We start from the raw sequence: 57,671 nt of genomic DNA on the forward strand, positions 1-57,671 counted from the left end.
GAATTAAATCTTCGGGGGATGAGTTATTGGAAATTAGGATTATCGTTTCCGCAGAACTGGCTCCTAATAGAAAACAACTTCACAACCATTAAAAGATAGGATTACAAAAAAGGTATCATGCACTCGCCATGATACCTTTCGTTTTACCAGGTACTGTTATGATTTTAATATAAATAGCTCTAAAAGGATTTCTTTGTCTCCGGCACCGCTCTTCATTTTATAGTCCAGCTCTGCCAATTCAGAGAGAGCACGCATCAATTTCATTTCTGTAAAATCATTCACACGCTTCAGTGCAAGTTTTACCGGATAAGGGCTCATTTTTAATTTAGATGCTATTTGCTGGGCATTGTAGCCCTGTCCTGATAGTTTTTTAACCTGAAGTATAATCCTGTATTGCCGTGCAATGGCTGCTAATATACGAATTGGCTCTTCCTTTAAAATCAGAAGCTCTTTATATAACTGGATAGCTTCTTTTTTTTGGCCATTCATAATATAATCGACCAAATCAAATACATTTTGGTCAAAGGTCTTGGGAACAAGTTTATTTACCATTGCCTTGTCAATTTCCTGTTCGACCGTCGCATACAAAGCGAGCTTTTCTAACTCACTTGCAGCCATCATTAAGTGATTCCCCGTCAGAGATAATAAAGTTTCTACCGCCTCAGGTGTAATTTTCACTCCTAAGGATTTAGCGTTGGCAGTGATCCATTTAGATAATTCCTTTTCGTATAGCGGTTTCGCTTCCAAGACTGCAGAATTTCTCTTTAATTCCTTCGTTATTTTCTTACGCTCGTCCAGCTTTGGATATGGAGCTATAAAGATGGCAATTGATGTCGGTGAAGGATTAGCCAGATAGCTTTCCAATCTTTTTAGATCATGCTCAACCTTTTCCTTCTTTCTTTCGGCTGTCAAAAATATGGGATTATGTAATATAACAACCCTGCGCTCCCCGATAAACGGTAAGGTTTCCAATTCCTCGATTGCCAACTCTACAGGTGTTTCCTCCAGATCAATAGTAGCCAAATTAAACTCTGCTTCATCCTCTGATAAAGCATGCTCGCAGATTAAAGCCTTTGTTTTTTTTATAAAATACTCTTCTTCGCCAAATAAAAGGTAGACAGGACTAAACCGTTTACTTTTAATTGTATTCCATAAATCCATTACCAATATAATCGCCTCTGTTTATAAATTCCTTCTTTCATCCTAATCCCCACCATCAATTTTGACAAGTCTTTCAAGAGGAACCGGAAAAAATAACCGGTTCCCAGAATCTATATCAACGCCTTCTTGCCGGACCCGGGATACCTAACAAAAAAGCGAAAAAGCGCTATAGATCAGTTACCATTTAAATGACTCTTTCATGTACTGAAATGTTTATTTGGAAAATAGCAGGATAATAATTATATAAATTTGGAGATTGTGGATTTTTTTTACTAAATGTTCTATGATAAAAGAGGTCGGGGGGTGGATTAATGAACGAGTTTGAAAAGAATGTACAATCAAAAACAAATGACGTATCAGATTCCATCATGGGATTTGTTGTATCATTTGGTTTTTTCGCTACCATGTTTATTATTGCCATGGTCATCCAATTAATCGGTGCATAGTTCATTTTTTCAAGCGGCCTCATGGCCGTTTTTCATTTCTTACACATACTATGGACTTTGAATAGAAATCGTTCCATCTTTTTTGTTCGTATACGTATATTGAATACTGCCCTGTAAATCTGTTCTGTAAATAATAATATTTTCTTTATCAAGCAAATGAATGACTTCCTCATGCGGGTGGCCAAAACGATTATCTCTTCCCGATGAAATGACAGCTATTTTAGGATCTACCTCTCTTATAAAATCTATTTGGGAAGAGTTTCTGCTGCCATGGTGTCCCACTTTTAAAATATCAGCCCTTAGGTTCATTTTATTTTGCAAAAGCTTGTCTTCTCCGAGTTCACCTAAATCTCCAACAAATAACCAATCTACCTGATTAATACTTGCTTTTATAACAATTGAAGACTCATTCTTTTCCTCCACTTTCTCTACTGGCGATAAAATGGTAAATTTAGCATCTCCCGCAGTCCACCCCATTCCTGCTTGAACCTCTTTAACGGGGATTTTCTGATCAATCGCTTCCTTTATTACTTCCGTCTCTCTAAACTCCTTACGCTGTTCAAATGGTATCAATATCTCACCAATCTTCAATTCCTCAACAATGGCTCTTGCTCCTCCGACATGGTCCTGATCAGCATGCGTAAGGATTAGTTTATCAATGACTTTAATTCCTTTACTTTTTAAAAATGGTAATATAGTATCTTTTCCAGGATCGAACTGGCTATTATGTACTGCCCACTCCTCCTTTCCAAACAGAGTGGCTCCACCTGTATCAATAAGATATGTTCCATTATCACCAGGTAATTGAATGAACGTTGAATCCCCCTGCCCTACATCTATAAAGGTTATCTCTCCATTTCCTGAAAAAAACTGACTGTTATATTGATAAAAGAGCATTAAAATCGTGATTAGACACGTATTAAACAGGTGTTTCGAGCGGATTTCTATTCCAATAAGAATAGAGATAAAACAAACCACAATACATACCATTACCAGTTTGGATGGCTTACCAAATATAAGAGTGGAGGAGGGCAAGGCAGACATAAGCTCTGTAGATTTCTCCAATAAAGAATAAATAAAATTGAGCATCAGCAATCCCGGCTCAACAAGAATTTCAAGGATTATCAGCAAATAAACACCAATGGTTAAAGGAAATAATAAATAAGTAAACAACGGTACATAAAGTAAGTTAGAAATAAAACTAATGAGGGAAATTTCATAAAAATGATAGATGATGATTGGCGTGGAGATGATTTGGCATATTGCCGTCATAATAAAAAGACTGAAAACAGGTGAATGCGGCGATTTTTGAAGGGTTTTTGTTGAAAGTATTAACCCATAAGTCAGCAAAAAGGATAACTGAAAACCGATATGGAAAATTTGATACGGATTAATAAGTAGATATCCCATTAGACAAATCGTTATTGTTTTAAAAGCTGTCAACCGCAGTCCGATAAACTGACCAAACATAAATATGGAAGCCATCATGCATGCTCTGACAATCGAAGCAGACAATCCGGTGATGACCGCATAAAAAGGAAGTAAACAAGCTAGCAGCAAAAAGGTTTGCCTCCGAGTAAAGCCGATTCTTAAGAATCCATAAAATAAAATAGCAGCCACTAATGCAACTTGCATCCCTGACAAAGCCAAGATATGGACAATCCCCAGTTTCTTAAATTGGTTATACATATCCTCTGATATACCACTTTGTTCACCAAATATGAGTGCTTTAGTAAAGCTGCCAGCGGTTCCTAAGTATAAATGATCAATCCGCTTAATTTCCCGCTCTCTCATTTGTGCCAGTTTTACAAACAAATTGCGGCTATCTTTGGATATATCTTCTTTATTTTCGATTTCCAAAATCCAATGCGCTCTATTAAACCTTAGATAGGTTCGAAAATCAAATCCATTCTCGACCGTTGCACGAGTTGGTTTTGTCAGATTTCCGTTTACGCGAAAGGACTTTCCCGTTAGAATCGTATTTTTTAAGACATTTGCCTCCTCTTCATTGTTAATCCGGTAAGTAATCCATATTTTCTCGTTATCTGAGAGTTCAGCAAGACCACTAACCCGGTCCCCTTTAATCTGGGGATAGGATGTAAAATGGATTAAAAGCTGAGTTTCAGCCCCGGTCAACTGGCTGGTATTTGAACGATCCCAAAAAAAGCTATGGACACAAAATATTGAAAAGATAATATACAGGAGAATCGATTGCTTAATTGGAAATTTGTTTAGAATGTAACAAAATACGAGGACTATTAGCAGAAGAAAAGTTTTACTTAAGTAAATGGGTGCTGTAATCCCTGAAATAGCAATTACAGCACTATAAAATAAAAATCGGTTGCTCATATCAGTCAAATTGCGGAAATAAACTTGCTGCATCTTTCAGATAGCGTGCAAGATCAGATTCAGAAGCTCCTCTTTCTTTTAGCTCATTAATAAGCTCCATGACAAAATTCATTTTCTTTTCATCATGGAAATCAACCCACTTTTCATCAACCATCACCTGTTTAACACGCACACCTGCCTGTTCAAATAATTCTTCAGCATATGGATGATTCTTATAGGATTCGGCATAATAGATTGTTTTAATTCCTGCTTGAATTAAGGCTTTACAGCATTGCAAGCAAGGGAAATGAGTAACATAAATCTCAGCCCCCTCAGTTGGTACACCAAATTTAGCACATTGCAACAAGGCATTCATTTCAGCATGGATGGTTCGAACGCAATGGTTATCAATAACATAGCATCCTTCGTCCACACAATGCACACCTCCAGCAATTGATCCGTTATACCCGCCGGCAATAATGCGATTATCCCTTACGACTGTCGCTCCAACCATTAACCTTGTACATGTGCTTCTTAATGCAAGTAAGTGGCTTTGCGCCATAAAATACTGATCCCATGAAATACGTTCCATTTCTCTCTCCTCTTTCAATGAACTTTCCTTCACTTTAACAAGAATTGTATCCTTCCTACAACTATTCTTTTCTTACTTAACAGTTATTAATTCCCTGAGCTTTTCAAATGTTTTATCACCTATGCCTGTAACTTCCTTCAAATCTTCAATCGTTTTGAATGATCCAAGTTCTTCCCGTTTTTGTAAAATCGCTGTCGCTTTACTCGGACCGATTCCCGGAAGTTCCTGCAGTTCTTCAGATGTTGCTTTATTCAAATTAATTGTACCATCCCCCTTGGCCGCTGAGACTGTATTCCCTGAACTTTCCCCAGCTGTATGATTAGAAGCCTCTGCTGTCTCACCCTTGATTGGGATATAGATGACCATTTCATCCTCTACTAATTGCGCCATATTCACTTGCTTACTATCAGCCCCATTTTTCAATCCACCTGCTTTTTGAATGACATCCGTTACTCGATCCCCCTTCAAAAATTCATATACACCAGGTTTTTGAACGGCACCCTTCACATCAACCTTATAAGTAGCACTCACCTCAGGTTCTGCCACCAGTTTTTCCGTATCTTCATTCTTTTTTTCTATTGCACTCTCCTCCGTCCAATTTATTTCACTTTGTTCGATTTGCCCATCTTCAGATTGCATATTCCAAAAGAAGAGTGCAGTACAGGCTACGCCTGCACCTGCTAGTAGGATTCCATTTCGCCTGATAAACTGTACGATTTTCTCATTCATTTAATTTACGCTCCTCTTCATATTTGATATTTACTTGCATAAATTTGTTATAAGGAATAGTGGATATCGTGATATTTATCCAATAAGGAGGATTTATAATGATTACCGGCATAATTGGCACAGGTAATATGGGAACCATCTTAATTCAAAGTTTAATTGGGTCTTCGGCCGTTGCAGCAAAGGATGTAATCATCATGAACAGGACTAAACACAAAGCCCAATCCCTGGCTGTTGAATTACCAGGAATCCATACAGCACACACAAGTATTGAACTTGCAAAACAAGCGGATTTAATCTTTTTATGTGTAAAGCCGCATGAAATGTATCCATTAATTGAAATTCTTGAACCTCATCTAAGTTCGGATAATTGCATTGTTTCCATCACAAGTCCAATCTCCATCAAACAATTGGAAGCTGTCGTCCCCTGCTCATGCGCTAGATTTATTCCATCTATTACCAATCGCGCCTTGGCAGGCGCAACACTGCTGACATTTGGTGAATCCTGCAGTCCATATTGGCGGAACCAACTTCAGCAGATGGCAGCAGCAATTTCAAAGCCGCTCGAAATCGACAACAAATATACCAGAGTATCCTCAGATATTGTTAGCTGCGGTCCGGCTTTTTTTAGTTTTATTGCAAGAAACTTTATCGAAGCTGCGGTTGATCATACGGGAATAAGCACTGAAGAAGCCACCCAGCTAACCGAATCAATGCTGATTGGGCTCGGTGAATTATTACGTCAGCAGCATTTTTCATTGCCTGCTTTGCAAGAAAAGGTGTGTGTGAAAGGCGGTATTACAGGTGAAGGTATCAAAGTGCTGGAAAGTGAATTAGGTGAGGTTTTTAGTCATGTTTTTCAGGCTACGCATCGGAAATTTGAAGAGGATTTAAAGGGAATTGAAAATCAGTTTGGGGTTTCATATCATTAATTCTAATCATATTATAAAAGTCCTTTACGAAAACAAAGGTATTTATGAAAACATTGTGTCAATATAACTAAAAAACCAGGAACATCACGTTTCCTGGTTTTTTTACATTATTTCCTTTTACAAACAAAGAAGATTCGATCGGCCTCATCAAGGGAATTTCCTCCGAAGTCACCCATCAGTTCCACAAGCTCAAATCCAATCTCATCAAGCCAAGTTTTATACATATCGATCGGGTATGTACGTTGAAAATGATCTTCATCAAACCGGTTATACGCATCAAGCTCATGATCATAAACATAGAAAGTCAACTCATGTACGACACTGTGAGGAATATCTGTCCCTTTCCACGCATTCCAGATATAGGAAATATCATCTCCATTATCTGCATAGGTTTGATCACTAAAAAAAGTGGACATTTTTTTCACAGAATGAACATCAAAGATAAATAAACCATCCTCTTTCATATGGTTCAAAACACCTTTAAAAGTATCCTTTACATCATTCTCATCACCAAGATAATTTAATGAGTCACAAAAGATGACAACTATATCATATAGATTCAATCCTTCTAAAGCTCGCATATCCTGGTGATAAAACGGGATGTCATGCTGATTCTCGCTTGCTTTTTGAATTGCCACAGCCAGCATTTCTTCTGATAAATCAACGCCGGTTGGCTGGAAGCCTGCTTCTTTCAAACGAATAGCAAGCTCACCAGTCCCACATCCAATATCAAGAATTGATTTTTCATCTAATTGATATTTTCGGGCAATTTTTTTTAAAAACTCAACCCATTCCTGATAGGGAGCATCTTTCATTAAGTAATCATAAACATAAGCAAAGTTTTGATAACTTACATTCATATATTAAGTTCCTGCAATGATACTTCTGGGGCATCTCCCCATAATCTTTCCAATTTATAGTATGAACGATCATCTTTATGGAAAATATGCGCTACAACATCGCCCATATCAACTAGAACCCAACGCGCTTCATCAAAGCCTTCCATTCGGCGGACTGTCGCTCCGTTTTCTTCGACTTTTTCCTTCATTTCGCGTGCAATTGCTTGTACTTGTTTGTCTGAGTTACCGTGGCAAATAATGAAGTAATCAGAAATCAACGAAATTCCCTTCATATCCAAAACGAGTATCTCTTCTGCTCTTTTGTCATCAGCTGCTTTTGCAGCTACCTCTAATAATTCTTTACCATTCATTTAATTGTTCCTCCCTATCTGCTTTGCAAGATCGTTATAGGCATGGAAGGTATCCGGATAGATTGTTTGATTTTTTTTAATCAAAAATGTGATTGTATTTCCCATTGCCTGAAGCACAGCTTTATCCAGGCTTAGTAAGGACAACGCTCTCACTTCATCTACTCCAGGGAAACTTCTCCCAGGCTCTATATAATCAGCCAAATAAATGATCTTATCAAGCATACTCATTCCGACACAGCCCGAAGTATGGTTTTTGATTGCTGAAAGGATTTCTTCATCATGAAGATTTGCTTCTTTCTTAACTAAAACCGCTCCAACCGGTGCATGCCATAATTCAGTATTATATTCCAATAAATCCTGGGGTAATTGCTCATTCTTAATGATTTGTTCCATCTCATCCAGAGGACGATATTTGGCATAATCATGAAAGATTGCTGCCAATTTAGCTTTTTCTATATCTGCACCGTACCGTTCTGCCAATTCCTGAGCACTTTCCAATACACCCAATGTATGAATATATCGTTTATCAGGTAATTGCTGCCTAACGATTTCCAATGCTTTTTGTTGATCCATATAACTGATTCTCCTCAATATATATCTTTACCGCATCAGGAACCAAATATTTGATTGTCTTTCCATTGCTTATTTTTTCACGAATCCACGAAGAGGAAACAGCGATTTCCGGAATATCCACCAATGTGACAGGATAGGATGTCTCAGTACTGTAACCAGGGCGTTTAACACCTGTAAAGCGGACTAATTTACTCAATTCATCTATTTGTTTCCACTTCGGTAAATATTCAATCATATCAGCACCGATAATGAAATAAATTTCTGAGTTTGTATCCCGTTCTTTCAGGAGTTTAATGGTATCTATCGTATATGATGGCCCATTTCTTTCCCATTCTATTGTATCAATCATAAAACATGGATTACTACCGATTGCTAATGTAAGCATATCCAAGCGCTCTTGATTAGACGTTGAAGTTTTGGTTTTATGCGGGGGCACATTATTAGGCATAAAACGTACCTCATCCAAATCTAATTGCTCCCTAACCTCATTTGCAATAATTAAATGACCGATATGAGGGGGATCGAATGTTCCGCCTAAAATACCAATTTTTTTCATATAGTGTGCCCCCTTCCCTAAATAGGAATTTAATTATGATGGAAGAATAATTTGTTTGTTTTCTCTTGATTCTTTATATAAAACAATCGTATTACCAATGACTTGAACCAATTCCGCACGTGCACCTTTTGAAAGCTGTTCAGCCACCGTATCACGGTCCTCTTCGCAGTTTTGCAAGATGCTGACCTTGATAAGCTCACGAACTTCAAGAGCCTCACCAATTTGTTTAATCATATTTTCATTCACTCCGCCTTTTCCAACCTGGAATATCGGTTGAAGGGAATGTGCCTTCGAACGCAAAAATCTTTTTTGTTTACCTTTTAACATTTATGATCCTCCTAATTGTTGTAAAACTAATTGTTTCATTCTTTCTGTATCCGGCATAACACCTGTCCATAACTCGAAAGCCAGTGCTCCCTGGTTTACAAACATATCCACACCGTTTTGAACCTTATTACCACGGTCTTTTGCCTCTTTTAAAATTTTGGTTTCAAGAGGGTTATAAATAATATCACACACAACTGCATTTTGATTTAGTTCTGTCAGAGAAAGTGGTGATGCATGTACGTCTGCTAACCCAACCGAGGTTGTCTGAATAATAATATCATATTGGCCGAGAGAGCTCTCTGCTTCTTTCAGGCTGATTGCTCTCGAATTTATATTCCCATGATAATCTGCCAGCAACTGTTCTGCTGAAATATGAGTCCGATTGGCGAGATCGATTTTTGCTACACCTGTTTTAGCCAGTGCAAAATAAATTCCTCTTGCCGCACCGCCTGCACCAATAATCAAGACATTTTGACCATCTATACGATCGGTTATAGTCAGCAGTCCTTTAATAAACCCAGGACCATCCGTATTGTACCCATATAACAGTCCATCCTTTATGACAACAGTGTTAACAGCACCAACTTCATTTGCAAATTCGTCTAAGACATCGATATAAGGAATAATGCGACTTTTAAAAGGTACCGTTACATTAAATCCGCCGGCCCCCAAAGCTTTCATTCCCTCGACTGCCTGTTGTAGCTCAATATCCTCAACACAAAACGGCAAATATACTCCATCTACTAAATATTTATCAAATGCGTCATTATGAATAAGCGGAGACATTGAATGCTCAATTGGATTCCCTAATACCCCGAACAGCTTCTTCATTTTACTCTCCTTTAAATCAATGATTTACGGATCGTCACTTGCACTCCTTTAGGAACATGTGCGGAAATAACTGCTCCCGGCTTGTTAATCGTTACCCAGCCCAGACCAGAAAATACGATGTCTGTCTTCCCTTCTTTTATAGAGAATTGGTGAGCTACTAGCGGTGGAAAATCATCTAATTCAGAAGGATGCGGCGGTACCAATAATTCGCCTACATGTGTTTTGTACAGCTCGTCTGCTTTTTCTAATTTCGTCCGGTGGATATTTAACTCATTGGACAAATAACAAGTAAATGAATTCCGTTCACCCTGAATAAAGTCAAATCGAGCCAAGCCACCGAAAAAGAGAGTTTGGCCAGCATTTAATTGAAAAACTCTTGGTTTAATCTCTTTCTTTGGAGTAATCACTTTTAAATCTTCTTTACCCACAAAGTGAGCCATTTGATGGTGATTAATGATTCCGGGCGTGTCTATTAACGCTCTTTCATCATCCAGTGGAATTTCGATAATATCCAGAGTTGTTCCTGGGAAGTATGAAGTCGTAATCACATTTTCTTCACCACTGCCCTGTTTAATAATACGGTTGATAAAAGTGGATTTACCGACGTTTGTACAGCCTACGACATATACATCACGTCCCTCACGCAATTCCTCTATACGCTCCATTGCTTCTTCAATTCCATGTCCTTTAGCACCGCTGACAAGCATAATATCAACAGGATGTAAGCCAAATTCAGCCGACATGTGCTTCATCCAGGTAATCAGCTTATTAGGCTTGACTGATTTCGGTAATAAATCACTCTTATTACCGATTAAAACAACTGGATTATGGCCGACAAATCGTTGAATTCCCGGCAGCCAGCTTCCATTAAAATCAAATATATCCACTAATTTGACGATTAAAGCATCCTTACTTCCAATTCCATTCAGAATTTTTAAAAAGTCGTCATCCGTTAGGGATACATCTTGTACCTCATTATAGTGTTTAAGTCGGAAACATCTTTGGCAAATGATTTGTTCTTTTTGAAGTGAGGAAGATGGTGCATATCCTATTTTTTCAGGATGCTCCGTTTGAATAGTCACACCGCATCCCACACAGCTAATTTGTTCTTTTTCCAAGTCTAGTCCTCCCATGTTATCTGTCCTTTTTTACGGAACCATGTTAATATTCTGCGTTCAATTTTACGATTTATTTTAGTTGTCCAGCCATCTGTTTGAGCAACAGGAACGACAAGGATTGTTTGAAACCCGTTACGATTGCCGCCCAACACATCGGTTAAAAGCTGGTCACCGATCACGACTGCTTCTTCTCTTTTAATACCCATAATCTCTACAGCTCTTCTGAATGCAGCTCCCATAGGTTTTTTCGCTCTAAAAATAAAGGGGATTTGAAGTGGATCAGCAAAGGACTTTACACGTAGTTCACTGTTATTGGACACAATTGTCACTTTAATACCATGTTGCTTCATCATTTCAAACCAAGCAATCAGTTCTGGCGTGGCAAGAGGACGATCCCATTCCACAAGGGTATTATCAAGGTCTGTAATAATCCCCTTTATACCATTATCTTTTAATTCCTGAGGTTTGATTTCATAAATACTTTTAACATGCTTGGAAGGTAAAAATGCTTTTATCACTCTATACACCTCTATTAATTCTTTTTCACCGCTATCCATCATAACGGATATTTTAATTTATGTCATAGCCAAATAGCTAAATTTGATGAAAAGTGCAGTCGAAATATAAAACCTTTCGACACATTGCGCCATTATTTAAATCTGTGGATAAGTTTATGCACATCACTAACAGATCATTTACCTTTTTATACGATACGTTTTCCCGATAAAAATTATAGATACACACAATTTACCCACAAGTTATACACCTATCCCTGTGGATAACAGAACGGTTGTTCCATCCTCTTGATTCTGTTAAATTAAGGGTACACCAAGGCAAACTACTAATATATTGTCGTTGCCACCCATTTAGAACAGTAAATTGGAGGTGAAGCCGCAAGGCAAAATAATGCAAAAACTACCAGATGATCTTTTAATTGAATCATATTACAAAGCCAGGCATTTAAACTTAAGCCAAGAATTTATCCGTCTAATTGAAAGAGAAATTGACAGGAGATCCTTATCTTATAAAATATTTTAAGCAGAGCCAAACTCATTTGTATCATGCGCCCTGGTTAAGATCCAGGGCAATTTTTTTGTATTATTATTTTATATACCCTATTGTCTCACCGACATGTACTGGTTGCGGCAAAGCACCTGTTATGTATGGAGTAAAGGTTTCCTTCTCAAATAATAGAACCACGGTTGAACCGAAAGAAAAATACCCGATTTCTTCCCCTTTATGTAGAGTATCCCCCGAATGTGTTCTCTCTATTGAATTAACAAACATGGCACCAACCTTTACAACAGATAGAAATCCTCCGGCATGCTGGATTTCTGTGATTTCACGGTAATTTTTTGATAGAGGGTATTTACCTAATGTCATCCCCCACTTGTTGACTGGATATGACTTTCGTCCAAGAGTACTTTTCCGTGTAACCAATCCCTCAACTGGAGAGTGAATACGATGATAATGGCTTGGACTTAAATATAGTACCATATATCTGCCGCCTAGATATTTTTCTGTATCTTTTGTGTTCCCAAGCATTTCCTCAACTGAATATACCTTCCCTTTCACCTGGAAAGAAGAATCTTCATGGATGGGCCCACTATCCTCCAATACGGCATCTACAGGACTGACAACAGTCCCCTCCTCATGATTAATTTCGCGCGCTCCATTTATTAAAGCCCTTGTAAAAAAGTCATGCAGGGATGTGTATTCCTGAATGGGACGATCCATCTCAGTCAAATTAATTTTGTATTGCTTTGCAAAAGATGGGATTATCCGCCTGCTTGCTTTAGAGTTTGCAAATTTTCTTAAAAGGGAAGAAGTCCATCTGCCATTGGTTAATTCGATTAATAATTGATATACCTTTTCCTTCACTTTCTTCACCTATTTTCTTGTTATATAGCTACTCACATTTAGCTATCTTTCGATTGGATATAAAATTAACAAAAACACCCATGACGATTGAGGGTGTTTGTCTCTACTTAGTTTACTATTCCTTTAAAGGAAGGGAAAGATTTTTCTTACTGATACAGTCAAGTATATCATCATTTCAATTTAAATCGTCTCTTCATCCTCGGAAACCACCAATTCCATTTTCCCATCATTTTCAAGAGGATTGGAACAAGGATTAACCTAATAATCGTCGCATCCAATAAAACAGCAATCGCTAAAGTAAAGCCCAGCTGTTTAATTTCTAATACGCGTGTCAGGATAAATGAAATAAAAACAATGATCATAATTAAGGCAGCCTGGGTAATAAAAGGACCTGTAGATTCGATTCCCCTTGCTATTGATTCTTCATTATCGTGGGATGATTCCCATTCTTCTTTAATCCTTCCGACTAAAAATACCTCATAGTCCATAGAAAGTCCGAACAAAATTGCGAAGGTTAATACAGGCAAATAAGACTGTATAAATCCTGGAGAAGTAAATTGAAGATACTCTTCTCCCCATCCAAATTGAAAGACTAAGACTGTCATTCCGCATGCTGCTGTTACACAAATAATATTTAATAGAATTGCTTTTATTGGAATAAAAATGCTCTTAAAAGCAATTACCAAGAAACAATAGGAAATCATTAAAACAACCACAATGACGATGGGTGTTTTTTTTGCTGTTTCTTCATGCAAATCATTCACTTGAGCTGTAAGCCCTCCAATATAAAGGCTCCCTTCATTCACCTGTTTCTCAAACCGCTCATTTAGCTTAGAGACAAAAGTTTTTGCTTCAGTAGAATCTGGGGCATATTTCAACGTAATCATTACAGGGGCTACATTAAAATCGTCATTAATCAAAAAACTGGTATATTCCTTAAGTTCAGGTAGTTTTATTAATTCTGCTACCTCATTGTATGTATCATCATCACCTAAAAGATTGTCAGTCAATTCTGTAATGGATGAAACCATTTGGACCTCATCAAAGGTTTTGAGGATATCTCCAACAGTCGAAATTTCCTTAAGCTCTTCCATACTGAACCGACTACCTGAAGCCTTCTTTACCAGGAGAACCGGTGAGTATAGACCGGACACAAACTTATCCTCTAAAAGCGTATTTCCTCTTCCAGATGGATAATCCTTTAAGGCATCTTGATTAAGCCCTATTCCCAAATGCATCTGCAATAATGGAGCGGTCAATGCTGCTAGAATAAGCAAACTCCCAATTAAATAAGGAAGTGAGTACTTCATGATATGCTTTGTCCATCGATACAGATATTTTCTCTGATTAGTCTTCTTTTTATATGGTATGGAGAAACTGTTCAGACGATGTCCAAGCAAACATAATAATGAAGGTAAAAAGGTAAGTGTCAGCAACAATAATATAAATAAAACAGCAAATGTGCCCACTGTTAAATTAAGAAATAATTTTGCATGAACAAGAGGGAGTCCGATTAATGAAATCATAACCGTCAACCCAGATAAAAATATAGACTTTCCGCTTGTGGCAATGGCTATGGCGATTGCCTGATGAGAATCATTTTGTTGAAGTTCCTCCCTATATCTAATAATCAAAAATAAAGAATAATCAATTCCTATTCCCAGTCCAATCATCGTGACTACACTTGGTACAATAATGTCAAAATCCTGATATCCCGAAAGACTTAAACATGCAAAGGTAAGAACTACCGCCATTCCTCCTAACATAATCGGGATTAAAGCCGCTGTAAGAGAACCAAATGCAAATAAAAGAACCACAAGAACAAAAGGCATGCCCAATTTTTCCGCAAAGGTAAGATCCCGCTTTTCCATATGGGTCAAATCCTTTATTGTCGGAGTGGCCCCTGTCAAATATAGTTCAAGCCCACCCTTCTGCGCATCCAAATATTCACTAAGTACATCAATCGTTTCTAAAACCCGACCTTTATTCCCTTCAATAAAAAGTAACGCGTAACAAGTGTGCAAATCCTTTGAAACTTGATTCTCCCCCTCCAGCAGAGGGTTCTCCATCGGATTTGCAACTACAGTTACCCCTTCTATCTTTTGGATTTCAGCCAGAACATTATCTACCGGTTCGTAAAATTTTTGTTCATTTACTTTCCATTGATTCGAATGAAAAACAAGAAAATTTTGTTCACCCATATCATCTGCAAAGTTATGCTCCATTAATTTTTGAGTTAGTTCTGATTGTGAACCTTTTACATTTAATTGCGGTGGTGAAAGATGGTTAAAAAAAGATGGTATTAGCATTATTCCGCCAAGAAACAGTAATCCCCAAACTAGCAGAATAACTTTATAATATTGAATGACCTTACAGCCAAAACGGTAAAAATAAGAAGAATTATGTTGGGGTTTAGATTCGTGCATATTGACACCTCAATTTTTTGAGCGTGACAATATTATTTCCTTTTAACGAAAAAAACGGACAAGTATCTTTTGCCCGTTTTGACTATTTTTTCTTCCTTTTTTCTTTCTCTGCTCGATAAAATTCATGGAACATTTTCATTAATGCTCTCTTTTCAATTCTTGAAACATAGCTGCGAGATATACCCAGTTCTTTCGCTATCTCTCTTTGTGTCTTTTCCTTTTTTAGATCTAGGCCAAACCTGCCAACAATAACCTCCTTTTCACGGTCCTCAAGCACATCAATATACTTCTTCACTTTTTCAAGTTCCATATTAAGCTGAATTGTGTCAATTACATCCTCAGACTCAGACTTCAATATATCAAGCAATGAAATTTCATTTCCCTCTTTATCCTGGCCAATCGGGTCATGCAACGAAACATCTTTTTTTGTTTTTTTTATCACTCTTAGATGCATCAAAATTTCATTTTCTATACAGCGGGCCGCGTATGTAGCAAGTTTCGTGCCTTTACCTGAGGAATAAGATTCGATTCCCTTGATTAAGCCAATCGTTCCGATTGAAATGAGATCCTCAGTATCTTCCCCAGTATTTTCAAACTTCTTTACAATGTGAGCTACAAGCCTTAGGTTATGTTCAATTAATAAATTCCTTGCTTCCGCATCTCCTTCCGCCATTCTTTCAATACATTCCCTTTCTTCCTTTGCTGATAATGGTTGAGGAAATGCATTGTTTTTAACATAGGAGACGAGAAAAACCAATTCTTTAATAAAATAGCCAAACGTTGCTAAAACTCCTGCCAATTAAATCAGCTCCTCACTGTTTCCAACCAGTTAGACTATTAGATATGTATGACAGCAGCCTCTATCCCTTGCCTGTCCTTCTGAAAATAAGATATTTGATTTATGCCCAACCATATAAGCAATCATCCCATATTATAATAATAATCTACGGTATATAAGGAGGTGCACCTATGTATCCTTATCATTTTGGAGGACCCAGTTGCGGTTGGGGCTATCCTCCTCCACCATGCCGAAATGGGTATGGCGCCGGATTTGCGATCTTAATTATTCTATTCATTTTATTATTCCTCTTTGGCTTTTGGGGTTTCTGGAGCGGGGGATACCTTGGTCCTAAATAAAGAAAAAAACTTATGCTCTGCATAAGTTTTTTTCTTCTTTTTATAATTCTATAGTTGTGATATCAGCTACAATGACAAATGTGATTGTAACGGCAGTAGCAACCCCCATTACGAATAATAACATGGTAACCAACCCCTTATTCTTCCCATTTACCTAAATTTAACATAATAAAGGGGTGTCCCAAGCGACGTGATGTGAAGAATAATTGACTAATTCTTTACAGGAATGTGAACAGTTCGTTATGCACTATCCTTATTAATCCAGAAAAATTTTGATGTCTTTACTATCATATTGCTAGTCATATCTATCGCCTTCCTTCCGATTGAGCAAATTTTTTTGGACCGGTCAACCTTCGCATACTCGAGTATGGAATATAATTAATAGAATTTATTAATTATAGTTGTTTTTCGATCAAGTATTTCATTTTCCGCCTGACGTATTGAAACGTATTCAGACCTGCCCAATTTATTTGACTTGATTGTAACCGTGAACAGAATCATATTAAAGGTCATGCAATTACCTCCTTAAGCTTCAAATCATCGGTGTTTTTAGCACACTTTATCAATATATTCATCACACCACCAATATAGAACTAAAATTGTATAAAAATCCTATAGTTTAATTTACTATTTTTCACCAAAATATAGACCATTACAGACCTTTAGAAAACCAGAATGGGTAAGTATCTACATATCATAAATTTTAAACAAAGCAAAAAGCCGCAGAAAATTATTCTGCAGCTCTAATGCCAGGCTGTTTTGTCCAAGTTGTTCATGAACCGACAAGTGTTTAAGTGTGTCTTGATATCATCCCACTGCCCATATTACGCATTCTTACAATGCTGGCATTCCATTTCGTTTATTTGTCCATTGCTCACTTCAAAAATACGGTCTGCCATAGCCAGTACCTCCGGATGATGGCTGATGAGAATAACAAGTTTATCTCCCGCATGGGCTTTAATGGCCTGAAGAATGGAGGATTCATTCAACGCATCAAGATTGGTCGTAGGTTCATCCAGGATGAAAACCGAGGCATCATCCAGGAATAATCTGGCCAACGCTAATCGTTGGAGCTGTCCACTTGAAAGATTTTCACCGAATTCTTGAAGATGTGTATCCAATCCTTCTGGAAGACTTTTTATAAATTGATACAATCCTGCTTTCTCACAAGCATCCCAAATTTCTTCATCCTTATATTTTTTATACATCGTCAGATTCCGGCGCAATGTATCCGAAAATACAATTGTATGAGCATCAACCATACTGAAATGATTCCGGTAAGAATCGGCATCATACTCCTCGGCTGGCACTCCATTTAATAGTATGGTACCTTTCGTAACTGGAATATCCCGCAGCAGTAATGAAATCAATGTTGATTTCCCCGTACCATTATCTCCCCTGATGCCAATAATTTCTCCTATTCTCCATTCAAAATTAACGTTTTTATATAAATGTTTGCCTTTTTCATACTCAAATTGAACATCTTTATATTTAATATTACCAATATGGACGAGTTCACGACTGCCTCCCTCATTTACCTCAGGAGTAATATTCATGATTCCTAAGACACGTTTAGCACTGGAAAATGTATGAACAAGGCTCGAGCTAAGCTGCGATAAAGCTAGTGCAGGACCAAAGGAAGAATAAAGCAGCAGCATAGCTAAAAGCCCTGTACCTGCATCCACTTTACCAATTCCGTATAAATAAATAGATATACCAATTTGTATAAACACTGAAAGGTATAATGCCCCATCCGTCAATGCCTTGAGTAGACCTTCATGTTTCTTAAGGGACAAAGTAGAATTATTTAATTCCTCACTATATTCGTCAATTTGATTAATTGTCTGTTGCTCCTGTCCAAAAATGTACAGTTCCTTCAACCCTTTTAATCGATCAAGGATATATTGACTTTGCATGCCAAATTGAACACGATAAGCTTCTCCTGCTTCTTGTCCGCTTCTGTACACACTTTTCGGAACAACATAGCTTATTAACAAATATGAGAACAACGCTGCAACAGCATAAAATGGATGAAAAGACCAAAAAATCGCCAGATAAACAATTCCTGTGATAAAGCTAATACAAACAGGAGCTACTGTGTGCGCATAAAACACTTCAAGCATTTCTACATCCTTAGTAATAACATTCATAAGCTCCCCTTTTTGAAAGCTCATTAATTGCCTATTCCCAAGCTTTCCAAGGGATCTAAAGATATGAGACCGGATAGTAGCCAGAAGACTAAATGCAATGTAATGGGTCATATATTGCTCGCACAGACGAAAAACAGCACGCATTATACCTGCTGTAATAATCATAATCAGCAACAGTCTTCCATTTCCAAAGTCCTTAAGGCCCATTACATCCAAGAAAGCCATCCCTCCTATAAGACTTATGGCTGAAACCGCCAAATAACCTAATGTACCAAGAAGGATTGTCAGCATCATATGTGGAATAAGCGGCTTTAATATTTTCATTAATTGAATCAAATTCTTTCCGCTGCTAATCATACTGCACACCTTCCGATTGATTGTTGTTCTTCAAATAGCTCTGCATAAATGTTCCCATTGTTCATAAGTGTTTGATGATTGCCTTGTTCAGCTATTTTTCCATTGGAGAATACATAGATTTGATTTGCATCTACTAAACGCTGCAAGTGATGGGTAATCATGATAACCATTTTTCCCTGACGGCTGATTCTTTGAATAATATCAAGAATATCATCTTCACTACTACGGTCGATATTGGCAGTAGCTTCATCAAAAATAAACACTTTAGGATTCTTTAACAGCATTCGGGCAATTGCTAATTTTTGGCGCTGTCCGCTTGAAAGATTCGTCCCTCCGCTTTGAATTTTATAATGAAGGTTAGCAGCAAATTGATCTAGCTTCACAAACCTAATAATCTCTTCTGCCTCTTCTACCTCCAAAGTTGGTTTAGCCATCATTAAATTAGAAAAAATCGTACCTTCAAAAATATAGGAACGGTTACTGACACAGCCAATCAATCGATGCACCTGATCAATAGGCAGTTCCGCTAAAGATGTCCCACCGATTTCAATTGTTCCATTTTCCGGTTCAATGAAACGTTGCAGAATATGTGTAATAGTCGTTTTTCCTGCACCAGAAGCACCTGCAATTCCCGTCACCTCGCTTTGCTTGATGACAAGATTGCAATCCTGCAAAGCCGGTTTTTCAGCATATGGATAAGTATAGGTTATATTTTTAATGCATAAATCTCCTGTGATATCCTTATGAACAGCTGGTTCTTCTTTTTGCGAGTCAATTTTTAAAATGGAGGATAATAAATTCAAGGCACTCGTACCATTCATACCTACATGAAAATAGGATCCCAACAGTCGAAATGGTACAAAAAATTCAATCGCCAGCAGAGAAAAACAGATAAAGCCAGTTAAACTTAAGTTTCCATTTTTATAGGCAATCACTGAGCAGACGATTCCCAAAGCTGCTCCTAAATAGGCGATTAAATCCATAATGGTGATAGATTGCAATTGCATCCTAAGCACCTTCATCGTCATATAGCGGAATTCCTCTGCTTCCTTATTCATAATCTCTCCGTATGCCTTTTCTCCGTTATAAATTTTTAAGGTGCGCAGTCCCTCTACACCTTCAACGAACTTTTTACCAACATCCAAGTATTTATTCCAATATGTTTTAAAAATTCTCTTTCCAATTTTTACGCCGGCCACAATGGCAACCGGAATTAAAAAACCACTGATCAACAACATAAGCGCAATTTTCCAATTCAATTTTGCCATTACCACAAATAGCAGGACAGGAGTCAACAGGCTATAAAAAAATTGAGGCAGATAACGACTGTAATAAACATCGATATTCTCGATACCTTCTACCGCGAGCTGGCTAATTTTACTGATTTCCAGTTTGGTAATCTCTTGAGGGGTCAGTGAAAGAAGCTTTTCAAACAGTTCTCTCCGCACCTTATGCTTTAGCTCAAATGATGTATAATGTGTGAGCTTTGTCGAGTAATAATGACAGCCGAACTTTATAGCTATAATCAATCCAATATATAAAATGTAGTACATATCCATAACGATATTATGAACATAGAACAAGGCAGAAAATAATTCCGCAATCTCAAATACAATCACTATATTTATAACAACATTCAATAATTGCAATAATGTAACTTGAACCAAAACAGGGATGATTCCATACTTTTTTGCATAAATCATCATTTCTTTTTGAATCATATTTGTTGCACTTCCTCTTGATTATTAATCGTAGGAATTTTTATAAAAACAATCAATTTAACAACTGCCAACACGCATAGAACAATGCGAACGTGCAAATGATTGACCATTAAACCGCTGATTAGAAGTAATAAATACACGGTTAGTAAAATCGTTAATTTTCTTCTTAAAGTAAGACCACCATCCCTTTGGTAGCTCACTACATATTTTTCGTAAAATGACTGTTTCTTCAGCCAGTTTTCACATTTAACTGAATTACCAGCGAATAAAATTGCTGTCAGTAATAGTAAAGGTGTCGTTGGTAAAATAGGAACTGCGATTCCAATTAAACCAAACAATAGAGATATCCATCCCAATCCCAGTAAAATTAGTTTTTTCATCTGTCTTCCCCCACTAAATATGTATCAATACAAGCCATACTATAGAGCCTAACCCTCCAACTATATGAACGGCCGTACAATTTTTTTGTTTCTTTAAAAAAGGAATTATTGCTGTCAGAGCAATGATAAGCATATAAATGATATAACCAAATAAATTAGAACTCATTTGAAATAAATATATAAATATACTTATCAAGGCTATACAACCACTCCATCTATGAGTAAGTTTTATCGGTCTATTCTTTTTAAACAGGTGTAAAACCCCAAAGAATAAGCAAATAAAAAAAGAAAGTTTATGTAATGTCAACAATATCATTAGAAACCACCCGTACATTATTATTTTGATATATTAATATTATTGATAATGATTATCAATGTCAATGATAAATTTATCAAGTACCTGTAAAGATTCTTGATTAAAAGATTATAAAAAAAAGCCAACTCATTAAATGAGTTGACCTGTATTTTATAGAATTTATTCTTCGTCTTGTATTAACTTCCCATATTTCTTGGATAAAGCAAAAAATAATGCGGATAACGCCAATACTCCAGCAGTAGCAAAAGTTAAGTATTCCTTTACTACTTCACTCATACCTTCCTTTGGCAATATGGATCCTAAAAAAAGAAATACAGCAAACATTAGGAGAGTTGTACCAAAACGTTTATAATCTATCATTTTCTCTTTCAAGGAAACTACCACCTTTCAAATAAACTAGTAATACAGTAACACGATATTCCTCCCTATGCTAATGTAAATAGTGGCAGGCGAACCACTAAAATATATGGACAGAATGGTATCAATAGTTATGAACAATCACATTATTTTTTTAAGAAAACAAAAAAGTTCTGTCTTAGTATTTCGACAGAACTTAAAAATTTTATTTTAATTCTTTTACAATTCCCATTGCCAGTTGAGCTGAATGCAATGCAGCCTTTTCCAGGAATTGATCAAATGATAAATCTGACTCTTTGCCAGCAATATCACTTAATGCGCGCGTTACTACAAATGGAACATTAAACTGATAAGCCACCTGCGCAATAGCGGCTGCTTCCATTTCAACTGCCTGCAGCTGTGGAAACTTTTCTCTTACAAATCGAACACGTTCAGGATCAGACATAAATACGTCACCGGTTGCGATTAACCCTTTTCCAACTCCAACCCCGTCTATGCCTGCGGCCACTTTCTCTGCAAGTGATACAAGCTTTTCATCAGCAATAAATGCTGCAGGTAATTGTGGAACCTGTCCGTATTCATAATCAAACGCCGTAACATCCACATCATGGTGACGTACCTCAGTTGAAATGACCATATCTCCTACATTTAATTCTGGGTTGTAGCCACCTGCTGAGCCAGTGTTGATGATAAAATCAGGCTTAAATTTTTCAAGAAGGACAGCTGTTCCCATGGCAGCATTCACTTTGCCAATACCGGATTTTAACAAAATAACATCCACACCAAACATCTGTCCAGTTGTATATTCTGTATTAGCAATGACAACAGACTCGGCACTTTCTATATTCTCACGCAAATAAGCAACTTCTTCTTCCATTGCGCCAATAATAGCAATTTTCATTAGTATTACTCCTTTATATTACAAAGATTAAAATGACATGTACCATTTTACCATAAATCATCTGCATAAACAGACCACTAATCCTTTATTGGAGCTAGAGTATTCTAGGCATTTTTGGTAGACTTAGTTTGAAAATGAAGGAGGCAAAAAAAAAGTGGAATTTAAATTAGAACTAATTGAAGACAAAGTTGAATTTTTCGAGGCATCCTCAATTCAAAACCTTGAAAAACAAATCCAGCAAAAAATAGATCAAAACAAAGCAATCATGCTATCCGTACACCACATATCCCACCAAATCCACACCACCCCCGAAGGCAAACCCATATACACAGCCGTAGTACACTATAAACTAAAAAGCTGAAGGGCCTTGTTCAGGAGTGAGAAGCATAAGACATAGGCTCGAATGGGATGTTTCTCCCCCGTAGAGGCTATGCTTATGTCCCGAACTCCTAGGCCCTGAAGCTGGATTAACTAAAAAGCTGAGACGACTGTTCAGACCCGAAAAGCATAAGACGAATACTCGGAGGGAGACGTTTTTCCCTCCCGCAGAGTATTTGCTTATGACTCGAGGGACTAGGAGTCGAAGCTGGATTAACTAAAAAGCTGAGACGACTGTTCAGGCCCGAAAAGCATAAGACGAATACTCGGAGGGAGACGTTTTTCCCTCTCGCAGAGTATTTGCTTATGACTCGAGGGACTAGGAGTCAAAGCTGGATTGACTAAAAAGCTGAAACGGCTCATGTTAAGGAACGAAGACTAAAGGCGCCACGTCCTGTGGCAACGTCTTCATGACCAACATCCTGTTGGCCCGCATAAGACATAGGCTCGAAGGGGATGTTTCTCCCCCATAGAGGCTATGCTTATGTCCCGAACTCCTAGGCCCTGAAGCTGGATTAACTAAAAATCCAAAAACGGGTATATTAAGGAACAAAGACTAAAATCGTCACGTCCTGTGGCAACATCTTCATGACCTACATCTTTTAGGCCTCCGAAGCATAAGAGGAGGCACCGTAGGGAGCTTATTAGGGATTAAAGGCTTAAGTACACTACTTCGTGCGGCAACGCCTTTATGACCTGCAGAAATGAATAATAGGAGGTGCTATATATGGGGAGAGAAATAAAGTTTGATGACGATAAGCATGAACTGATTTTAACTCTTACAGGTTTAACAACTTTTTTTGCTTTAAAACGAAAGATTCAAATGCCCTACCCTCTAATAAAAAATGTTTTAGTAGATTATTTCGACGCTCCTACACGGATGATACGGATGCCTGGTTCTTCTATTTCATTCTTAAATATTTATGAAGGAAGTTATAAATATCAGAATGAATGGTATTTTCTTTCATACAGCGGTAGGATACCGTTGGTCATCATAGAATTGCAAGGACATAAAAAGTATAGATATATTATTTTCCAATGTGAAAATCCCACAAAAACCGCATCCGAGATTCGAACACATTTAAGAGATATTGACTGACATGATACATCCTTTTTGAAATGGCTACGATTACCTCTTTGTATTTCCACTCTTCAAATTATCTGGATTTCCCTTAAAAGTAACAATCAAAAAAGCTGCCAAACACGGCAGCTTTAAAAGTATTTTTATTTGGTTAACTAGCTTTGTCATTCTTTATAAGTTTTTCTACCTTTGTCGGTTTCCATCCTTCACCATCAACCCATTCGATATATACACGATACGTGCTTGATCCATCTTTAGGTGATACAGTACCAATTGCCTTATTCGGTTCACCGCCATTTTGTAAATACCATAAGGTCATATTACTTTGATCTATGCCAGCTCCATAGGCAATGGCTTGCTCCATTTCATTCCAATCAGTGGAACCTTTCTCGTATTGTGTAACATGCTCTCCACTTTGTTCCGTACCTACTGGCTTCCATGAAGGATCAGAATACGCTTCTTCCACATTTCCATCAGAAGCTGTTTCTTCAACTTTCTCAGACTCTACTGCATCTTCAGATTCAGAGGAATCTTGATCAGCGTTTTGGTCTTGATCTTGGCCCTCTTCGTCCTCATTCTCAGATGCTTGCTCATCTTCATTCATTGCAGTTTCTTCTTTGTCAGCTTCCTCTTTGTCAGCTTCGTCTTCTTTATTGGTTGCCGATTGATTACTTTCAGGATTGGTATCAGCCTTCTGACTTGCCGGTTCATCATTATTACCTAAAAATATAGTAGCTCCCACAACGACAATAAGGAGAACGACAACTGTAATCAGTATATTGTAGACTTTGTTTACCTTTTTATCCTGACGTTTATCCATACGCGAAGGATATTTATCTTGCCTATCCATATACACTTCCTCCTCAAATTTATAATAAAGATTATTTTAACATGGATAGGTAATCACTAAAAGTTATTCAATTTTTCGTCATATTTTTTATTCCAGGCCTCTTTTTTGATTAATTGCATGTATCCCATTGACCATTTGTAAGTATAAAGGAGTTACCGCACCCGACTTGCTCGCTGTATCCAGATTTACAATCACCATCGCATATTTAGGTTTTTGAAAAGGAAAATAACCTGCAAACCATTTATTGTACATCTGTTTTGTTTTATCTTCCTTGGCCCCAATTTCTGCTGTTCCTGACTTACCAGCAACATCGTACTTGGCTGTATGTAGATTACCCGCAGTGGCATATTTCCCTGTTGTTGTTACTACTCCTCTTAATAATTGCTGTAGCTTGCTGGCTGTTATTTTTGAAATGGCTTTACCTTCTATAGGCTGCTCTTTGAAGGTGGCAATGGTTAATCCGTCATCATCGACCGCTTTAGTGGCAGCTCTAGCCATCATTCTTTCACCGCCTCTGGCAATCGTGGCCATCATATTGGCGATGGCAAGCGGAGTTACTTTTACATTTAGTTGACCAATCGATGTATTCGCCACAAAATTCTCATCCTTCTTCATGGAGGATTCTGTCCATATGACCCCAGATTTTTCTTCCGGCAGTTGTTTAATGAGAGATGTATGGAATACACTTCCATTCCACCCAATTGGTTGAATTAAGCCAAGCCGCTCAGCATACTCTTCAATAAGATTCGGATTTTTATCTGCCAATTCCTTTCCCAGAACTCCAAAAACTTGGTTGCTGCTTAATGCAAACCCTCGCTTAAAATCAACCATTCCTAGCAATCTTCCTGTATTTTTATCAACAGGTCGCCCTAAATGATCCAAATTACCGTTAAATTCTCTTCCATTCAGGTTTAGGCCTTCTTCTATGGCAGCAGCTGCTATAACCGTTTTAAATACGGAACCAGGAGTCTGTGGAGTAATCATTTGATTATGGTTACCCTCATTGTTTACATCTTTATTTACAAGCGGTGTGGAAAACATAGTCAGAATATCATTAGTCTCAACATCTAAAATGATGATTCCGCCTTTTTTCAGCCCACTATCATCAGCAACTTGTTCTGCAAGTTTTTGATAGTCCTGATCCAAAGTAGTCTGTATATTAATTCTTTCACCAGATTGACCTTCGTCCAAATAACGGATATCCACTCCAAACATTGGCAGTCCATTGGCTGCTTTGTGATAAACTAGTTTTTTACTGCCATTACCCTGCAGGAAGATCTGAAAGGCTTTTTGCAATCCTGTTTTCCCTACTTTTGTTTGATAATCAACCGGTGTATAGCCTATTTTATTAGCTTCATCTATTTCATTCTTATTTAATGTCAGGGACCCTAGAAGATGGCTTGCTGAAGGATTTGCTATAACCTCTCTCTTCTTTACACCTATAATACCTGGAATATGAAGATTGTTAATTTGCGCAATTTGGCTATCTGTTAATTCTGTTATACCTTTATTTTCATAAATAAATGGTTCCTCTTCACTCTTTAGCCTTTGTAGTAGTATTTCTTTCTCTATCTCAAGAATGTCTGCCACTTTATCTGCAGGCCAATCTAAATGTTTAACAAATGGAAAGAGTACTAACACCGATTTGTCCTGATAGGATATCGACTTACCTTCTCTATCAAGAAATCCACCTCTCCCATCATCCAAAGTGATTTCGTCAATTCTTTGTCTCACACTATTCTCTAATAAATTTACCCGGTGTTTGGAATATTCCTTTGGCTTCACTATCTGTATATGTACCAGCTTGGCTATTAATAAAGTAAACAGCAATAGAAAAATAATTCCTGTCCCCAATATTCTTTTTTTCATTTAACACACCCCTTACTGTTACCAGTTTCGACGGGGCTTGCCTATTTCAAACTATAATTGAACAAATAAAAAAGGCACCTAAAATAGGCGCCTTGCTGGTTCTTTCTTAAATTTCAAATTATTGAACGGATACGATTACGACTTCCATATCTCCACCTGGAGTAGAAACCGTTACTTCATCACCTGGTTTTTTTCCCATTAAACTGCGGGCAATAGGAGAATCATTTGAAATTTTATACTCAAATGGGTCAGCTTCTGCAGAACCGACAATTATATAAGTTTCTTCTTCACCATCAGGTAATTCTTTAAATGTTACGGATTTTCCTAATGTAACCGTTCCATCCTGAGATGCACCTGACTCAATAATTTGTGCATTTCTAATCATATTTTCAAGTGTAGTGATTCTTCCTTCAACAAATGCTTGTTCTTCTTTAGCAGAGTCATACTCAGAGTTTTCGGATAAGTCACCGAAACTGCGTGCAATTTTAATTCGTTCTACAACTTCTTTACGTTTAACCGTTTTTAAAAGTTCTAATTCTTTCTCTAATTTTTCTTTTCCCTCTTTAGTCATTGGGAATACTTTTTCAGTAGCCAAAAAATTTCACTCCTTCTGTACTTTCACCATGCAGCACCAACCGCTCCATGTGATCATGTGTATATATATGCACTTAATAACTATGTATATACCTTTATTGGTATAGGAATTGCGCGTTCTCAATCGAACGCGCAATTTACACTCATTGTTAGCTTAATTTCTTTTTATCGATTTGTCTATTAATTTTATCAAAATTTTTTCAAAAATGAGTAACTTTTTTGTTATTTTTATGGAAATTGGTGTAAAAACAAAATATTCCTATAAAAGGGATTTTTGCTCCAAAATCGTTTGGATTTTAGTACCAATTACATCAATAGCCACGTAATTGTGTCCGCCTTCAGGAATAATAATATCCGCATAGCGCTTAGTAGGCTCAATAAATTGGTTATGCATAGGACGTACCACAGATGTGTATTGTTCAATGACTGAATCAATTGAACGGCCCCGTTCTTTTATATCACGCATTAAACGACGTATTATACGAAGATCTGCATCGGTATCAACAAATAGTTTAATATCCATTATATCGCGTAATCTCTCATCTTCAAGTACCAAGATTCCCTCGAGAATAATAACGTCCTTAGGTTCAACAGGAATTACATCCTCAGAGCGTGTATGCATAGCATAATCATAAACCGGCTTTTCAATTGCTTCATAACGAAGCAATTTGTTGATATGCTCCAGCAATAGATCATTATCAAAAGCCAATGGATGATCATAGTTTGTCTTTAGTCGTTCCTCAAAAGGAAGATGGCTTTGATCCTTATAATAATAATCTTGTTCTAGAATCATGATGGAATGACCCTTGAATTTTTCATAGATTGCTTTTGTTACACTCGTTTTCCCTGAACCCGAGCCACCTGCAACCCCAATTACAATTGGCTTAGTCATTTTTAGTTGTTCTCCTTCCTCATCATATCATATGGATGAACCGGTTGATCGACTTTTAAGCGGACAGTCATAAGCGGATGTCTTGCAGCATCTAATTCATTGCCGTCCTCATCCCAGATTGTTCCGACTGTTTGCGTAAAGTTTTCGATATTAGGTCCGAAAAATTCAATTTCGTCTCCCGGTTTAAAGTAATTTCTTTGCTGTAACGTGACTATAGATGTATTTTCATCATACGATAAGACAAGCCCGGCAAAGTCATGCGTTGTTTTGTTATTATGATTGCCAAACATTTGCTCCTTATGGCTTGGTACACCTTCAAAGAATGCGGGAGCTGTTTCCCGATTCGCACACTTATTGAGCTCTGTAATCCATTCCTCTTTGAAAACAAAATTGTCCGGATCCGCACAATAAGTATCTATAACCTTGCGATAAACACTGACAACTGTTGCAATATAATGAATGGATTTCATACGGCCTTCGATTTTTAAGCTGTCGATTCCCGTCTCTATCATAGTTGGGATGGATTCAACCAGTTTCAAATCTTTAGGACTCATCGCAAACGGTTGGTCTTCATCTTCAAATAATGGTTTTTCACCATCTTCCGTATTAGCGAATAAATGATAATCCCATCTGCATGATTGGCAGCAGCCGCCTCGATTAGAATCACGGGCTGTCATATGGTTAGATAGCGTGCAGCGCCCTGAATAAGCAATACACATCGCCCCATGAATAAAGGTTTCAATTTCAATATCAACCTTTTCTTTCATTAGCTTGATTTCTTCTCCACTCGTCTCACGTGCCAAAACAACACGATCCAGCCCTTCTTCTTTCCAAAACTGTACAGCTTTCCAGTTTGATAAGGATTGCTGTGTACTTAAGTGGATTTCCAGCTTTGGAGCAGCCTTTTTACAGGTCTCAATTATTAACGGGTCAGCTACTATAATACCTGTTACTCCAGCTTCTTCAATCCCTTTTAAATACTCCGGAAGTCCATCGATGTTCTCATTATGAGCAAAAATATTAGTGGTCACATATATTTTAGCGCCGTATTGTTTAGCAAACTCCACGCCTTCTTTCATTTCTGCCAATGAAAAATTTCCGGCATTGGAGCGCAATCCATATTCCTGACCGCCAATAAATACTGCGTCGGCACCATAACGGACAGCGATTTTTAATTTTTCCAGGTTACCGGCAGGAGCCAGTAATTCCGGTTTTTTTACAATAACGCGTTTTCCGTCAATAATCTCGGAAATTTTATTTTCTGACACGGACATTCGGTCATCCTCCATTCCCTGTTAATAAACAGTCTCCTTGAAAAAGAAGCCTGTATCCAGCGATCTGTTTGCCGGTTGAATTTCTTCAGCTTTCTGCAGCAGTTCTTCCTTCTTATCTTCGTATAGATCCGGATTCTCTGCATATAAATCAATTGCCTCGCGATACAATTTGGTTACTTCAATAAGATAGTCAGAATCCTTTAAGATTCCATCAATTTTAAAGGAGTCTACCCCAGCATCGAGCATTTCTGCCAATTCATCAATAATGCAAATATCATTCGGACTCATAATATGAGTGCCGTTTTCATCTTCAAAGATTGGATATTTAGCGTTACGCTCAGGATCGTGCAGGAATAAGCTTTTTTGATCCTCCAGGCTATCCACTTTCATATTGCGGCCTTGGTAATTAAAGTAATTCCCGATAAGCGTCCGTTTTGACTGAAACATGGCTGTCATTCCATGCACCTGTACTTCAATCTCGACTTTGGCATGTTCTTTAATTTCAATGATAGCGTCCATATTAATTTCCCGGGCAAGGACTGCACGCTTAGCTCCTTTTGTTCCCCAGTAATTACACGTGAACCAGTTGGTCGCTGTTGTTTCTGTATTCCAATGCAGTGGCAGGTTCGGAGCTGCTTCACGAGCAGCCATCAAAACAGCTGGATCTCCAAAGATGACAGCATCAGCTTGATTGGCATCTAAGAAACGCAAATAATCGGACAGCTCGTCCACTTTCTCATTATGGAAGATGGCATTCATAGCCACATATACTTTCTTTCCTTTTGAATGGGCTAGCTGGATTGCTTCTTTAACAGCCTCTCTGTTAAATTCTCCAGCCAGTCTCAGTCCATAACGTTGTTCCCCTATAACAAATGCATCTGCACCTGCATCAATTAATGGGATGATATCTTCAACCTTAGTAGGTGTTAGTAATAGCTCAGGGGTTTTCATGCCTTTTCACCTCGTTTAATACTGATAGCCAAACCATCCCCGACAGGGATAATGACAGTATCAAAGTTTTCCTTATTCATGAGCCATTCATTATAGCCTTTTATTTTATTAACTAAATTTTTTGTTCGTTTAGATTCAATCTCTTCCTGTTCAAGAGCCACCAAGCCTTTAAAGAGAACATTATCGGAAAGGATAATTCCTCCCTCTGCCAAAGACTTTTCATATATTTCAAAGAAACGTTTATATTGTCCTTTAGCTGCGTCGATAAATATACAATCAAAAGGTCCTTCTGGAGAGACAGCTGATTCTGTCTCAAGGGCGTCACCTTTTATAATCTTTATTCTACTCTTCATGTCCGCTCTTTCAATAAAATGATGAGCTTTTTCAATACGTTCCTCATCTCTTTCAATTGTCAGTATTGAAGCTTCTGGCAGCGTATACGCCATTCGTAAAGCAGAATAACCAATTGCTGTTCCAATTTCTAAAATTTTTCGCGGCTTTTGGATTTTTAGAATCTGTAACATAGACTCCATACCGGTTAATTCCATAATCGGAACACCATTTTCCCTTGCATACTCTTCCATTTCACTTAATAAATCATTTCGGGAAGGTACAAGAGTCTGTAAATAGTGATCAAGATTCTTATTCATCCTTATTCCTCCAAACCCTGTACTTTGCTTAATTCAAAAAAATGAGAAAGCCAGGTGGCTTTCTTTAAATACATACACTATTTTTATGCACTTCGAATATTTTAGCATATTTAGGGGAAAGAAGCGAAACGTTTCTTCTCTTCCATAGTTCCCCTCCAAATGCTTAATTATTCGTTATATGTTTTGCCTTATCTTTATTATGTTCTTCTAATGTTTTATTAAAGATGACTTCTCCCGATTTAGTAGCAAGGAAATATAGGTCATCAATATCTGCAGGGTTTAATGCCGCCTGAATAGAGGTTTCACCTGCATTGGCAATTGGTCCAGGGGTTAACCCCTTATGTCGATAAAGATTATATGGTGAGTCGACTTCTAAGTCTTTGTATGTCACCCGATCTTTATGCTCTCCCAATGCGTACAGAACAGTTGGATCAGTTTGCAATCGCATATCCTTCTCCATCCTGTTTTTAAACACAGCAGATATTTTATCCCTATCCACCTTCTCAGTTGCTTCTTCTTCAATTAAGGATGCCATTGTTAATAGTGTATGCGGTGTCCATTTATCCTTGGACATTTCATCCTTATACTTCGCTAAGATTTCGTTGGTTTTTTTTACCATATCGCTAACAATTGACTCTATTGTTGGATCTTCCTCATAAAATGAATACGTTGCTGGATATAAATATCCTTCCAATGGATATCTGACATTCTCGGCAAGAATATCATCCGTTAATAAATCAGGATACTTATTCATCATTTCTTTAATAAATCCATTTTTATTTATAACGGCTAAGACATCTTTTGACTTTTTGCCTGTTTTCTTGGCAATAATTTCTGAAATTTGTTCCAGATCTCTTCCTTCCGGAATAGTAATTCGATAGGTCTCAGCTACAATTCCATTTTTGATTTGATCGATGATTTCCTGAATTGTCATAGATGGTGATAAATTATAGGTTCCAGCCTGGAAACCAGATTCATTTTTAAACTTGACATAGTATTTAAATACTTTCGCGTTTTTTACGACTCCATTATCCTCTAATGTTTGAGAAATCAAACTAATTCCTGAACCACGAGGGATTTCCACCTTGATTGCATCTTTATTATCTGGGTCAACAGGTTTTAATGCGGAGGAGATATACAAATACCCACCAAGTCCAACAAGCGTCATGACAAGGATGACAGCAACTAACGAAACAGTAACAATTTTCCGTACCACTCTAGCTTCACTCTGTCTTTCAAGTAGCTTTATTTTCATTTGCTCTTTCTTCCAATTTTTATCATTATCCAAAAGTGATGCCCCCCTAAGGCATTTTATTACAAGCCCTCTTTATTTATTGCAAACATTAGCGGAATCTGTCAATGATTATCATAAAACTTTTTCTTAAACCGCTTGATTATATAATAAATTTCATGAATTGACCATTACTTTTTTATAACATGCTCTATTTTTCGGAGAATTTACCTAAAATCTCTTGAATAATCATCCTTTCACCATTCCTTGTAAAACCATTTCATCATTATTCCACAATACTTAAATCTACACATAAAAAAACTCCCCCGATAAAACCGGGAGAGCTATATTTTCAGTTTATTCTTCTTCGTCGAAGAATGTATTAATGACTTCTTCAACTAGAGCCCATTCTTCATCATCTTCTATATCATTTAATGTTCCGACTTCACCTGTTTCATCAGGAATATAAGAAGCTACATGGATGAGGTCTTCATCTTCTTCGCCTTCGTTTCCTACTGGTGCAAATACAACGTATTGCTTATCATAATCATCCAATTCGAACGTAAGTAATATTTCGTGTAACTGCTCGTTACCATCTTCATCAACAATTGTTATCATATTTTCTTCCATGTCTGATCACCTCTAAATTATTTGCCGCCACTATCTAAATATCCTTGCAGAATTAAGACAGCGGCCATTTTATCTATAACTTTTTTGCGTTTTTTACGGCTTACATCTGCATCTAATAAAACCCGTTCTGCGGCCATTGTGGTTAAACGTTCATCCCACAAAACGACCGGAACCTTATATCGTTTTTCAAGCTTTGAAGCATAATACTGACTTGCCTCGCCTCGCGGACCTACAGTTCCATTCATATTTTTCGGCAAACCTACGACAAATTTATCGACTTTATAAGGTTTAAGGATTTCATCTAAACGTTTCAGGCCAAGCTGATTTTTTTCTTCGTCAATTGCTATGGTTTCCAAACCTTGAGCAGTCCAGCCCATTTCATCACTGATGGCGACTCCCACAGTTTTACTACCCACATCAAGACCTACAATTCGCATATTATCCCTCTCGTTGCTGCTCTAAATAAGATTTGACCAGAACTTCTATAATCTCATCTCTTTCAAGCTTTCTAATAAGATTTCGTGCATCATTATGACGCGGAATATAAGCAGGGTCTCCTGACAAAAGATAACCTACAATCTGGTTAATAGGATTGTAACCTTTTTCATTTAGAGCATTATAGACTTCCATTAAAACATGGCTAACGTCATGCTCAAAAGAATCCTCCGGGAAATTAAATTTCATTGTTTTATCAAATGAACTCATTCCAACGCACCCCGCTTTCATTCAAAAAGCTATATTTCCATTGTTCCTCTTATTGTACACTACTTAAACCTAATAATAAAATTCGAATGATAGTTTTGGCTAGTCAATACTATCCATGCCAAAATGATTAGATTCAAAAAGAAGGGGGGCAAATCCTTTGCCCCGTTTTTATTTGTTAACCAAATCTTTTACCAGTTCAAGTGCTGCTTCTAAATCAGCAGGGTTCTTACCGCCGGCCTGAGCCATATCAGGACGTCCACCTCCGCCACCACCGCAGCGTGCCGCTACCTCTTTAATGATTTTACCGGCATGGTATCCTTGGTCTATTAAATCTTTTGTAACTGCAGCAATTAAGTTTACTTTTTCTCCTTGCGCACTTCCAAGGACAATGATGGAGGACCCTAGCTTTTGCTTTAAGTCATCAGCCATATTTCTTAAATTATTCATATCCTGAGCCTCTACCTTCGCTGATAAAACCGTTACACCATTAATTGTTTCAGCTTTGGATTGAATATTTCCTGCCTCGATATTGGAAAGCTTGGCTGCTAATGATTCATTTTCTTTTTGTGCGTCTTTTAATTCGCCTAATAGGGAATCAATTTTAACAGGCAAATCTTTTGGATTAGCTTTAACTTTAGCTGCTGCTTGGCGAAGAACACCAATTTGTTCTTTTAATTGAAGATACGCAGATTCGCCCGTTACTGCTTCAATCCTTCTGGTACCAGCCCCTATTCCACCTTCAGAGACAATTTTGAACAGCCCGATAGCAGAAGTATTAGGAACGTGGCAGCCACCGCAGAGCTCAAGGCTATAATCTCCCACTTGGACAACACGTACGATATCGCCATATTTTTCACCGAATAGAGCCATTGCCCCCATTGCTTTTGCTTCTTCAATCTGTTTATTTTCAATCGTTACATCAATACTCTTCCAAATTTTATCATTCACGATTTGCTCAACCTGTTCTAGCTCTTCTTCTGTAACTTGTCCAAAATGAGAAAAGTCAAAACGAAGTCGGTCCGGTCTTACTAAAGAACCCGCTTGGTTGACATGCGTGCCCAGTACATCCTTTAATGCTTGATGCAGTAAATGAGTTGCCGTATGGTTTTTAATGATTTTACGGCGATTTGCTTCATCTACAACCGCTTTCCCATACGCACCTTCCTTCAGTAATCCATATTCTACGATAACTGTATGCAGGTTTTGGCCATTTGGAGCTTTTTGAACATCCTTCACGAATACTCGTAGGTCTTCAGATTCAAAGAATCCTTTGTCCGCAATTTGTCCGCCGCTTTCAGCATAGAAAGGTGTTTGGTCAAAAATGATTTGAACTTCTTCTCCCGCCATGGCATCGTCCGCTTTTTCACCATTTTTAATGATTACTTCCACTGTTGCCGGGCATTCAAGGGTTTCATATCCAACAAATTTACTTTGTACTTTTATGTCACCTAAAATACCGCTTTGTACTTGCATGGAGTCTACATCCTGGCGAGCAGCACGTGCACGTGTCCGCTGAGCTTCCATCTCTCTTTCGAAACCTTTACGGTCGATTTTCATGCCTTCATCTTCAGCATACTCTTCTGTTAATTCAACTGGGAATCCATAGGTATCATAGAGACGGAATACATCAAATCCGTTTACTATATCGCTGCCCCTTTTCTTCTCAGCCTCAATAACTTCCGCAAGTATAGCTAACCCGTCATGAAGAGTTTCATGAAAACGCTCCTCTTCATTACGAACAACCTTCGCTATGAAGTCCTGTTTCTGTTTAACTTCTGGATAATAATCTACCATGATATCCGCCACAACTGGAACCAATTCATACATAAATGGCTTATTGATACCAATTTTCTTAGCAAAACGAACAGCTCTGCGCAGCAATCTGCGTAAAACATATCCGCGTCCTTCATTGGAAGGAAGTGCTCCATCACCTATTGCAAACGCAACCGTACGGATATGGTCAGCAATAACACGAAATGCTACATCTTTATCCGCACTTGTTCTATATTGTTGACCTGAAATTTCTTCAGTTTTATGGATAATCGGCAGGAATAAATCCGTATCAAAGTTCGTGTCACCATTTTGGAAAATGGATGCCATCCGCTCTAATCCCATCCCTGTATCAATATTTTTCTTCGGTAATTCAGGATACTCACTGCGCGGTATTTCTGGATTTGCATTAAATTGAGACAATACGATATTCCAGATCTCAATATAACGATCATTTTCGATATCTTCTTCAATTAAACGAATGCCGATATCTTCAGGATCAAATTTTGTACCGCGGTCAAAGAAAATTTCAGTATCAGGTCCGGATGGGCCTTCACCAATTTCCCAGAAATTGTCCTCAAGCGGAATTAAGTGACTATCCGGTACGCCTAAGCTTTTCCATACCTTAAGGGTATCAGTATCTGCTGGATAGTATGTGATATAAAGCTTGTCTTTTGGCATAGCAAACCAGCGTTCATCTGTTAATAGCTCCCATCCCCATTTGATTGCTTCCTCTCTGAAATATTCTCCAATAGAGAAGTTACCCAGCATTTCAAAGAAAGTATGGTGTCGAGCTGTTTTTCCAACATTTTCAATATCGTTTGTTCTAATCGATTTTTGGGCATTCGTAATCCTTGGATTTTCAGGAATAACTCGTCCATCAAAATATTTTTTTAATGTTGCAACTCCGGAATTAATCCATAACAGTGTCGGATCTTCCACCGGTACTAACGATGCACTCGGTTCAATTCTGTGACCTTTTTCCTGAAAGAAATCTAAAAACATTTGGCGAATTTCTGCCCCAGTCATGTACTTCATAAGATTGAATCCTCCTTTTTTATACACAAAAAAGCCCTCATCCCTAAAAACAGGGACGAGAGCTTGACTCGCGGTACCACCCTGATTACGAAACATCTAAAAAGTTTCGTCACCTCAGAAACCTTAACGCGGTTTAAACGGCGGGTTTTTGCCCGCACTCCGGACTAGCTTTCTGTCTCTCTTCTTCCAAAGTCTCTTTCAGCCATGGAGACTTCTCTCTTTCATGTAAATAGGATTTACATTCGGAAGGGCTTAAACATACTCGGTCCATCAACATATTTCAATATATTCCGTTATAAGTTGGATTATAGTCATAAGTATTTTCTTTGTCAATGTTTCAGGAATTGTTTAAGGGTTATTCCTTAATATTTTACTATGAGTAATAGCAACCTTCAAAAAGGCTAAAATAGGGACAGCAAGAATCAGGCCTAGTATTCCGCTAATCTCACCACCGACAAGCAAAGCAAAAATGATAATAAGCGGGTGCAGCTTTAACGTTTTCCCCATGATAATTGGTGAAAGGACATTCCCCTCCAGAAATTGAATCACAATAATGATAATGGCCACCTTGATGACCATGCCCGTTGACATAGTGATCGCTACGAGCAATGCCGGAACCGCTCCAATCAGAGGTCCGAAATAGGGAATAATATTCGTTACCCCAATAAAAAGGCTCAGCAATAAAGGATACTTCATACCAAATAACCAGAAAAGTATAGCGGCAAAGGATCCCACAATCGTACAGACCAAGAGCTGTCCGCGAAGATATCCGCCCAAAGAATGGTCGATATCCTTCAAGAACTTTTTCGTTGTGTCTCTGCTTTTTTTAGGAAATAATCTTAAACCAAAATCAATAATCTTTTCAGCATCCTTCAGTAAATAAAAGGATATGAGAGGGATGAGTAACACAAAGATGAAAAAATCCGACAGCCCACTTAGCGCTTCTATTAATACAGTTATAGAAGAACTCAGTTTCATTTCTATAGAGCTGATGATTTGCTCCAAACGATCATGCAGACCAAACGGCCAGCTTGAGGTTTGTGAATGAAAACGAGCTATGTAACCTCGATATAACTCTGCCATTTCTGGTGCTCTTTCTGCAACATCAATCATTTGGTTAATGAATACTGGAATTCCTTTATACAATCCATAGCCGACTGCCCCAAAAAACACCAGATAAATCAAACCGATTGCCAAACCTCTATGCAAACCTTTCTGATGAACTTTTTCCACCAGGGGATGAAGGAGGTAACTAATAAGAGCGGCTCCAATAAATGGTGATAATGCAGTTAGAAAAACCTGTATAACAGGAAACCATATTGGTCTGAGCAAGTAAAACACAAATAATACGATAAATAATAATAATAGAAATCCAAGTCGATAAAACCACTTTATCTGTATGTTCAAAAATCCCACCTCTGTACTATTTTCTTTATGTTAAAAGAAAATATGTATGGGGATTCTGCAGGCATACACTAAAAAAGGTTTAAAAGGCAGAGAATCTACCTTTTAAACCCTTAACTTCCAATCAAAATGACTTCATGATTGTTCGTTTAATCTTTCTCATATTACGGCCGGATAGCATTCCATTATTGGACATACTCCGATAGATCGCCATTCCCGCTCCTAAGGTTATTAACGACGAAACCATTTTATTCATAGCAACTCACCTCATAATTTAGGAAGTACGAATCAAAGACTCATCTGTCGGTCTTCTTCGCTAAACAAATCATCTAAAGAACTTAACACTCCATCCTCTTCCACCTGATGGACATGCATAATTCCTTTTTGGATAGATAATTCCACAAAACAATTCCAGCAATAATATTGATTCACGCCAATCTTGCCGATATCTTTGCTGGAGCAATTCGGACATTTCATAGCAATCACCTCATAAAAAAATATCTCTGTAATTGCCAGTTTGTCCATTGCATGCAGAATTCATTCAGCTTAAAGACCGACATTTGTATTTTAACCGCGTATCATAAAATCATAAGGCGTAATGTTTTCCATCCCAATCATTGGATCTGTTTGGAATATTTTTTGCTCATACGTCAAGCCGTCTTCATTGGAACTTTCATTTTCAGTAACTGGATTTTCAGGTTTGGAGATAAGTTCCTTATCAAGGAACCCTTCCTGCAGTTTTTCAAGTAGAGTTGTTCGCCGTTCCTCCTCACCACTGCGACCGACGCCGTATCGTAAGGCTTCCTCTTCACCGCATACAATCAGGAACTGTTTGCTCCTTGTTATAGCCGTGTAAATTAAGTTCCTCCTTAGCATGCGGTGATAGCTCTTAACAACTGGCAATATGACGATTGGGAATTCACTTCCCTGGGATTTATGAATGGAACAACAATAAGCATGAGTTATTTGATTGAGCTCCTGGCGTGTATACTTCGCTTCAATGCCATCAAATGAAACAAAAATCTGATCCTGCTTATCTTCATTTTCCTTTGCATAGATAATCGCAATAATTTCACCCATATCACCATTGTAAATCCCATTTTCAGGCTGATTCACTAATTGGAGAACCTTATCTCCAACCCGATAAACCACATCCCCAAAAGTCAATTCCCTTTTCTTCTTATCGCGATTATCATTAAGAATGCCCTGCAGGAGGACATTGAGGGAATCAATTCCGGCACTCCCTCTGTACATTGGAGCCAAAACCTGAATATCACGGGCTGGGAACCCTTTTTGGCGGGCATTGGTTACAACCTGCCTAATCACATCTGCTACTTGATTAGTGGAACAAGAGAAAAATGAACGATCGCCCTGCGGTTTCCGAATATCTGGCGGCAGCTGTCCGTTTTTTATCGCATGCGCGAGCTGAATAATGGAAGAACCATCTTCCTGTCTGAATATCGATTCCAGACGGGTTACAGGAATAACGGAAGAGGCAAGTAAATCCTTCAATACCTGACCTGGTCCAACTGAAGGCAACTGATCCTCATCACCAACGAGGATGACTTGCATATCATTCGGCAATGCTTTAAAAAGCTGATTGGCCAGCCAAATGTCTACCATAGACATCTCATCTACAATTAAAAGCCTTCCGCTGATTGGATTATCTTCATCACGCTGAACATCCGACCCATTCCAGCCCAATAAACGGTGGATAGTTACGGCGGGAAGCCCTGTGGATTCCTTCATCCTTTTTGCCGCGCGTCCTGTTGGAGCTGCTAAAACAAATGGAAATGGATTTTCATTATTATAATCTTTTGGATTAAGGGACAAACCATGTAATTCTGAATATAATTCAACGATTCCTTTAATAACGGTTGTTTTACCGGTACCAGGACCTCCTGTCAGGATCAGCATCGGAGAATGTAAGGCTTTAAAGATTGCATCCTTTTGCTCCTCAGCGTACTCCATCCCAATTCGCTCTTCTAGTTTGCCTAGCTCCAATAAAAATTCAGATTCAGGAAATTGATCGGCATATGAGTCCTGAGACATAATCCGTTTAATATTCGTTACAATCCCTTTTTCAGAAAAGTAGAGGGACGGCATATAAAACCTTTTCTCTTCTCCAATGATTTTTCCCTCTTCACCGAGTTGGATAAGTGATTCCGTAATTTGCTCAAAAGTGATGGTCACATTTTGATTTTGTTCCAAGAGAGTTTTTACGCTGATCAACAGTTCCTCAGCCTCGGTATACGAATGCCCGTCCTGTACACAAGATCTGTCAAGTGTATAGAGAATCGCTGCCTTAATCCTGGATGGATGGCTTCCTCCAATGCCGAGCTGCAGTCCGATTTCATCTGCGCGAGTAAATCCAATTCCCTCAATCGTTTCGACTAGCTGGTATGGATTTTGCTCAATGATGGAAATCGTGTCCTCTTTATAAGCCTGATAAATTTTCATCGATAGCTGAGGTCCAAACCCCAGGCTGGATAAATTAATCATGATTTGCTCCAGGCCCTGATTGGCTGCCAGAGTATCATACAATTGCTTTGCCTTTTCACCGCTTAGCTTAGGAATTTGATCGAGCAATGATGGATTCGCTAAAATTTTGGAGATTGCCTTTTCGCCAAGTTTTTCGACAATCGATTCTGCAATCTTTTTACCAATCCCTTTAAAAAGAGATCCGGATAAATAAGCAATCACACCCTCCTTTGATTCAGGAACTTCACGCTGGAAGGTATCTACATGAAATTGAATCCCAAAACGGGGATGTTCTTTCATTTTCCCATAAAACGTGTATATTTCTTCCTCATGAATAGGGGGGAAATACCCGGTAATAACAGCTTCTTTTTCATCGTAATTCAAATTCGTTTCTTTCACTCTGATTCGTACAACCGAGTATAAATTTTGTTCATTATGAAAAATGGTAACCAAATGTGTTCCTTTGATGAAAGGTTTGTCATTGTCGGAGAAGACGAACGACTCTTGTTCCACAAGAAGCACCTCCCGTTTATAACAGTTCTTTCATTTGTTTTAACCCATTCAAAGCAAGGATGTGATCAGGCTGGATTTCAACCGCTTTTTCAAAATAAGCGATTGCTTTATCTGCATCTCCCTTAATCCCACCGTAGGCCACACCCAGGTTAAAATACGCATCTGCATGTGACTCATCAATTTCAAGCGTCTTATTCCATGCATCAATCGCCATATCATACATTTCAGCACCTGCCAAAGCCAGTCCATAATGGAACTGAGCTTCTGCATCCGACGGATTTAATTCAACACTTCTTTGGAAATAAGGTAATGCCAGCTTCGGCTGGTCTAAATGAAGCAGACATAATCCCAGCATAAACATCACATCTGCTGTTTCAATTCCTTTTTTGATAGCCAGCTCAAACTGATCCTTCGCCTTCACTAAATCATCGAGCTCATAATAAATGCTGCCCAATCCATAATAGGCAGTCGCAGCTTCCGGATCCAGTTCAATAGCTCTTTCAAAAAATTTAATCGCACGTTGATTGTCGTTCATCGATGCCAATACATTGCCGAAATTGATAAACCCTACTGGGTCATTTGGATTTTCTTCAATCATTTCGGTGAATACTTTTGCAGCATCCTCCCATTTTCCTTGTTCCATATATTGAATACCTAATTTATTTTTATCCATACTATTCACTCCTACATTCCTAACTGAATGGAAATAGTATACCACAAAGTGATAGTCCGTTGTCCCAGAGACAAGCATCTGGGCTAGCAGCGCGCCATCATTTATAAGTTATAGTAAATCCCACCAGTTTACCTTCCTATTTATGACTAGGTTACTCTCTTAATCATATAGATTAAAATATTACACTTTTTGTTAAAATTCTTTGATTTTAGGGTAGAAGTATATCTATGGGAGTGAGAGATATGAAGAAACTACACTATGCAGCTGGACTTTTACTAATAATCGGACTGATTTATATCGGATATACCTTCTTTTTAGATGAAAAGATAAAAGCCGATCAGGAACATGTCATTATGGCTTTAGGTGATTCCTTAACCTATGGGGTGGGCGATCGCCATGAGGAAGGCTATGTCGGTCAGCTTGAAAAAATTTCAGAAAGCGAATCCTCAAATAAAAATTATAAAATCAATAATTATGGAATTCCGGGTCAGGAGTCAGAGGGAGTTATCAAACAATTAGCGAATCCTACAATAAGTGAGAAAGTGAATGAAGCTGACTATATTATCTTATTTATAGGCACTAATGATTTGCGTACAAGTTTGGGCGGTGATTTTCAAACCATCAATCAAGCCGCTATAAAGAAAGGGAAAAAAGATTATCTTGATAATGTAGATGACATTTTGAAAAGCATTCGCATGGTTGACCATGATGTCCCCTTTATTGTTGTTGGATTATATAATCCATTTCCTAATGACGACCGCCTTGACGAAATTCTAGATGACTGGAATCACGATCTAAAAGAAACGGTCAGTAACTACTCATCTATCACCTTCGTACCAACAGATGATTTGTTTCAGGATAAAACAAAAAAAGACTATTTCAGTGATAGCCTCCATTTAAATGACAAGGGATATCACCTGATTGCTAATCGAATCAGCGAAGAAATATAGAAGGCTATGGAGCTTAATCCATAGCCTTTCTTTTTTCATAGTATCTTAAGAAGCCCTTAACAATTTCATTTACGACAATGGTTCCAATTGTACAGAAGAAGATTAGGATCCATTCCCTTAAGCCTATCGGTTCAATCTTGAGTAATTTGGCAAAAGGTTCGATATAAACAACTGCCAATTGTAACAAGATGACACCTATGACAGACCAATTTAAATATTTATTGCTAAATACATCTGTTTTCCAGATTGGTTTACGTAAATGTCTGACATTATATACTTGCATGTAGCTAATAAAGGTTAGTGCCATAAAGGCAACCGTTTGTCCGACTCTCAGTTCATGGTCTGTAAGCTGATTAAATTGTAAATCGAATATGGAATCAATTCCAGCAGCCCATTTCAACCCAATTAGGAAGGCTAGGAGAGAAGCTACACCAATCAACAAACCATTTAAAATCAGGAAGATGACTGAATCCCTCGTGAAAATCCCTTCTTTTTTAGGCCTTGGTTTATCCAGCATAACATCCTTATTCTTATCTACACCAAGCGCAAAGGCTGGAATAGAATCACCAACTAAATTCAGCCATAAAATATGGACGGTCAGTAACGGTGTCGGCCAGCCAAGCAAGATGGCAAAAAAGAGCACTAGAACTTCACCAAAGTTACTTGTAACAAGGAAAAGCACAGATTTTCGTATATTAGCAAAAATATTTCTACCCTCTTCAACCGCTTTTATAATCGTGGTGAAATTATCATCCATTAAAACCATATCAGAGGCACCCTTGGCAACATCTGTCCCAGTTTGTCCCATAGCAACCCCAATATCAGCTGTTTTTAAGGAAGGAGCATCATTAACACCATCACCGGTCATTGAAACAATATGCCCATTTTCTTTGAAGGCCTGAACGATTTGGACTTTATGCTCCGGTGATACCCGGGCGAATACACGAGTATCGACTGCTGCTTCCTTCAATTCTTCAGGTGTCATTTGATTCAATTCGGCACCCGTGATAACTTTATCGGATTCCGTTATCCCTAAACGGTGCGCAATCGCAATCGCTGTTTGCGGATGATCACCTGTAATCATCGTTACTTCAATTCCTGAACGATGAGCTCTTTCAATTTGAAGTTTTGCCTCCGGTCGAGGCGGATCCATCAAGCCTACCATTCCAAAAAACGTCAAACCATTCTCTATTTCTTCTTCATTCAGTTCAGAAATCGCTTCGGCCGAAACTCTTTTTCCCGCCAAAGCCATTACACGAAGAGCGCGGTTGGACATCTGCATCACAGCTTGATTAATTTCAGTTATGTATTCCGGCGTCATTTTTACTATTTCGCTATCTAGTTGAATAGTGGTTATTCTCTCTAGCAGGATATCTACTGCACCTTTTGTCAGTACAATGTATCCATCGCCATCTTTATGTATGGTAGTCATCCTTTTTCTCGTTGAATCGAACGGAATTTCGGCTACACGCGGAAATTCTTTATCTAAATCAGACTTTGTGTAACCATTCACATGTGCTGCTTTAACAAAAGCCACTTCTGTCGGGTCGCCGGTTTCTTCCGGTTCATAAGTGGCATCCGAGCATAATGCCAATTGATTAATCAACCTTTGGTCATCCGCAGAATATGGTACATCTTCCTCTATAACTTTTAAATTAACATAACGCTCAACGACACTCATTTTGTTCAAAGTCAGTGTTCCTGTTTTATCTGAACAAATCATGCTAACCGAACCCAAAGTTTCAACTGCCGGAATTCTTCGTATAATTGCCTTTTGCTTAATGAGGCGCCTTACCCCTAGCGTTAAAACAATTATGACCATTGTCGATAAACTCTCAGGTATAGCCGAAACAGCAAGACTTGTGGAAATCATAAACATTTCTCCAGGATTCCGTCCCTGCATTAATCCTACAATGAACATAACGACACAAACGATAATGGCACAATAACTTAATTTTTTCCCAAGCTGATCAAGATTTTTCTGCAAAGGAGTTTTGCTGGATTCAGTGCTGTGAAGCATTTCAGCTATTTTCCCAACCTCTGTATTCAACCCGGTTGCAGCCACAATTCCAATCCCTCGGCCATTTGTAACTTGAGTAGACATGAATGCCATATTAAGATAATCACCAAGTGGCTGATCAGGATTTTCCAAATTCCAATTCTCGTCCTTATCTACTGGAAGGCTCTCCCCCGTTAAAGCAGACTCTTCAATTTTCAAGGAATGGGATTGAATGATACGAATATCAGCCGGTACTGTCCTTCCGGCTTCAAGTAAGACGCAGTCACCAGGTACGAGCAAGGATGCATCTATTTCCCTGACATTTCCTTCTCTTTTTACCAAGGCTTTCGGTGCTGCTAACTTTTTTAGTTCGTCCAATGCATTTTCTGCCTTTTTCTCTTGGACTACACCAATAATGGTGTTGATAATAATCACAAATGTAATAATTAAACCGTCACTCACTTCACCCACTATAAATGAGAATAAAGCGGCAACCATCAATATGTAATTAAGTGTGTTATGTATTTGTAAAGCAATCATTTTTAACAATGAATTTTTTTGCTCCACTCCGAATTCATTTTTTCCATAGTCTTTTAATCTCGCTTCGGCTTCTTTTTCCGTTATCCCCCTTTCTGCATCAGTTTCAAATACTTCTAATACCTCTTTCTTGGAAAGTGAATAATCGTACTTCTTCACATCCATCTTCATCACCTGCATATGTATATTTTACAGAACGTAAATAGCCTGTTTCTCTACGAAACAGACTATCCACATTCAATTGGCTATTTTATTTACCCAACATAATCAAGTTTTAAACCTTTTTTATAAACTTTATCGATGGTACCTCCACCCAAGCAGACTTCACCATCATAAAATACTGCAGCTTGCCCAGGAGTCACCGCTCTGATTGGCTCAGCAAAAATTACTTCTGCCTGATTGTCATCCAATACTTTCACTGTTACCTTATTATCTGCCTGGCGATATCTGAATTTAGCTGTACACTCAAAAGTATCACCTGGTTTCCTTTCGGAAATCCAGTTCATTTTGTCAGCGATAATAGAATCAGAATAGAGGCTGTCATGGTGAAAACCTTGCTCTACTAATAGAACATTGTTTTCTAAATCTTTCCCAACCGCAAACCACGGTTCACCGCTTCCGCCAATTCCAAGTCCATGACGCTGTCCCAATGTATAATACATAAGGCCGTCATGCTTACCCTTCAGTTCACCACTCATCGTTCTCATCTCACCAGGTTTAGCCGGCAAATATTGCCCAAGAAATTCCTTAAAGTTACGCTCGCCGATAAAACAAATGCCTGTAGAATCTTTTTTAGTAGCCGTTGGCAGGCCAGCCTCCAAGGCAATTTCTCTAATTTTTGGCTTATCATACTCACCAATCGGGAACATAACCTTGCTTAATTGCTCCTGAGTTAATTGGTTTAGAAAATAAGTTTGATCCTTATTATTATCCAACCCTCTAAGCATTTTATATTCTCCGTCTTGGTAAGCCACACGCGCATAATGGCCTGTGGCCAAATAATCTGCACCTAGATCCATGGCATGCTCAAGAAATGCCTTAAATTTAATTTCTTTATTACACATCACATCGGGATTTGGTGTACGTCCCGCTTTATATTCCTCAAGGAAATAAGAAAACACTTTATCCCAATACTGTTTTTCAAAATTGACTGCATAGTAGGGAATTCCAATATGATTGCAGACACGGATGACATCTTCATAGTCCTCCGTAGCTGTACAAACACCATTTTCATCTGTATCGTCCCAGTTTTTCATGAAAATTCCTACAACGTCATAGCCCTGCTCTTTTAAAAGATAAGCTGCAACAGAAGAATCCACTCCACCGGACATTCCGACAACAACTCTAGTTTCCGCCGGGGATTTCATTATACACTTCACCTCATACCTATTTACTTCACTAATCGATTTATCACATTTACAGCAATCTTCGCTGCTTTTTCTACTTCTTGTTCCGTATTGCCCTGCCCAAAGCTGAAGCGAATTGAATTCTTTGTCCGCTCTGAATCTTTTCCAAACATCGAGACAAGAACATGCGATGGTTCAATCGATCCAGCTGTACAGGCAGAACCGCTTGAAACAGCCACCCCTGCCAAATCCATATTGACTAAGAAAGCCTCAACACTCGTTCCTGGAAAACTAATATTCAATACATGCGGCAGTGAATCATCCAGCTTTCCATTGATGGAATAATTAATACCTGCTTCGTCAAATACATGGAGCATTATTTCTTTAAAGGCTCTATACTGCTTCGCTTTCTCCTCACGTGTGTTAGACATCAGCTCAGCCGCCTTTGCAAAGCCTGCTGCCCCAGGCACGTTTTCAGTTCCTGCCCGGCGTTTTCTTTCCTGCTCACCGCCAAGTAGCAATGGCTTAAATGGTACGCCTTTTCGCGCATATAAGAAGCCAATACCTTTCGGACCATTAATTTTATGTGCAGACACACTTAAGAAATCCACAGCTAACTCATGAACCGATATAGGAATGATTCCGTATGCCTGTACCGCATCTGTGTGGAACAATGCCTGATGGTCAGCCAAAAGCCTGCCAATTTCCTGAATAGGCTGAATAGTGCCCACTTCATTATTTCCGAACATGATTGTCACTAAAACTGTATCATCTCGTAATGCTTCCTGAACAGCACTCACAGTTACCTGTCCTTCTTCATTGACAGGCAAATACGTAACCTCGTATCCCTCTTTTTCAAGAGCCTGGCATGTATGCAATACGGCATGATGTTCAATTTCTGACGTAATAATATGTTTGCCTTTATTCTTCATAGCTTGTACACTGCTATAGATTGCGGCATTATCTGCTTCTGTACCACCGCTCGTGAATATAATTTCATCTATTTGTGCACCAATACTTTCAGCCAGCACTCTTCTTGCATCATCAATTAGCTTTCTCGATTCTCTGCCGAATTGGTGAATGCTTGATGGATTTCCGTAAGTCTTCTTCATAACCTCCGTCATCACATCAATAACTTCTGGATGCATAGGCGTTGTCGCTGCATGATCCATATAAACCCGTTCCATGGCCTATACCTCCTTTGCCTAAACAAAATTACTTTATATTAAATGTAGAACATATATGATTGAGTGGAGTCGTCCTCTTCTTCATAGGATGCCAAGTCTTCCAAAGTTGTATTATCCAAAACATCCTTTACAGCATCTCTGATTTTAATCCACAATTGCCGTTTAACAGGTTCTTCGTCCTCAATGCCTTCAACCGGTGTAATTGGGCCTTCAAGCACCTTGATCACATCACCTGCTGTAATTTCATGTGGATCTTTCGTTAGTTTATAGCCGCCATAGGCACCCCTTACACTTTTAACAAGTCCTGCATTACGCAAGGGGGTAACCAATTGTTCCAAATAGTGTTCGGACAAATTATTTGATTGTGCTATCGATTTTAGGGAAGTAGGACCTTCTCCATGTTTCTTAGCTAAATCAATCATAATGGTAAGTCCGTATCTTCCTTTGGTAGATATTTTCATTACTTAGCACCTCAGCCTTACATTTAGTCTACAAAAGTATACCATACATTAAATCATTGCCTATTTTCAATGACTCAGTACAATTCTTCTTAATTTTTTATTTTCTATTTAATCATAGTAAAAAAAACCAGTTTCGACTACAGGAAATCTCATGAAAGGATAAAATTCGCAGCTCTTACGCAAAAACGAAAATATAGGAATGTGAAGCGTTTATCGATATAATGAAAGCATCCTGAAGCTTATTTGTGGAGGTTAGTTAGTTGAATACTGAACCACTCGCATTTCGAATGCGACCTAAGAACTTAGATGAAATTATTGGCCAGAACGAAATCATCGGCAAACAAACCAGTTTATATAAAATGATTAAAAACGGGCATGTCCCTTCTATGTTATTATATGGTGAACCTGGCATTGGAAAAACATCCATTGCTTATGCAATTGCGGGAACCACCAAAATACCGTTCATTGCTTTAAATGCAACTACAGCCGGGAAGAAGGATATCGAAGCAGTTGTTGATGAAACACGTCTGACCGGGCAGGTTATCCTCTTTCTTGATGAGATTCACCGATTCAATAAAGCTCAGCAGGATTATCTTCTGCCACATGTAGAACGAGGCGATATCATTTTAATCGGTGCCACAACGGAAAACCCATTCCATGATGTCAATCCAGCTATTCGGAGCCGCTGCGGCCAAATCAAGCAGCTTACCCGCTTATCTGTCGAAGAAACCATCACACTGCTCCAAAGAGCCCTTTCTGATGAAAAAAATGGTCTGGGAAAAATGGATATCCAAATCACCGAGGAACAAATAAAAAAAATTGCCCTTCACTCAAATGGAGATGCAAGAAAATCGTTAACGCTGCTGGAATCAGCAGTTTTCTCATCAACCAGGGATGAGGATACGTATATCATAGAAGATGAAGTCATTGACGATTTAGGCGGGAATGTAGGAGTTTATGGAGATAAAAAAGGCTCAAACTTCTATAACCTGTTATCCGCCCTGCAAAAAAGCATAAGAGGAAGCGACGTTCATGCTTCTTTATATTATTTAGCTCACCTTCTTGAGGTTGGTGATCTGGTTGCAGTCAATCGGAGACTTTTAGTGATTGCTTATGAAGATATCGGACTGGCAAATCCCTCCGTCGGAAATAATGTGTTGGCAGCTGTTACCGCCAGTGAACGTCTCGGTCTTCCCGAGGCGCGTATCCCGCTTTCAGTGGCTGTTGTGGAAATGTGTCTATCCTCCAAATCAAATTCTGCTTATAAGGCATTGGATCAAGCCATTTCGGATATTCGAAGCGGCAAAGTCGGGGATATCCCTAAGCATTTACGTGATGCCCATTATTCAGGCTCAAAAGACCTCGGGCATGTTGGTTATAAATACCCGCATGACTACCCTATCGGCACTTTCGGTGGCTGGGTCAAACAAGATTATCTCCCAGGCAACTTAAAGGGAACAAAATACTATGATCCGATTGAATCCGGCGAGGAGAAACGATTAGCTGCTATATATGAAAGACTGGAACAGTTTAAAAATAAGCAGTAAAAAAGATTGGCTTCTATTAGCCAATCTTTTTTACATGCAGGTAACAATTCACCCATAACGTTAATCATTCACTCGTTTGATTTTAATTTCCTTCAATGCTTCTCTTACTACCCAGCTTGCTGCAATCAATCCTGCCGTAGATGGTACAAACGCATTAGATGAAGGCGGGAATTTAGCCTTACGAATATCTGCATCCTGGTTGCCCACCACTTTTGTCACTTCATCAAAAGGCACAATTGGGCTCTCATCGGAGAAAATGACTGGAATCCCTTTTCGAATGCCTTCTTTCTTTAATTTTGTACGGATCACTTTAGCTAATGGATCTGTATGTGTTTTAGATATATCCGCGATTTGAAAGCGGGTTGGATCCATCTTATTGGCTGCGCCCATGCTTGAGATGATAGGAATATTCCTTATCAAACATTCTTTCATCAAGTGAATTTTGTAAATAATCGTATCGGAGGCATCGATTACATAATCCGGTTTATAGGCGAAGAAATCCTGATATGTTTCCTCTGTATAGAACATTTTTAAAGCAATTACTTCGCAATCTGGATTGATGTCAAAAATACGCTTTTTCATAGCATCTACTTTTTGCTCTCCAACAGTGGATAATAACGCATGAATTTGTCTATTCACATTTGTTATATCTATATCGTCCTTATCTACCAAGATTAACGTGCCCACCCCGGATCGCGCTAAAGCTTCCACGGCAAAAGAACCCACTCCGCCAATACCTAGAATCGCCACAGTTGTATTTTTTAATATTTCCAAGCCATCTTTCCCGACAGCCAATTCATTACGTGAGAATTGATGCAACATGAATAGCTCCACTCCAATTTCATTTTGTTAGTAAATGTAATTACCTATTTTTATTTTCCTAAACATTTCTGTTCATCTATACGCGCTTAACTCTTTGATTGTATTTTAAACGAAAGCATTTATCGATGTAAAATACAGTTTCAGCTGATTCAGCAGCAGGCCACGATTATCTACCAATCCCTTTACTTGCTATTCTTTCGCTTAGACAATTGAGATAAACCATTGATTAACAGCCACTGCAGTATTGTATCGTTCTAAAATTATGTACCTTTTCTTCATTAGCTGTTCCGTCGTTTCGATTTATGATACCATACTTTCCTACTAGGAATGAAAGGATATATTTTTCATCGATAAAAATAAAAAACTCATTGCAGCAGCTGCAATGAGTTATAACAATTCTTCATAAGTATAGACGCCCCAAATTGTGCCGTTTGATGCCTAGTGCTTTGGCCCGCCCTCGGCAGGTGGGTGTCCTGTTCCACTTTGTTGCAAGTCCTTCACGAAAAAGGCATTTGCGCAAGCGGTAAACTCCGGACTCCCGTTAAAAGAAATGTTCGGTCAAAACAAAAAGGATGCATAACGTACACTTCAGGACATCTATTAATTGATTTAATCATATCAAAAGCAGGTTACTTTTTCAAGCCCGATTCCATTTTTGAGACCTTTAGACTAAGCTCTTTAAGCTGGCTTTCAGATACTTCACTCGGTGCATCTGTCAACAGGCAGCTCGCGCTTGCAGTCTTAGGAAATGCAATCGTATCACGTAAGTTTGAACGGCCGGAAAGTAACATGACTAAACGATCCAATCCCAAGGCAATTCCACCATGTGGTGGAGTACCATATTCAAAGGCTTCCATTAAGAAACCAAATTGCTCGTTAGCCTCTTCTGGTGTGAATCCGAGGACCTCAAACATTTTTTCCTGAATAGCACGTTCAAAGATACGTAAGCTTCCTCCACCCAATTCATAACCATTTAACACAAGGTCGTAAGCAATTGCTTTTACTTCACCAGGGTTTTCGTCAAGCAAAGAAATTTGTTCTCTAACAGGCATTGTGAATGGGTGATGAGCTGCATAATATCTTCCATCTTCTTCTTTATATTCAAGAAGCGGCCAGTCAGTTACCCATAAGAAATTAAATTTACTTTCATCAATTAGGTTTAATTCTTTTCCTAATTTATTTCGTAAATTACCCAATGCGTCTGCGACTACGGATTTCTTATCAGCAACAAAGAGCAGCAAGTCTCCAGCTTCAGCACCAGTAACCTCGATTAAACCTTTTCCGTCTTCATCCTGGAAGAATTTTGCGATTGGTCCTTTTAGACCTTCTTCCTCCATCTTCATCCATGCAAGCCCTTTTGCACCGTAGCGGGCAGCAAATTCACCCAATGCATCAATATCTTTTCTGGAGTAATTAGAAGCAGCACCTTTTACATTCAATGCCTTAACCTGTCCGCCGGATTCCACTACACCTGTGAAGACTTTAAAGCCTGAATCTTTAACGATATTGCTAACGTCAATTAATTCCATCGCAAAACGAGTATCAGGTTTATCAATACCATATCGGCTCATCGCTTCATCATACGTCATTCTCGGTAATGGTAAAGAAAGCTCGATTCCTTTGACTTCCTTCATCACTTTTGCCATCATGCGTTCAGTCAAATCTTGAATATCTTCCTGGCTCATAAAGCTAGTTTCAATATCGATTTGTGTAAATTCAGGCTGACGGTCTGCGCGCAAGTCCTCATCACGGAAACAGCGTGCTACTTGATAATAGCGTTCGATTCCGGAAACCATCAATAATTGCTTAAAGATTTGCGGTGATTGTGGCAATGCATAAAATTCACCTTCATGCACACGGCTTGGTACCAAGTAATCACGCGCACCTTCTGGAGTACTCTTAGTTAAAATAGGTGTCTCAATATCAAGGAAGCCTTCTCCATCTAAGAAGTCACGGATTGCTTTAGTCGCTTTATGTCTCATTTTAAACGTTTCGAACATAACCGGACGACGAAGATCTAAATATCGGTAAGATAAACGAAGGTCCTCAGATACTTCTTCGTTATCTGTAATCGCAAATGGAGGTGTTTTGGATTCATTGATAATGATTACCTCTTCTGCCTGAACTTCAATACTACCTGTTTTAAGGTTTTTGTTTATCGTTCCCTCTTCACGCGCTACCACTTTTCCCCGTACGCTTAATACATATTCACTTCTGATTTTTTCAGCTAGACCTAGGGCTTCAGGTGATAAATCTGGGTTAAATACAACTTGGACAATGCCTGTACGGTCTCTTAAATCGATAAAAATCAACCCGCCAAGGTCACGTCTTTTTTGGACCCACCCTTTGACAGTGATTTCTTCTCCGATTGCTGTTACCGGTACTTCTCCGCAAAAATATGTTCTTCCGTACACTGTAATTCCTCCTATTATCTTCCCAGTTTAGTTTTTAATTCTGTTACTAACTCAGCGAGCCCCACTTGCTGTTGCTCACCGGTTTGCATATCTTTTAAAGAAATTTTATTTTCTTTCAGCTCATCTTCTCCAAGTACAGCCACGATTTTGGCATTTACACGATCCGCCGCCTTAAATTGGCCTTTTGCTTTGCGATCGGAATAATCCTTTTCAGCTGAAATTCCGTTGCTGCGCAACTCATCTACCAGTTTCACAGAGTAATCCTTTGCTTCGTCGCCAAGTGAAACAATAAAACAATCTACACTTTTTTCAATCGGAAGCTCAATATTTTCGACTTCAAGTGCAGATAGCAATCTTTCAATACTTAAAGCAAATCCAATCCCAGGGGTTTCAGGACCGCCCACCTCTTGAACAAGTCCGTTATAACGGCCGCCTCCACAAAGAGTAGTAATTGCCCCAAATCCTTCAGAATCGAGCATGATTTCAAAAGCTGTATGATTGTAATAATCAAGTCCGCGAACCAAGCCTGGATCCACAACATAAGCAATTCCGATCGCATCCAAGTACGCTTTTACTTTGTTAAAATACTCGGTAGACTCTTCATTTAAGTAATCGATAATGGACGGTGCGCCAGACATTAATTCATGATTACGGTCCTCTTTGCAATCTAGTATTCGTAATGGGTTACGTTCTAAGCGATTTTTACAATTTGGACAGAATTCCTCAATCCGGGGCTTAAAGTGCGCAATCAAAGCTTCTCTGTGTTTTGCACGGCTTTCCTTGTCTCCAAGACTGTTGATCACTAGCTTCAGATTCTTTAACCCTAACTTTTTATATATATTCATGGCTAATGAAATTACTTCTGCATCAATTGCCGGATCGGAACTCCCTAAAGCTTCCACACCAAACTGTACAAATTGTCTGAAACGCCCTGCCTGTGGACGCTCGTATCGGAACATAGGCCCAATATAGAACAACTTAACAGGTTGAATAGCATTCCCATACATTTTATTTCCCACAAAGGAACGAACTACCGCTGCCGTACCTTCCGGACGCAAAGTTAAACTGCGGTTTCCCTTATCCGTAAATGTATACATTTCTTTTTGTACAATGTCTGTTGTATCTCCCACACCTTTTTCAAATAACTCGGTACTTTCAAAAATTGGTGTACGTATTTCTTGATACTGATACACTGAGCAAATTTCTTTTGCTACGTTTTCGATATACTGCCACTTTTCTGATTGACCAGGAAGGATATCCTGGGTTCCCCTTGGTATTTGAACGGCCATATCAAAATTCCTCCTTAAAATGCAATCTATAACCATTTCCAATTGGCATGGCTTGGTAATTTTAGGTAAAATAAAAACAACTCCCAGTCCCATGCATATGCAAGGGACGGGAGTTGTTACCCGCGGTGCCACCCTAGTTGGAGCATAAAAAGCTCCCACTTTTACAGTTAACGCCTGTTTAACGTTCATCCCCTACTAGAAACTAACGTTTTTTCAGGGCGAAACCTACGGTGTGTTCGTTCATATGGGCACATGCAGAAGTGTTTGCAGCCTAAGACACTTCTTCTCTGATCATGTGTGATCTATATTACTCTTCACCATCATTGGAATATAATATGTATTTTTATTTAATTAATATTACGAAGTAACTTCCTAGTTGTCAACCCTTAAGAACGTCCAAGTTTCTTTTTTAGTTGTTTCACGTCTCTGACGGACAGGCCAAATTCCGAAGCAAGCTCCACCATGGAATTATTCTGTTCTTTAACCAAAAAATCATGAAAATCCACTCCGAATATTTGTTTACCGGCATTTTGTGTGATTAATCCCTTTTCACTGTATCTCATATCATGAACACCCCTTATTTATTTAAACTACAGATTGTCTTAATCAGTATTCCCGACTGTGTAAAGTATCTTTCATAAAAAATATTTTTTCTTTAACAAACGCCTGGCCCTGATTTTTAAAGAAGGAGCGATTATTATCTTGCTAAAAAAAATTTTGGTTTTTCTATGTGTAACCCTACTGCTTGCGCCGATGAAAAATTCTATACCAACCGCACATGCAACGATCGATAAAATTGTGGTTAATGAGCCATCTATTTATGTCCGGGAGGAGGCAAATATAAAGGCATCCATCATCGATGAAATCCAGGCGGGGAGTGTTTATGATGTCCTGGAAATAGATGAAGATTGGATTAAACTAAAGCTCAGTGACAAAAAAACAGGATGGGTAGCCAGCTGGCTCGTTACAGGCTATAAAGAAGCGGATCTTACCTCCGATTCCGGTATTGTTACTGCAGACGGTCTACGTGTTCGAAAAGGCCCAGGCACAGAGTTTAAGGTACTCGGCAATCTTCCTATCGGAACAGTAATTCACATAATAGAGAAACAGGATAGCTGGATTTCTTTCACCTATGAGGACCATATAGGCTGGATCCACAGCAACTACATACATCGACATCAATTACAAAAACCCTCAAAGAGAATCCGTATAACAGCTTCCGTACTAAATGTACGAGCATCGGATAAACCAGATGCTTCAATCATTGGAACAGTAAAAAAAGATGAGGAGTATACCGTCCTCAAAAAAAATAGAAAAATGCTTAAAATTGAACTTCCATCTAAAAAAGAAGGATGGATCCCAAGTTGGTATACAAAATCAGAGAGTGAACAGAATTCAAGTCTTCAAAGGAATGAGTCATTAATGGGGAAAACTATTATCCTGGATGCCGGGCATGGAGGCACTGACGGCGGAGCATCCGGACCAGATGGCACTTTAGAAAAAAATCTAACGCTTCAGACCGTTAAACTGGCATACGAGAAGTTACGAACAGCCGGAGCGAACGTGGTCATGACTCGTTCCAGCGATCGGTATGTAGCGTTACATGCAAGGGCCAATCTTGCAAATATGAATAGAGCCGATGCCTTTATCAGTTTCCATTATGATAGTAATCAGAATGGAGATAAAAGTGGTATTAAAACATATTATTATCATTCCTATCAAAAGCAACTAGCCTTAACTATTCAAAAATATTTATTGCAAAACGAGACACCGTTAAATGACCAGGGAGTAAAGCAGAACAACCTGCACGTTTTACGAGAAAATCTTCGGCCGGCTGTTTTATTGGAATTAGGCTATATTAATAATCCTGCTGAGGAAGCTCTTATCCAAACAGAATCCTATCAGGAGACCATCACAGATGGGCTTGTAAATGGACTGGATGCCTACTTTTCTGATTTAGAAATTTAGCGTCCCGAATAGCTATGATTTATGAAACCTGTTGTAAAGATCAACAGATTTATTCTTAATAACTTGGATCCTCCCTTTATGCTTTTAATTGATAGCATAAAGGGAGTTTTTTATGGATAATTCTTTGGGTGGAGAATGTAAATTACTTAGAGGTATTGGCTGGTTGAATTATTGGTGTGTTTGGCTGGATTATTGGTAGAATCGGCTGGATTATCGCCCAGTTCGGCGGATTTTCCCCATGTACCGGCTGTATGACTTAGTTCGGTTCCTTTCTTTTCTGCTCTGGCTGGATTTTTGCTCAATTTGGCTTGTTTCTTTCCTGAATCGGCTGGTTTCTTGCTCAATTCGGCTGATTACTCTCTCGAACCGGCTGAATTATCGCTCAGTTCGGCCTGTTTTTCTCTGTATCGGCTAAATCGCTCAGTTTAGCTGATTTCAAACCTGAAATATAAATTCAGCTAGATCACTAATTATTGATTTACAAAAAAACACCTCCATATGTCTGAAATAACTCAGATATATGGAGGTGTACGGTTTTAAAGAAAGCTACTGCGCTGCTTAACTTTTAGTTTTTGCTTTCGAGAATAAGCGTCACAGGTCCGTCGTTAATGAGCTCGACATCCATCATCGCCCCGAATCTGCCTGTTTCCACTTTCAACCCTTTTTCTCTCAGCATTTCATTAAACATATCATACAATTTTTCAGCTTCATCGGGCTTGGCTGCTGCCATAAAGTTTGGGCGCCTTCCCTTGCGGCAATCACCATATAAGGTAAATTGGGAAATCGATAAAATTTCACCGCCCACATCAAGCAAGGAATGGTTCATCTTCATATTCTCGTCTTCAAATATGCGCAGATGAACGATTTTATCAGCAAGGTAACGGCAATCCTCTTCCGTATCCTCATGAGTAATTCCAACTAATAACACAAACCCGGAGGTAATGGCGCCGATTGTTTCACCATCGACACGCACTGATGCTGCCTTTGAACGTTGCAATACCACTTTCATTTTTTTACCCCTAACTCATAATTCTTCTGACAGAATAAATATCGGAAATTTGCTTAATCCGTTCAACTACTTTATGCAAATGACTTACATTATAAATTGATATAGACATGGTAATTGTCGCACTTTTGTTCCTGTCTGTACGACCTGATACAGCCGTGATATTCGTCTTCGTTTCACTAACAGCTTGAAGCACTTCATTTAACAAGCCGTTCCGGTCAAATCCATTTATTTCGATATCAACATTGTATTCTTTTCGAACGCTCTGACTGCTTTCCCATTCTACCGGGATAATCCGTTCTTTACTTTCTTCATCCAATACATTGACACAGTCTGCCCGATGGACCGAAACACCGCGTCCTTTTGTAATGTACCCAACTATTTCATCACCAGGAACAGGATTACAGCAGCGTGATAATCTGATTAACATATTGTCAATCCCTTTTACACGGACCCCGGAATCCTTCTTCTTCGTTTTCGGAATCATACGCAACTCAGAGACTGCATCAAGCAAGCTTACTTCCTGATCTTTTTCTCTCTTTTTACGAAGCTTATCTGTTAACCTTGTCGCAATTTGAGCAGCTGTTATTCCGTTGTAGCCCACTGCTGCATACATATCATCTTCATTGGCAAAATTGAATTTTTCAGCGACTTTCCTCAGGTTCTCAGTAGTACAAACTTCTTTCACATCATATTCCATTGCCTTGACTTCTTTATCGACTAATTCTTTGCCTT

General features: G+C 38.5%; 59 protein-coding genes, 1 other RNA gene and 1 other annotated feature (2 of these 61 cut by a window edge). Of the genes, 10 read left to right on the forward strand and 50 right to left on the reverse strand.

Going from position 1 to position 57,671, the window contains the following annotated elements:
- A protein-coding gene (locus AC4G3N_RS05220) for a glycoside hydrolase family 18 protein (protein WP_491089842.1) crosses the window boundary here: on the forward strand, positions 1-99 show its 3' end. It extends 1,185 nt beyond the left edge of the window; 99 of the gene's 1,284 nt are visible here — the last part of the coding sequence; the start codon falls outside the window, past its left edge; the stop codon is at positions 97-99.
- 57 nt (positions 100-156) lie between these two features.
- Here the strand turns inward: AC4G3N_RS05220 and holA are convergent, their stop codons facing one another.
- Entirely contained in the window at positions 157-1,161 is a 1,005-nt protein-coding gene (gene holA, locus AC4G3N_RS05225; protein WP_077248089.1) for a DNA polymerase III subunit delta, read from the reverse strand.
- Positions 1,162-1,472: 311 nt separating this feature from the next.
- Between holA and AC4G3N_RS05230 the strand changes: the two genes are divergently transcribed.
- Positions 1,473-1,607 carry a YqzM family protein gene (locus AC4G3N_RS05230; RefSeq protein WP_066105296.1) on the forward strand — a complete coding sequence of 45 codons (135 nt, stop codon included), beginning with the start codon at positions 1,473-1,475 and terminating at the stop codon, positions 1,605-1,607.
- A 48-nt stretch (positions 1,608-1,655) separates the two neighbouring features.
- Here AC4G3N_RS05230 and AC4G3N_RS05235 read toward each other — a convergent pair whose 3' ends face one another.
- The 3 genes from AC4G3N_RS05235 to AC4G3N_RS05245 form a co-directional block, all read right to left on the reverse strand.
- Positions 1,656-3,989 carry a DNA internalization-related competence protein ComEC/Rec2 gene (locus AC4G3N_RS05235; RefSeq protein ID WP_491089843.1) on the reverse strand — a complete coding sequence of 778 codons (2,334 nt, stop codon included), beginning with the start codon at positions 3,987-3,989 and terminating at the stop codon, positions 1,656-1,658.
- Positions 3,958-4,527, reverse strand: coding sequence for a ComE operon protein 2 (locus AC4G3N_RS05240; protein ID WP_491089844.1), 570 nt, complete (start codon positions 4,525-4,527; stop codon positions 3,958-3,960). Before AC4G3N_RS05240 ends, AC4G3N_RS05235 begins: the two co-directional genes overlap by 32 nt.
- A 72-nt stretch (positions 4,528-4,599) precedes the next feature.
- Positions 4,600-5,256, reverse strand: a complete 657-nt coding sequence (locus tag AC4G3N_RS05245) for a helix-hairpin-helix domain-containing protein (protein ID WP_139892599.1) — start codon at positions 5,254-5,256, stop codon at positions 4,600-4,602.
- 98 nt (positions 5,257-5,354) lie between these two features.
- On the opposite strand from AC4G3N_RS05245, the gene comER reads away from it, so the two are divergent.
- Positions 5,355-6,185 carry a late competence protein ComER gene (gene comER, locus AC4G3N_RS05250; RefSeq protein ID WP_066105304.1) on the forward strand — a complete coding sequence of 277 codons (831 nt, stop codon included), beginning with the start codon at positions 5,355-5,357 and terminating at the stop codon, positions 6,183-6,185.
- Between the two features lie 107 nt (positions 6,186-6,292).
- Here the strand turns inward: comER and AC4G3N_RS05255 are convergent, their stop codons facing one another.
- The 8 genes from AC4G3N_RS05255 to AC4G3N_RS05290 are packed head-to-tail and all read right to left on the reverse strand — an operon-like array spanning position 6,293 to position 11,357.
- Positions 6,293-7,045: a class I SAM-dependent DNA methyltransferase gene (locus tag AC4G3N_RS05255; RefSeq protein WP_139892600.1), complete on the reverse strand. Its 753-nt coding sequence runs from the start codon at positions 7,043-7,045 to the stop codon at positions 6,293-6,295.
- Positions 7,042-7,395 (reverse strand): ribosome silencing factor, encoded by a 354-nt coding sequence (gene rsfS / locus AC4G3N_RS05260; RefSeq protein WP_066105311.1) that lies wholly within the window; start codon positions 7,393-7,395, stop codon positions 7,042-7,044. Before rsfS ends, AC4G3N_RS05255 begins: the two co-directional genes overlap by 4 nt.
- Positions 7,396-7,968 carry a bis(5'-nucleosyl)-tetraphosphatase (symmetrical) YqeK gene (yqeK, locus tag AC4G3N_RS05265; protein WP_066105314.1) on the reverse strand — a complete coding sequence of 191 codons (573 nt, stop codon included), beginning with the start codon at positions 7,966-7,968 and terminating at the stop codon, positions 7,396-7,398.
- Positions 7,937-8,524 carry a nicotinate-nucleotide adenylyltransferase gene (locus AC4G3N_RS05270; protein ID WP_066105318.1) on the reverse strand — a complete coding sequence of 196 codons (588 nt, stop codon included), beginning with the start codon at positions 8,522-8,524 and terminating at the stop codon, positions 7,937-7,939. The genes yqeK and AC4G3N_RS05270 overlap by 32 nt, the downstream gene beginning before the upstream one ends.
- Positions 8,525-8,557: 33 nt before the next feature.
- A complete protein-coding gene (gene yhbY / locus AC4G3N_RS05275; protein WP_066105322.1) occupies positions 8,558-8,851 on the reverse strand; it encodes a ribosome assembly RNA-binding protein YhbY in 294 nt (97 codons plus the stop codon).
- The gene (gene aroE / locus AC4G3N_RS05280) at positions 8,852-9,682 is read right to left on the reverse strand and encodes a shikimate dehydrogenase (RefSeq protein WP_139892601.1); all 831 of its coding nucleotides are present in this window, start codon (positions 9,680-9,682) and stop codon (positions 8,852-8,854) included.
- Positions 9,683-9,693: 11 nt separating this feature from the next.
- Positions 9,694-10,815 (reverse strand): ribosome biogenesis GTPase YqeH, encoded by a 1,122-nt coding sequence (gene yqeH, locus AC4G3N_RS05285; protein WP_395940461.1) that lies wholly within the window; start codon positions 10,813-10,815, stop codon positions 9,694-9,696.
- Positions 10,803-11,357: a YqeG family HAD IIIA-type phosphatase gene (locus AC4G3N_RS05290; protein ID WP_175354283.1), complete on the reverse strand. Its 555-nt coding sequence runs from the start codon at positions 11,355-11,357 to the stop codon at positions 10,803-10,805. The genes yqeH and AC4G3N_RS05290 overlap by 13 nt, the downstream gene beginning before the upstream one ends.
- Before the next feature lie 349 nt (positions 11,358-11,706).
- Here AC4G3N_RS05290 and AC4G3N_RS05295 point away from each other — a divergent pair, with 349 nt between their 5' ends.
- Positions 11,707-11,838: a sporulation histidine kinase inhibitor Sda gene (locus AC4G3N_RS05295; protein ID WP_066105330.1), complete on the forward strand. Its 132-nt coding sequence runs from the start codon at positions 11,707-11,709 to the stop codon at positions 11,836-11,838.
- A 63-nt stretch (positions 11,839-11,901) separates the two neighbouring features.
- Here AC4G3N_RS05295 and AC4G3N_RS05300 read toward each other — a convergent pair whose 3' ends face one another.
- The 3 genes from AC4G3N_RS05300 to sigK all read right to left on the reverse strand — a co-directional run bounded on the left by AC4G3N_RS05300 (position 11,902) and on the right by sigK (position 15,906).
- The gene (locus AC4G3N_RS05300; protein WP_066105333.1) at positions 11,902-12,681 is read right to left on the reverse strand and encodes a phosphatidylserine decarboxylase; all 780 of its coding nucleotides are present in this window, start codon (positions 12,679-12,681) and stop codon (positions 11,902-11,904) included.
- A 170-nt stretch (positions 12,682-12,851) separates the two neighbouring features.
- Positions 12,852-15,107 (reverse strand): MMPL family transporter, encoded by a 2,256-nt coding sequence (locus AC4G3N_RS05305; protein ID WP_140461993.1) that lies wholly within the window; start codon positions 15,105-15,107, stop codon positions 12,852-12,854.
- An 82-nt stretch (positions 15,108-15,189) separates the two neighbouring features.
- Positions 15,190-15,906, reverse strand: a complete 717-nt coding sequence (sigK, locus tag AC4G3N_RS05310) for an RNA polymerase sporulation sigma factor SigK (RefSeq protein WP_066105338.1) — start codon at positions 15,904-15,906, stop codon at positions 15,190-15,192.
- Positions 15,907-16,076: 170 nt separating this feature from the next.
- Between sigK and AC4G3N_RS05315 the strand changes: the two genes are divergently transcribed.
- On the forward strand, positions 16,077-16,244 hold the full coding sequence (locus tag AC4G3N_RS05315; protein WP_180350008.1) for a hypothetical protein: 168 nt from the start codon (positions 16,077-16,079) through the stop codon (positions 16,242-16,244).
- A 378-nt stretch (positions 16,245-16,622) separates the two neighbouring features.
- Here the strand turns inward: AC4G3N_RS05315 and AC4G3N_RS05320 are convergent, their stop codons facing one another.
- From AC4G3N_RS05320 to mtnN, 6 genes are all read right to left on the reverse strand, one after another.
- Positions 16,623-16,757, reverse strand: a complete 135-nt coding sequence (locus tag AC4G3N_RS05320; protein ID WP_077248070.1) for a YrzI family small protein — start codon at positions 16,755-16,757, stop codon at positions 16,623-16,625.
- A gap of 311 nt (positions 16,758-17,068) precedes the next feature.
- Positions 17,069-18,751 (reverse strand): amino acid ABC transporter ATP-binding/permease protein, encoded by a 1,683-nt coding sequence (locus AC4G3N_RS05325; RefSeq protein ID WP_491089845.1) that lies wholly within the window; start codon positions 18,749-18,751, stop codon positions 17,069-17,071.
- Complete coding sequence (locus tag AC4G3N_RS05330; protein WP_066105343.1) at positions 18,748-20,472, reverse strand: ABC transporter ATP-binding protein/permease; 1,725 nt, start codon at positions 20,470-20,472, stop codon at positions 18,748-18,750. Before AC4G3N_RS05330 ends, AC4G3N_RS05325 begins: the two co-directional genes overlap by 4 nt.
- Positions 20,469-20,852 carry a DUF454 family protein gene (locus AC4G3N_RS05335; protein WP_066105347.1) on the reverse strand — a complete coding sequence of 128 codons (384 nt, stop codon included), beginning with the start codon at positions 20,850-20,852 and terminating at the stop codon, positions 20,469-20,471. The genes AC4G3N_RS05330 and AC4G3N_RS05335 overlap by 4 nt, the downstream gene beginning before the upstream one ends.
- Positions 20,853-21,327: 475 nt before the next feature.
- Entirely contained in the window at positions 21,328-21,540 is a 213-nt protein-coding gene (locus tag AC4G3N_RS05340; RefSeq protein ID WP_077248071.1) for a YrhC family protein, read from the reverse strand.
- 190 nt (positions 21,541-21,730) lie between these two features.
- Positions 21,731-22,426 (reverse strand): 5'-methylthioadenosine/S-adenosylhomocysteine nucleosidase, encoded by a 696-nt coding sequence (gene mtnN, locus AC4G3N_RS05345; protein WP_139892605.1) that lies wholly within the window; start codon positions 22,424-22,426, stop codon positions 21,731-21,733.
- A gap of 154 nt (positions 22,427-22,580) precedes the next feature.
- On the opposite strand from mtnN, the gene AC4G3N_RS05350 reads away from it, so the two are divergent.
- Together AC4G3N_RS05350 and AC4G3N_RS05355 are read left to right on the forward strand one after the other, a co-directional pair.
- Positions 22,581-22,787: a DUF2536 family protein gene (locus tag AC4G3N_RS05350; RefSeq protein ID WP_066105356.1), complete on the forward strand. Its 207-nt coding sequence runs from the start codon at positions 22,581-22,583 to the stop codon at positions 22,785-22,787.
- Between the two features lie 744 nt (positions 22,788-23,531).
- On the forward strand, positions 23,532-23,903 hold the full coding sequence (locus tag AC4G3N_RS05355) for a hypothetical protein (protein WP_066105359.1): 372 nt from the start codon (positions 23,532-23,534) through the stop codon (positions 23,901-23,903).
- Between the two features lie 133 nt (positions 23,904-24,036).
- Here the strand turns inward: AC4G3N_RS05355 and AC4G3N_RS05360 are convergent, their stop codons facing one another.
- The 17 genes from AC4G3N_RS05360 to AC4G3N_RS05440 form a co-directional block, all read right to left on the reverse strand.
- Positions 24,037-24,735 carry a YrrS family protein gene (locus AC4G3N_RS05360; protein WP_225983610.1) on the reverse strand — a complete coding sequence of 233 codons (699 nt, stop codon included), beginning with the start codon at positions 24,733-24,735 and terminating at the stop codon, positions 24,037-24,039.
- An 87-nt stretch (positions 24,736-24,822) separates the two neighbouring features.
- Positions 24,823-26,604 carry a penicillin-binding transpeptidase domain-containing protein gene (locus AC4G3N_RS05365; protein ID WP_066105371.1) on the reverse strand — a complete coding sequence of 594 codons (1,782 nt, stop codon included), beginning with the start codon at positions 26,602-26,604 and terminating at the stop codon, positions 24,823-24,825.
- A 118-nt stretch (positions 26,605-26,722) separates the two neighbouring features.
- Positions 26,723-27,199 carry a transcription elongation factor GreA gene (gene greA, locus AC4G3N_RS05370; RefSeq protein ID WP_066105374.1) on the reverse strand — a complete coding sequence of 159 codons (477 nt, stop codon included), beginning with the start codon at positions 27,197-27,199 and terminating at the stop codon, positions 26,723-26,725.
- A 258-nt stretch (positions 27,200-27,457) separates the two neighbouring features.
- Positions 27,458-28,090: a uridine kinase gene (udk, locus tag AC4G3N_RS05375; RefSeq protein ID WP_066105382.1), complete on the reverse strand. Its 633-nt coding sequence runs from the start codon at positions 28,088-28,090 to the stop codon at positions 27,458-27,460.
- 2 nt (positions 28,091-28,092) lie between these two features.
- Positions 28,093-29,364, reverse strand: coding sequence for a peptidase U32 family protein (locus tag AC4G3N_RS05380; RefSeq protein WP_491089846.1), 1,272 nt, complete (start codon positions 29,362-29,364; stop codon positions 28,093-28,095).
- 21 nt (positions 29,365-29,385) lie between these two features.
- Entirely contained in the window at positions 29,386-30,315 is a 930-nt protein-coding gene (locus AC4G3N_RS05385; protein WP_066105387.1) for a peptidase U32 family protein, read from the reverse strand.
- Positions 30,312-30,965 carry an O-methyltransferase gene (locus AC4G3N_RS05390; RefSeq protein WP_066105391.1) on the reverse strand — a complete coding sequence of 218 codons (654 nt, stop codon included), beginning with the start codon at positions 30,963-30,965 and terminating at the stop codon, positions 30,312-30,314. Before AC4G3N_RS05390 ends, AC4G3N_RS05385 begins: the two co-directional genes overlap by 4 nt.
- A gap of 163 nt (positions 30,966-31,128) precedes the next feature.
- Entirely contained in the window at positions 31,129-32,253 is a 1,125-nt protein-coding gene (gene mltG / locus AC4G3N_RS05395; RefSeq protein WP_225983611.1) for an endolytic transglycosylase MltG, read from the reverse strand.
- 300 nt (positions 32,254-32,553) lie between these two features.
- Positions 32,554-32,826: a DUF1292 domain-containing protein gene (locus AC4G3N_RS05400; RefSeq protein ID WP_066105394.1), complete on the reverse strand. Its 273-nt coding sequence runs from the start codon at positions 32,824-32,826 to the stop codon at positions 32,554-32,556.
- A 17-nt stretch (positions 32,827-32,843) separates the two neighbouring features.
- On the reverse strand, positions 32,844-33,263 hold the full coding sequence (ruvX, locus tag AC4G3N_RS05405; protein WP_066105397.1) for a Holliday junction resolvase RuvX: 420 nt from the start codon (positions 33,261-33,263) through the stop codon (positions 32,844-32,846).
- Position 33,264: 1 nt separating this feature from the next.
- Positions 33,265-33,531, reverse strand: coding sequence for an IreB family regulatory phosphoprotein (locus AC4G3N_RS05410; RefSeq protein ID WP_066105399.1), 267 nt, complete (start codon positions 33,529-33,531; stop codon positions 33,265-33,267).
- A 168-nt stretch (positions 33,532-33,699) separates the two neighbouring features.
- Positions 33,700-36,339 carry an alanine--tRNA ligase gene (alaS, locus tag AC4G3N_RS05415; protein ID WP_066105403.1) on the reverse strand — a complete coding sequence of 880 codons (2,640 nt, stop codon included), beginning with the start codon at positions 36,337-36,339 and terminating at the stop codon, positions 33,700-33,702.
- 348 nt (positions 36,340-36,687) lie between these two features.
- Positions 36,688-37,755 (reverse strand): AI-2E family transporter, encoded by a 1,068-nt coding sequence (locus AC4G3N_RS05420; RefSeq protein ID WP_306821560.1) that lies wholly within the window; start codon positions 37,753-37,755, stop codon positions 36,688-36,690.
- 112 nt (positions 37,756-37,867) lie between these two features.
- Entirely contained in the window at positions 37,868-37,999 is a 132-nt protein-coding gene (locus tag AC4G3N_RS05425) for a YrzQ family protein (protein ID WP_077248072.1), read from the reverse strand.
- Positions 38,000-38,031: 32 nt separating this feature from the next.
- Positions 38,032-38,220: a YrzR-like zinc ribbon domain gene (locus tag AC4G3N_RS05430; RefSeq protein WP_066105409.1), complete on the reverse strand. Its 189-nt coding sequence runs from the start codon at positions 38,218-38,220 to the stop codon at positions 38,032-38,034.
- 90 nt (positions 38,221-38,310) lie between these two features.
- Positions 38,311-40,737: an SF1B family DNA helicase RecD2 gene (recD2, locus tag AC4G3N_RS05435; protein ID WP_491089847.1), complete on the reverse strand. Its 2,427-nt coding sequence runs from the start codon at positions 40,735-40,737 to the stop codon at positions 38,311-38,313.
- Positions 40,738-40,753: 16 nt separating this feature from the next.
- Positions 40,754-41,410, reverse strand: a complete 657-nt coding sequence (locus AC4G3N_RS05440; protein WP_066105415.1) for a tetratricopeptide repeat protein — start codon at positions 41,408-41,410, stop codon at positions 40,754-40,756.
- A 242-nt stretch (positions 41,411-41,652) separates the two neighbouring features.
- Here AC4G3N_RS05440 and AC4G3N_RS05445 point away from each other — a divergent pair, with 242 nt between their 5' ends.
- Positions 41,653-42,360 carry a GDSL-type esterase/lipase family protein gene (locus AC4G3N_RS05445; protein WP_491089848.1) on the forward strand — a complete coding sequence of 236 codons (708 nt, stop codon included), beginning with the start codon at positions 41,653-41,655 and terminating at the stop codon, positions 42,358-42,360.
- Positions 42,361-42,373: 13 nt separating this feature from the next.
- Here AC4G3N_RS05445 and AC4G3N_RS05450 read toward each other — a convergent pair whose 3' ends face one another.
- The 4 genes from AC4G3N_RS05450 to cymR all read right to left on the reverse strand — a co-directional run bounded on the left by AC4G3N_RS05450 (position 42,374) and on the right by cymR (position 47,890).
- Positions 42,374-45,061, reverse strand: a complete 2,688-nt coding sequence (locus AC4G3N_RS05450) for a cation-translocating P-type ATPase (RefSeq protein WP_066105420.1) — start codon at positions 45,059-45,061, stop codon at positions 42,374-42,376.
- A gap of 89 nt (positions 45,062-45,150) precedes the next feature.
- A complete protein-coding gene (mnmA, locus tag AC4G3N_RS05455; RefSeq protein ID WP_373925494.1) occupies positions 45,151-46,263 on the reverse strand; it encodes a tRNA 2-thiouridine(34) synthase MnmA in 1,113 nt (370 codons plus the stop codon).
- A gap of 23 nt (positions 46,264-46,286) precedes the next feature.
- Positions 46,287-47,429, reverse strand: a complete 1,143-nt coding sequence (locus tag AC4G3N_RS05460) for a cysteine desulfurase family protein (protein WP_066105423.1) — start codon at positions 47,427-47,429, stop codon at positions 46,287-46,289.
- A gap of 38 nt (positions 47,430-47,467) precedes the next feature.
- Positions 47,468-47,890 (reverse strand): cysteine metabolism transcriptional regulator CymR, encoded by a 423-nt coding sequence (cymR, locus tag AC4G3N_RS05465; RefSeq protein ID WP_066105425.1) that lies wholly within the window; start codon positions 47,888-47,890, stop codon positions 47,468-47,470.
- A gap of 260 nt (positions 47,891-48,150) precedes the next feature.
- Between cymR and AC4G3N_RS05470 the strand changes: the two genes are divergently transcribed.
- Positions 48,151-49,437 carry a replication-associated recombination protein A gene (locus tag AC4G3N_RS05470; protein ID WP_066105428.1) on the forward strand — a complete coding sequence of 429 codons (1,287 nt, stop codon included), beginning with the start codon at positions 48,151-48,153 and terminating at the stop codon, positions 49,435-49,437.
- Between the two features lie 60 nt (positions 49,438-49,497).
- Here the strand turns inward: AC4G3N_RS05470 and AC4G3N_RS05475 are convergent, their stop codons facing one another.
- The 5 genes from AC4G3N_RS05475 to AC4G3N_RS05495 form a co-directional block, all read right to left on the reverse strand.
- Complete coding sequence (locus AC4G3N_RS05475; protein WP_066105431.1) at positions 49,498-50,259, reverse strand: tRNA threonylcarbamoyladenosine dehydratase; 762 nt, start codon at positions 50,257-50,259, stop codon at positions 49,498-49,500.
- A gap of 410 nt (positions 50,260-50,669) precedes the next feature.
- Positions 50,670-50,857, reverse strand: a non-coding RNA gene (gene ssrS, locus AC4G3N_RS05480) — 6S RNA.
- A gap of 31 nt (positions 50,858-50,888) precedes the next feature.
- Positions 50,889-52,673: an aspartate--tRNA ligase gene (gene aspS, locus AC4G3N_RS05485; protein WP_491089850.1), complete on the reverse strand. Its 1,785-nt coding sequence runs from the start codon at positions 52,671-52,673 to the stop codon at positions 50,889-50,891.
- 14 nt (positions 52,674-52,687) lie between these two features.
- Complete coding sequence (gene hisS, locus AC4G3N_RS05490; protein WP_140461982.1) at positions 52,688-53,962, reverse strand: histidine--tRNA ligase; 1,275 nt, start codon at positions 53,960-53,962, stop codon at positions 52,688-52,690.
- A 99-nt stretch (positions 53,963-54,061) separates the two neighbouring features.
- Positions 54,062-54,295 (reverse strand) — a binding site (T-box leader).
- Between the two features lie 53 nt (positions 54,296-54,348).
- Complete coding sequence (locus tag AC4G3N_RS05495; protein ID WP_175354278.1) at positions 54,349-54,525, reverse strand: hypothetical protein; 177 nt, start codon at positions 54,523-54,525, stop codon at positions 54,349-54,351.
- Between the two features lie 139 nt (positions 54,526-54,664).
- Between AC4G3N_RS05495 and AC4G3N_RS05500 the strand changes: the two genes are divergently transcribed.
- Positions 54,665-55,930 (forward strand): N-acetylmuramoyl-L-alanine amidase family protein, encoded by a 1,266-nt coding sequence (locus tag AC4G3N_RS05500; RefSeq protein ID WP_140461981.1) that lies wholly within the window; start codon positions 54,665-54,667, stop codon positions 55,928-55,930.
- Between the two features lie 146 nt (positions 55,931-56,076).
- Here AC4G3N_RS05500 and AC4G3N_RS05505 read toward each other — a convergent pair whose 3' ends face one another.
- The 3 genes from AC4G3N_RS05505 to AC4G3N_RS05515 form a co-directional block, all read right to left on the reverse strand.
- Entirely contained in the window at positions 56,077-56,274 is a 198-nt protein-coding gene (locus AC4G3N_RS05505) for a hypothetical protein (protein ID WP_140461980.1), read from the reverse strand.
- Between the two features lie 221 nt (positions 56,275-56,495).
- On the reverse strand, positions 56,496-56,939 hold the full coding sequence (gene dtd, locus AC4G3N_RS05510; protein ID WP_066105443.1) for a D-aminoacyl-tRNA deacylase: 444 nt from the start codon (positions 56,937-56,939) through the stop codon (positions 56,496-56,498).
- A 10-nt stretch (positions 56,940-56,949) separates the two neighbouring features.
- Positions 56,950-57,671, reverse strand: partial view of a RelA/SpoT family protein gene (locus tag AC4G3N_RS05515; protein ID WP_066105445.1) — the final stretch only. Its footprint extends 1,474 nt past the window's final position; the window shows 722 of its 2,196 coding nt (coding positions 1,475-2,196); its start codon lies off the right edge, out of view — the gene reads right to left on this strand; its stop codon occupies positions 56,950-56,952.

The organism is Bacillus sp. z50 (assembly GCF_058313585.1).

What these genes read in the sequence shown, in the direction of transcription:
- AC4G3N_RS05255 (WP_139892600.1), bottom strand. Translation starts at nt 7,045, where the DNA reads ATGAATGTAAGTTATCAAAACTTTGCTTATGTTTATGATTACTTAATG.
- holA (WP_077248089.1), bottom strand. Translation starts at nt 1,161, where the DNA reads ATGGATTTATGGAATACAATTAAAAGTAAACGGTTTAGTCCTGTCTAC.
- AC4G3N_RS05295 (WP_066105330.1), top strand. Translation starts at nt 11,707, where the DNA reads ATGCAAAAACTACCAGATGATCTTTTAATTGAATCATATTACAAAGCC.
- AC4G3N_RS05400 (WP_066105394.1), bottom strand. Translation starts at nt 32,826, where the DNA reads ATGGAAGAAAATATGATAACAATTGTTGATGAAGATGGTAACGAGCAG.
- mnmA (WP_373925494.1), bottom strand. Translation starts at nt 46,263, where the DNA reads ATGAAATCCCCGGCGGAAACTAGAGTTGTTGTCGGAATGTCCGGTGGA.
- AC4G3N_RS05410 (WP_066105399.1), bottom strand. Translation starts at nt 33,531, where the DNA reads ATGAGTTCATTTGATAAAACAATGAAATTTAATTTCCCGGAGGATTCT.
- AC4G3N_RS05450 (WP_066105420.1), bottom strand. Translation starts at nt 45,061, where the DNA reads ATGGATGTGAAGAAGTACGATTATTCACTTTCCAAGAAAGAGGTATTA.
- AC4G3N_RS05330 (WP_066105343.1), bottom strand. Translation starts at nt 20,472, where the DNA reads ATGATTCAAAAAGAAATGATGATTTATGCAAAAAAGTATGGAATCATC.
- udk (WP_066105382.1), bottom strand. Translation starts at nt 28,090, where the DNA reads ATGACTAAGCCAATTGTAATTGGGGTTGCAGGTGGCTCGGGTTCAGGG.
- AC4G3N_RS05425 (WP_077248072.1), bottom strand. Translation starts at nt 37,999, where the DNA reads ATGAATAAAATGGTTTCGTCGTTAATAACCTTAGGAGCGGGAATGGCG.
- AC4G3N_RS05365 (WP_066105371.1), bottom strand. Translation starts at nt 26,604, where the DNA reads ATGAAAAAAAGAATATTGGGGACAGGAATTATTTTTCTATTGCTGTTT.
- AC4G3N_RS05495 (WP_175354278.1), bottom strand. Translation starts at nt 54,525, where the DNA reads ATGAGATACAGTGAAAAGGGATTAATCACACAAAATGCCGGTAAACAA.
- AC4G3N_RS05315 (WP_180350008.1), top strand. Translation starts at nt 16,077, where the DNA reads ATGTATCCTTATCATTTTGGAGGACCCAGTTGCGGTTGGGGCTATCCT.
- AC4G3N_RS05460 (WP_066105423.1), bottom strand. Translation starts at nt 47,429, where the DNA reads ATGGAACGGGTTTATATGGATCATGCAGCGACAACGCCTATGCATCCA.
- AC4G3N_RS05245 (WP_139892599.1), bottom strand. Translation starts at nt 5,256, where the DNA reads ATGAATGAGAAAATCGTACAGTTTATCAGGCGAAATGGAATCCTACTA.
- comER (WP_066105304.1), top strand. Translation starts at nt 5,355, where the DNA reads ATGATTACCGGCATAATTGGCACAGGTAATATGGGAACCATCTTAATT.
- aroE (WP_139892601.1), bottom strand. Translation starts at nt 9,682, where the DNA reads ATGAAGAAGCTGTTCGGGGTATTAGGGAATCCAATTGAGCATTCAATG.
- AC4G3N_RS05240 (WP_491089844.1), bottom strand. Translation starts at nt 4,527, where the DNA reads ATGGAACGTATTTCATGGGATCAGTATTTTATGGCGCAAAGCCACTTA.
- AC4G3N_RS05305 (WP_140461993.1), bottom strand. Translation starts at nt 15,107, where the DNA reads ATGCACGAATCTAAACCCCAACATAATTCTTCTTATTTTTACCGTTTT.
- yqeH (WP_395940461.1), bottom strand. Translation starts at nt 10,815, where the DNA reads ATGGGAGGACTAGACTTGGAAAAAGAACAAATTAGCTGTGTGGGATGC.
- alaS (WP_066105403.1), bottom strand. Translation starts at nt 36,339, where the DNA reads ATGAAGTACATGACTGGGGCAGAAATTCGCCAAATGTTTTTAGATTTC.
- cymR (WP_066105425.1), bottom strand. Translation starts at nt 47,890, where the DNA reads ATGAAAATATCTACCAAAGGAAGATACGGACTTACCATTATGATTGAT.
- yhbY (WP_066105322.1), bottom strand. Translation starts at nt 8,851, where the DNA reads ATGTTAAAAGGTAAACAAAAAAGATTTTTGCGTTCGAAGGCACATTCC.
- AC4G3N_RS05440 (WP_066105415.1), bottom strand. Translation starts at nt 41,410, where the DNA reads ATGGATAAAAATAAATTAGGTATTCAATATATGGAACAAGGAAAATGG.
- ruvX (WP_066105397.1), bottom strand. Translation starts at nt 33,263, where the DNA reads ATGCGAATTGTAGGTCTTGATGTGGGTAGTAAAACTGTGGGAGTCGCC.
- AC4G3N_RS05355 (WP_066105359.1), top strand. Translation starts at nt 23,532, where the DNA reads ATGGGGAGAGAAATAAAGTTTGATGACGATAAGCATGAACTGATTTTA.
- dtd (WP_066105443.1), bottom strand. Translation starts at nt 56,939, where the DNA reads ATGAAAGTGGTATTGCAACGTTCAAAGGCAGCATCAGTGCGTGTCGAT.
- AC4G3N_RS05430 (WP_066105409.1), bottom strand. Translation starts at nt 38,220, where the DNA reads ATGAAATGTCCGAATTGCTCCAGCAAAGATATCGGCAAGATTGGCGTG.
- AC4G3N_RS05270 (WP_066105318.1), bottom strand. Translation starts at nt 8,524, where the DNA reads ATGAAAAAAATTGGTATTTTAGGCGGAACATTCGATCCCCCTCATATC.
- AC4G3N_RS05235 (WP_491089843.1), bottom strand. Translation starts at nt 3,989, where the DNA reads ATGCAGCAAGTTTATTTCCGCAATTTGACTGATATGAGCAACCGATTT.
- AC4G3N_RS05320 (WP_077248070.1), bottom strand. Translation starts at nt 16,757, where the DNA reads ATGACCTTTAATATGATTCTGTTCACGGTTACAATCAAGTCAAATAAA.
- AC4G3N_RS05290 (WP_175354283.1), bottom strand. Translation starts at nt 11,357, where the DNA reads ATGGATAGCGGTGAAAAAGAATTAATAGAGGTGTATAGAGTGATAAAA.
- yqeK (WP_066105314.1), bottom strand. Translation starts at nt 7,968, where the DNA reads ATGGATCAACAAAAAGCATTGGAAATCGTTAGGCAGCAATTACCTGAT.
- AC4G3N_RS05230 (WP_066105296.1), top strand. Translation starts at nt 1,473, where the DNA reads ATGAACGAGTTTGAAAAGAATGTACAATCAAAAACAAATGACGTATCA.
- rsfS (WP_066105311.1), bottom strand. Translation starts at nt 7,395, where the DNA reads ATGAATGGTAAAGAATTATTAGAGGTAGCTGCAAAAGCAGCTGATGAC.
- AC4G3N_RS05360 (WP_225983610.1), bottom strand. Translation starts at nt 24,735, where the DNA reads ATGGATAGGCAAGATAAATATCCTTCGCGTATGGATAAACGTCAGGAT.
- AC4G3N_RS05385 (WP_066105387.1), bottom strand. Translation starts at nt 30,315, where the DNA reads ATGAAAACCCCTGAGCTATTACTAACACCTACTAAGGTTGAAGATATC.
- AC4G3N_RS05335 (WP_066105347.1), bottom strand. Translation starts at nt 20,852, where the DNA reads ATGAAAAAACTAATTTTACTGGGATTGGGATGGATATCTCTATTGTTT.
- AC4G3N_RS05445 (WP_491089848.1), top strand. Translation starts at nt 41,653, where the DNA reads ATGAAGAAACTACACTATGCAGCTGGACTTTTACTAATAATCGGACTG.
- AC4G3N_RS05390 (WP_066105391.1), bottom strand. Translation starts at nt 30,965, where the DNA reads ATGAATAAGAATCTTGATCACTATTTACAGACTCTTGTACCTTCCCGA.
- AC4G3N_RS05475 (WP_066105431.1), bottom strand. Translation starts at nt 50,259, where the DNA reads ATGTTGCATCAATTCTCACGTAATGAATTGGCTGTCGGGAAAGATGGC.
- hisS (WP_140461982.1), bottom strand. Translation starts at nt 53,962, where the DNA reads ATGGCCGTTCAAATACCAAGGGGAACCCAGGATATCCTTCCTGGTCAA.
- AC4G3N_RS05380 (WP_491089846.1), bottom strand. Translation starts at nt 29,364, where the DNA reads ATGTCCGTGTCAGAAAATAAAATTTCCGAGATTATTGACGGAAAACGC.
- mtnN (WP_139892605.1), bottom strand. Translation starts at nt 22,426, where the DNA reads ATGAAAATTGCTATTATTGGCGCAATGGAAGAAGAAGTTGCTTATTTG.
- AC4G3N_RS05325 (WP_491089845.1), bottom strand. Translation starts at nt 18,751, where the DNA reads ATGATTAGCAGCGGAAAGAATTTGATTCAATTAATGAAAATATTAAAG.